A 55,282-nucleotide genomic window follows, 5' to 3' on the forward strand; every position below is an offset into this window, starting at 1 on the left:
GGCCGCACCTTTGGCGCTGGTGTCGCGGTCGACCAGTTCGATGATCGCCATCGGAGCCATGTCGCCGTAACGGAAACCGGCCTTCAGGATGCGGACATAACCGCCCTGACGGTCCTTGTAGCGGGCGCCGAGCACTTCGAACAGTTTGGCCGTGTGCTGGTCCTGCTTCAGCTGCGCATCGGCCTGACGGCGGGCGTGCAGGTCGCCGCGTTTCGCCAGGGTGATCAGTTTTTCAACGATCGGGCGCAATTCCTTGGCTTTCGGCAGGGTCGTTTTGATCTGCTCGTGCTCGATCAGCGAGCCGGCCATGTTGGCGAAGAGCGCCTTGCGGTGCTCATGGGTACGGTTCAGACGGCGGTAACCGCGGGCGTGACGCATGATGATTCTCCTTTACGTCTTTTGCTTTGTCCGGCGACCCTGCGTGGGGGCCACTCTCCTTGGGGCGGAATGCCCGGTAGTGCCGGGGGCGGCAGAACGCCCCCGGAAACTCTGTCAGAACTGGTCGTCGAAGCGCTTCGCAACGTCTTCGATGTTTTCCGGCGGCCAGTCGACGACGTCCATGCCAAGATGCAGGCCCATGCCCGAAAGCACTTCCTTGATCTCGTTCAGAGACTTGCGGCCGAAGTTCGGGGTGCGGAGCATCTCGGCTTCGGTCTTCTGGATCAGGTCGCCGATATAGACGATGTTGTCGTTCTTCAGGCAGTTCGCCGAACGGACCGACAGTTCCAGCTCGTCGACTTTCTTCAGCAGGCGCGGATCGAATTCCAGGCCATCTTCGGCGTCCGAACGGGTCGCGGCTTCCGGCTCGTCGAAGTTGACGAAGACCGCCAGCTGGTCCTGAAGGATGCGGGCCGCATAGGCCACGGCGTCTTCCGGGGTCAGCGAACCGTCGGTCTCGACCTTCATGGTCAGCTTGTCATAGTCCAGCACCTGGCCCTCGCGCGTGGGCGTGACTTCATAGCTGACGCGCTTGACCGGCGAGAAGATCGCGTCGATCGGGATCAGACCGATGGGCGCATCCTCGGGACGGTTCTTGTCGGCGGCGACGTAACCCTTGCCCGAGGCAACGGTCAGCTCGACGTGAAGCTCGGCACCCTCGTCCAGGTGGCAGATGACATGGTCGCGGTTCAGGATCGTGATCCCGGCCGTTTCCTGGATGTCGCCAGCCTTGACCTCGCCCGGCCCCTTGGCCGAAAGCGTCAGGCGCTTGGGCGCGTCGACTTCCATTTTCAGCGTCACGCCCTTGAGGTTCAGGACGATGTCGGTGACGTCCTCGCGCACGCCGGGAACCGACGAAAATTCGTGCAGGACATTGTCGATCTGAACCGAAGTGATGGCCGCACCCTGCAGCGACGACAGCAGCACACGGCGCAGGGCGTTACCCAGCGTCAAGCCAAACCCGCGCTCAAGCGGTTCCGCCACGACGGTGGCGACACGGCTCGAATCAGCGCCCGGCTTGATTTCAAGCTGGGTCGGCTTGATGAGTTCAGCCCAATTCTTGTGGATCATGCGGTTGCCTCCATACCTGTTTCCAGCCCATGACCGGTGGCCGGAAACGCCCGAGGTTCAATGCGAAACCGCGCCCGCGCCGAAACTGGCGCGGAACGCGTTGTCAGTCGTCCGAATCAGACGCGGCGGCGCTTCGGCGGACGGCAGCCGTTGTGCGCGATCGGGGTCACGTCACGGATCGCCGTGATGTTGAAACCGACAGCAGCCAGCGCACGCAGCGCCGATTCACGGCCCGAGCCGGGACCCTGAACTTCGACTTCCAGCGTGCGGACGCCGTGTTCCTGGGCTTTCTTGCCAGCGTCCTCAGCGGCCATCTGGGCTGCATAAGGGGTCGACTTGCGCGAGCCCTTGAAACCCATGGTGCCAGCCGACGACCACGAGATCGCGTTGCCTTGCACGTCCGAGATCAGGATCTTGGTGTTGTTGAAGGACGAGTTCACATGCGCCACACCGGTGGCGATGTTCTTGCGTTCCTTACGCTTCATGCGGGTTTTATCGCGTGCCATTACCTCAGCCCCCTCTTACTTCTTCTTGCCGGCGATCGGTTTCGCCGGGCCCTTGCGAGTGCGGGCGTTGGTGTGGGTGCGCTGACCGCGAACCGGCAGGCCACGACGGTGACGCAGGCCGCGATACGAGCCCAGGTCCATCATGCGCTTGATGTTCATCTGCGTCTCACGGCGCAGGTCGCCTTCGACGGTCAGGTTGGCGTCGATGTATTCGCGGATCTGCAGAACTTCAGCGTCCGAGAGTTCGTTCACGCGACGGGTCGCTTCGATCCCGACGGCGGCGATGATCTCGTCGGCGAATTTCGGGCCGATCCCGTGGATATAGGTCAGAGCGATCGGGACACGTTTCCCGGTCGGAATGTTGACGCCAGCAATACGAGCCACGCGTTTTTCCTTCTTATGTTGCGATTCCGTAGCACCGGAACCTTTTTTCACAACCAAAGACCCGAAAGCGTCGCCTTCGGGCCTTCAACCGACCACCTGAAGCCAGGTGATTCTCATGCGAGATGCTGCGGATTAAGGGATTTGCAGCCTTTCGTCAACCCTTGGCCCCGTGGCCGTTCAGGACGGTGGCGACCGAGGCGGCGACTTCCTCAATCTCGGCCAGCCCGTCGACCGGGTGCAGGTTGCCCTTGCAATGGTAATACCCGATCAGCGGCGAGGTCTTCTTGTAGTATTCCATCAACCGGGTCTTGAGGCTGTCGGCATTGTCGTCGGCCCGGCGGCGCAGGTCGGTCGAACCACAAACATCGCAAACGCCCTCGACCTTGGTGGGCTTGGTCACGTCGTGATAGACCTCACCGCAATTGCCGCAGGTAAAGCGCCCCGAAATGCGCGAGACGAGCGCGGCGTCGTCGACCCGCATCTCGATCACGGCATCGATCGACTGGCCTTCGTCCTTCATCAGGTCTTCCAGCGCGTCGGCCTGGGCCAACGTCCGCGGAAAGCCGTCAAAGATGAAGCCCGCGCCACCCTGTTCCAGCTTTTCACGGATCAGCCCGATGACGATCTCGTCCGTGACCAACTCGCCCCGGTCCATGACCTTGGCGACCCGCTCTCCCATCTCGGTGCCCGAACTGCGGGCTTCGCGCAGCATATCGCCGGTCGAAAGCTGAACCAGCCCCCGCTCTTCGATCAGACGCCGGGCCTGGGTGCCTTTGCCGGCCCCTGGGGGGCCAAGCAGAATGATGTTGGTCGCCATATTCGTCCCTCTTCTGCCCGCTTCGGGGCTTGCTCCATTAGCGGCGGGCAGGTGCCTTCCGGGGGCGCGCCGCGCCCGTCTTCCCGCGCTTGCCCCGCAGCTGCGACTTCTCGATCAAACCTTCGTATTGATGGGCAAGCAAGTGGCTTTGCACCTGGTTGATCGTATCCATCACGACGCTGACGACGATCAGCACCGAGGTTCCGCCGAAGTAGAAGGGGATCGACAGCTGGTGGCGGATGATCTCGGGCAGAAGGCAGACGGCCGCCAGATAGGCCGCACCGATCACGAGCACGCGGCTGACGACATAGGTCAGGTAATCCTCGGTCCGCTTGCCGGGCCGGATGCCGGGGATGAAGCCGCCCTGGTTCTTCAGGTTCTCGGCCACGTCATCGGGTTTGAAGCTGACGTTGAACGTGTAGAAATAGGCGAAGAACACGATCATCGCGCAGAAGAAGATCAGGTACAGCGGCTGGCCGGGGCCGAAATACGCCAGGATCGTCGACATCACCGGACCGGTCTGGTTGCCCGAGAAGGTCGAGATCGTGACTGGCAGCAGCAGCAGCGAGGACGAGAAAATCGCCGGAATCACGCCTGCCGGGTTGACCTTGATCGGCAGGTGCGACGACTGGCCGTCATAGATCTTCATGCCAACCTGGCGGCGGGGATACTGGATGTGGATCTTGCGCAGCGCCCGTTCCATGAAGACCACGAAACCGATCACCGCGACCACCATGACGATCACGCCAAGGATCACCGGGGTCGAGATCGCGCCCGAACGGCCCTGCGCCAGGAACTGCGCCAGATGGCCCGGAATCTCGGCCACGATGCCGACGAAGATAATCAGCGAGATGCCGTTGCCGATGCCGCGGGCGGTGATCTGCTCGCCCAGCCACATCAGGAACATGGTGCCGCCGACCAGCGTGATCACGACCGAGGCACGGAAGAACATCCCCGGCTCATGTGCAAGGTTGCCGTGCTCAAGGCTGACCGCAAGGCCCCAGGCCTGGAACAGCGCCAGCGCCACGGTGCCATAGCGGGTATACTGGTTGATCTTCTTGCGGCCGGTCTCGCCCTCTTTCTTCAGCTGTTCCAGCGCGGGAACCATCGAGGCCAGAAGCTGGACGATGATCGAAGCCGAGATATAGGGCATGATGCCAAGCGCGAAGACGCCCATGCGCCCCAGGGCGCCGCCGGTGAACATCGACAGGATCCCCCCGATGCCGGCCTGCGCCTGGTCCATGAAGTTGCGCAGCGCCGCGCCGTCGATGCCAGGCACCGGGATATAGGTGCCGAGGCGGTAGATGATGAGAAGTCCTAGGGTGAACCAGATCCTCTGGCGCAGCTCGGTCGCCTTGCCGAGCGCGCCCCATGACAGGTTCGCGGCCATCTGTTCTGCGGCTGACGCCATACGTGTGCCCCTTCATGGCAGCGCCGCCGGATCGTTTCCCGATCCCGCGGCGCCTGGAAAACTTGACTGCTATTTATTGGGCGCGGGCGCGCCCTTCAACAGCTTATTCGGCCGCGGCTTCTTCTTTCACCGGACGCGTGACGGCGATCTTGCCGCCCGCCTTCTCGATCGCCTCGACAGCGGCTTTCGACGCACCGGCCACGGTCAGGTTCAGGGCGGCTTTCAGCTCGCCTTTCGCCAGGACGCGGACACCGTCCAGCTTGCGGCGGATGACACCGGCTGCAACCAGCGCGTCCTCGGTCACGTCAGCTTTCGCGTCCAGCTTGCCCGCGTCGACGAAGGCCTGCAGTTGGCCCAGGTTGACCACGGCGAATTCCAGACGATTCGGCTTGCTGAAGCCGCGCTTGGGCAGGCGGCGGTACAGCGGCATCTGGCCGCCTTCGTAACCGTTCAGCGCAACGCCCGAACGCGAGGTCTGGCCCTTGATACCACGGCCAGCGGTCTTGCCCTTGCCCGAGCCGGGACCGCGTGCAACGCGTTTCTTCTTGCGGCTGGCACCTTCGTTGTCGCGAAGTTCGTGAAGTTTCATATCGCTTCTCCTGAAGCCGGAAACGCCCCATGAAGCGTAAGGGGGCGGACACGGCATTTCTTGCTTGTTGAGTCGATGCCCAAAAGGGCACCGGCCGTCCTTATACATATCGGGCGAGGGCGTCAACAAATAGCCGCCACCGCCAAGTGGCCCCCTAGAACTCCAGCCACGTTCCGACCTTCACCGCCTCCTCATCCGGCCCCGAGATCGGCGTGATCAGGCCCAGTTCGATCTTGGCAGGACCGATCAGGTCATGGACCACGCTGGTCGCGATCTTGCTGGAGAAGCCGGTATCCTCGCGCTGCTCAAGCCGAAGCTGGTTGATGAACATGGTGCGGTCGGTCGCATGCAGGCCAAGGGTCAGGTCGGCCTTGCTGGTGACCTCGGCGGTCAGATAGTTGAAGGCGCTGGGTTCCAATTCCTGGAAGTCCTGCTCATCCTCGGTCGTGCCTGCGACCTTCACGCGCGTTTCAAGCGACATCCAGCCACCGTTCAGAACGCCGCCGAAACCCCTGCCCCAATCCGCCCCCGCCTGCCCTACGGGCATCAGGATCCCGTCGCGCTGGATCATGCCAAGACCCAGAGACAGCGCGAAACGGTTCTCTCCGATCGGCTCCAGCCCGTGCTGCAGCCAGAAAATCGCGCTCGTCTCGCCCACATTTGTATGGCCCAGTTCGAACCCCAGCGTCTCGCGCCCGGTCAAACCGTATTCGCCGTAAAGTCCGATATAGTTGTTTCCGTCCCGATCACGTTCATCCGACAGGGACAGGAACATCCCCTTTTCCGCGCGCGGCCAGGGTCCCGCAAGCGCGGGGGCGCAGGGCAGCAGCAGGATCAGGACGGCAAGACAACGGCCGGAACTGGGCATCGCGGGCTCCGCGCGGGATTGAACCCGGCGAGGGTAGCGGCCAAGAGGTTAGCGAAGGGTTAACGCCGCATCACCAACCCGAAATGAAACGCGCGCCGCGGATTTCTCCGGGCGCGCATTCCGAATTCACGGGCGGGCTGGGATCAGCCGCGCTCTTCGATGATGACGGCCAGATGCGGGATCTTGGCGACCATGCCGCGGACGGCCGGGGTATCTTCCAGCTCGCGGGTGCGGTTCATCTTGTTCAGGCCCAGGCCTTTCAGCGTCTCGCGCTGGATGGCCGGACGGCGGATCGGCGAACCGATCTGCTTGACGACGATGGTTTTAGCCATGTTGCCTCTCCTTACGCTTCGACAGCGGCTTCAGCCGGCTTGTCGTTCGAGGGCAGGATCTCAGCCACTTTCTTGCCACGACGCTGGGCGACGTTGCGGGGCGAGGCTTCCTTTTTCAGGCCGTCGATGGTGGCGCGGATCATGTTGTAGGGGTTTTGCGACCCCTGCGACTTCGCCACGACGTCCTGGACGCCCAGCATCTCGAACACGGCGCGCATCGGACCGCCGGCGATGATGCCGGTACCCGGAACGGCGGTCCGCATGATCACCTTGCCGGCGCCATGACGACCTTCGATGTCGTGATGCAGGGTGCGGCCGTCACGCAGCGGCACGCGAACCAGCGAGCGTTTCGCCTGTTCGGTTGCCTTGCGGATCGCCTCGGGGACCTCTTTGGCCTTGCCCTTGCCGAAGCCGACACGACCACGCTGATCGCCGACAACGACGAGAGCGGCGAAGCCGAAGCGCTTACCACCCTTGACGGTCTTCGAGACGCGGTTGATCGCGACCAGACGATCGGCGAATTCCGGGGTTTCTTCGCGCTCTTCGCGACGACCCCGACGGTTTTCACGTTCTGCCATATGGCATTCCTTTTTCAACTGGCGCGATCGGCGCCGTTAAATCCGATCCTGGTGGGCCAAAGGCAAGCCGATGGCCCCCGGATCATCGGGGCGGTGCGAACACCGCCCGCAGTTCTTAGAACTTCAGACCGCCTTCGCGGGCAGCGTCCGCAAGGGCCTTGATCTTGCCGTGGAACAGGAAGCCACCACGATCGAAGATGACCTCTTCGACGCCGGCTTTCTTCGCACGCTCTGCAATTGCAGCGCCGATCTTGGCCGCGACTTCCACGTTGTTCTTGCCGACAACGCCAAAGTCCTTTTCGAGCGACGAAGCCGAGGCCAGGGTGACCCCTTTCACGTCGTCGATGACTTGCACGCTGATGTTCTTGGAAGAACGGTGAACGGACAGGCGCGGACGACCGTCCGAGATTGCCCGCAGTTTGTTCCGCACGCGCAGGCGGCGCTTCAGGAACAGCTCTCTTTTGTTCAGTGCCATTTCTCGCGCCCCTTACTTCTTCTTGCCTTCCTTGCGGAAGACGACCTCACCCTTGTAGCGGATGCCTTTGCCCTTGTAGGGCTCGGGTTGCCGCCACTCGCGGATGTTTGCGGCGACTTGGCCGACCAGTTGCTGGTCGATGCCTTCCACCACGATTTCGGTCTGCTTCGGCGAGGAAATCGTCACACCTTCCGGCGTTTCGAAGTTCACGTCATGCGAGTAGCCCAGAGCCAGCTTCAGGGTTTTGCCCTGCATCGTGGCGCGGTAACCCACGCCCTGAATTTCCAGCTCTTTCTTGAAGCCCTGGCTCACGCCCACCGTCAGGTTCTCGACCATCGAGCGGGTCATGCCCCACTGTTGACGGGCACGCTTGGAAAGGCCCCGGGGGGTCACTTTCACGGCGCCGTCTTCCAGCGACAGGGTCACGTCATCGGTCGCGGTGAAGCTGCGGGTCCCTTTCGGGCCTTTGACTTCGATCGACTGACCTTTGATTTCTGCGGTCACGCCTTGCGGGAGGGCGACCGGTTTTTTACCAATCCGAGACATCTCTGCCCTCCTTTAGAACACGGTGCAGAGGACTTCGCCGCCAACATTGGCGTTGCGAGCCGCTGCGTCCGACATCACGCCTTTCGGCGTCGAGACGATGGAAACGCCCAGGCCGTTGCGGACCTGCGGGATTTCCTTGACCGAGGCATAAACCCGGCGACCGGGTTTGGACACACGCGCGAGTTCGCGAATGACCGGGGTGCCTTCATAGTACTTCAGGCTGATTTCCAGTTCGGCATGGCCGGACTCGGTGGTCACGCCTTCATAGCCACGGATGTAGCCTTCAGCTTTCAGCACATCCAGAACCCAGGCGCGAAGCTTGGAGGACGGCGTGCGGACGGTCGATTTGCCGCGCATCTGTGCGTTGCGGATGCGGGTCAGCATATCGCCGAGAGGATCGTTCATCGACATAATGCCCCCTTACCAGCTCGATTTGACCATGCCGGGGATCTGACCGAACGAGCCAAGCTCGCGCAGCATGATCCGCGACAGTTTCAGTTTACGGTAATACGCGTGCGGACGGCCGGTCAGTTGGCACCGGTTGTGCAGACGCGTAGCCGAGGAGTTGCGCGGCAGTTCAGCCAGTTTCAGGCTGGCCTTGAAGCGCTCTTCCATCGGGCGGGATTGATCGTGGATGACCTCGTTCAGGGCAGCGCGCTTCGCAGCGTACTTCTGAACCAGTTGCTCGCGCTTCTTCTCGCGCTCGACCATGGATTTTTTAGCCATATCTCTCTTACCTCCGCGATCAGCTGTTGAACGGCATGTTGAAATGCTTCAACAGCGACTTCGCTTCCGCGTCGGTCGGCGCGGTGGTGCAGATGATGATGTCCATCCCCAGAACTTCGTCGACCTTGTCGAAGTTGATTTCCGGGAACACGATGTGCTCTTTCAGGCCCATGGCATAGTTGCCGCGACCGTCGAAAGAGGTGCCTTTCACGCCGCGGAAGTCGCGGACGCGCGGCAGCGCGATGTTGATCAGGCGATCCAGGAATTCGTACATCCGGTCACCGCGCAGGGTGACTTTCGTGCCCAGCGGCATTTCTTCACGGACGCGGAAGCCTGCGATGGACTTCTTGGCATGGGTGATGACAGCCTTCTGACCCGCGATCAGCGAGAGCTCTTCAGCACCTTGCTTGACCTTTTTCGTGTCTTTCACGGCTTCGCCGATGCCCATGTTCAGGACGATCTTGTCCAGTTTGGGGATCTGCATGTCATTCTTGTAGCCGAACTCTTCCTTCATCGCAGCGCGAATGACTTCGCGGTACTGCGTTTTCAGACGCGGCATATAGGTTGCTTGGTCCAGCATCAGATCACGTCTCCCGTGGTCTTGGCGAAGCGGACTTTCTTGCCGTCTTCCTCGCGGAAGCCGACACGGGTCGCTTTGCCGTTCGCATCGATCAGCGACAGATTCGACAGGTCGATCGGCATGGCTTTCGCCACGCGGCCACCCTGCGAGGTCTGGGTCTGGCGGGTGTGACGGATGGCGACGTTGACGCCCTCAACCACGGCCTTGTTCGCTTTCGGGGAAACCGACTGGATCTCGCCCTGCTTGCCCTTGTCCTTGCCGGCCAGCACGACGACCTTGTCGCCCTTTTTCAGCTTGGCAGCCATTACAGCACCTCCGGCGCAAGCGAGATGATCTTCATGAAGTTCTTCGCACGCAGCTCACGAACGACCGGCCCGAAGATACGGGTACCGACCGGCTCGCCCTGGTTGTTCAGGATGACGGCGGCGTTGCGGTCAAAACGGATCGAGGTTCCGTCTTCACGCTTCACTTCTTTCGCGGTGCGCACGACGACGGCCTTGCGGACGTCACCTTTCTTCACGCGGCCGCGCGGAATGGCCTCCTTGACGGAGACGACAATGATGTCGCCCACCGACGCATAGCGACGGTGCGAACCACCCAGGACCTTGATGCACTGAACTCGGCGAGCGCCGGAGTTGTCAGCGACATCCAGATTGGTCTGCATCTGGATCATTGGATTACTCCCGACCTTTGGGGACCACGCGAAGCGGCCCCAGGGTTTCGATTAGACTGCAGCGTCGACCAGAACGGTCCAACGCTTGGTTTTCGAGATCGGCGCACATTCGATGATACGAACGGTGTCACCAACCTTGAACTGGTTCTCCGCGTCATGAGCGCGGTATTTCTTCGACGACCGCACGGTCTTGTGCAGCAGCGGATGCTTGAAGCGACGCTCGACCAGAACGGTGACGGTCTGTTCGTTCTTGTCGCTGACGACCTTGCCTTGCAGGATGCGTTTGGGCATGGACCTGGCTCCTTAGTTCGACGCCGCGGCTTCCGCCGCTTTCTGGTTCAGAATGGTTTTCACACGGGCGACGTCACGACGGACGGCACGCATGCGGGCGGTCGACTCGAGCTGGCCGGTGGCCTGCTGGAAGCGCAGGTTGAACGCTTCCTTCTTGAGCGAGAGCAGCTGTTCGCGCAGCTGTTCCGGCGTCTTTTCTTTCAGTTCCAGCGCTTTCATACGCCATTTCCTTTCAACATCACCGGAGAGCCCCTGCACGCAGGGCCACCCTGATTCCGGTGGAGTTTCATGATGAAGGCTTGCCCTTACGCGGAAATTCCCAGTCTGGCAAGGGAAAACTGTGAATTGCTGGGGAAACCGCGCCTCTGGGTCAGCGTGGGCGGAGAACCTCACCGCAGGAGCCGCCGTCCCAGAGGAAGGCAATTAGTCCCCAACAGAAAAAAGCCCCCCGCAAATCCCGGGGGGCCTTCATGATCTCATGGTAGCGAAAGACTTACCAGTCTTCGCGGGCCACGATGCGGGTCAGCACCGGCAGCTTGTTCGCACCCAGGCGCAGCGCTTCACGCGCGATCTCGTCGGACACGCCGTCGATCTCGAACATGATGCGGCCGGGATGGACGCGGGCCGCCCAGTAATCGACCGAGCCTTTACCTTTACCCATCCGCACTTCGGTCGGTTTCGAGGAAACCGGCACGTCCGGGAAAATCCGGATCCAGACCCGGCCCTGACGTTTCATGTGGCGGGTGATCGCGCGGCGGGCCGCTTCGATCTGGCGGGCAGTCACACGCTCCGGCTCAGTGGCCTTCAGGGCGAACGAGCCGAAGTTCAGGGCGAAACCGCCCTTGGCTTCGCCGTGGATCCGGCCCTTGTGCTGTTTGCGGAACTTGGTCCGTTTCGGTTGCAGCATCTCAACTCTCCTTAGCGCGCGTCGCGGTCACGACGCGGACCACGCGGAGCCGGACCGTCTTGCGCTTCGGTAGCGCGGCGGTCGCGGGCCTGCGGGTCATGCTCCATGATCTCGCCTTTGAAGATCCAGGTCTTCACACCGATGATCCCATAGGGGGTGGTCGCTTCCGACAGCGCATAGTCGATGTCGGCGCGCAGGGTGTGCAGCGGCACACGGCCTTCGCGGTACCATTCGGTGCGGGCGATCTCGGCGCCGCCAAGGCGGCCCGAAACGTTCACCCGGATACCCAGGGCACCCATGCGCATGGCGTTCTGCACGGCGCGCTTCATGGCGCGACGGAACGAAACGCGGCGCTCCAGCTGCTGAGCGATCGACTCGGCAACCAGCTGGGCGTCCAGTTCGGGTTTGCGGACTTCAACGATGTTGAGGTGCAGTTCCGAAGCGGTAAAGTTCGTCAGCTTCTTGCGCAGGGTTTCGATATCGGCGCCTTTTTTGCCGATGATGACACCCGGACGCGCGGCATAGATCGTGACGCGGCACTTCTTGTGCGGACGCTCGATGATGACGCGGCTGACGCCTGCCTGCTTGGCTTCGGTGTGGATGAAGTCGCGGATCTTCAGGTCTTCCAGCAACAGGTTGCCGTAGTCCTTGTCATCCGCATACCAACGGCTGTCCCAGGTGCGGTTGACCTGAAGACGCATCCCGATGGGGTTTACTTTCTGACCCATTACGCACGCTCCCCGGCTTCAATGGCCTCGACCTGACGCACCTTGATGGTGATTTCCGAAAACGGCTTCATGATCTTGCCGTAACGACCACGGGCGCGCGGACGACCGCGTTTCATGACCATGTTCTTTCCGACCCATGCCTCGGCGACGATCAGGTTGTCGACGTCCAGGTTATGGTTGTTTTCGGCGTTGGCGATGGCCGACTGAAGGCATTTCTTCACGTCGCCGGCGACGCGCTTGTGCGAGAAGGTCAGGTCGGCCAGGGCCTTGTCGACTTTCTTGCCGCGGATCAGCGCCGCCACCAGGTTCAGCTTCTGCGGCGAGGTGCGAAGCATTTTGGTTTTTGCAAACGCCTCGTTCTCCGCCACGCGGCGCGGATTTTGTTCCTTACCCATGACGATTACTTCCTCTTCGCTTTCTTGTCGGCGGCGTGACCGTAATAGGTCCGCGTCGGCGAGTATTCACCAAACTTCTGACCGATCATCTCCTCGGTCACGGCGACCGGGATATGCTTGTGGCCGTTGTAGACGCCGAAAGTCAGGCCGACAAACTGCGGCAGAATGGTCGAACGACGCGACCAGATCTTGATGACGTCGGACTTGCCAGCCTCGCGGGCTTTTTCCGCCTTGCGAAGCACGTATGCGTCGACAAAGGGGCCCTTCCAGATAGAACGTGCCATGGATTAGCGCCCCTTCTTCGCGTTACGCGACCGCAGGATGTATTTGTCGGTCGCTTTATTCGTGCGGGTCTTGTTACCCTTGGTGCCTTTGCCCCACGGAGTAACCGGATGACGACCGCCCGAAGTCCGGCCTTCACCACCACCATGCGGGTGGTCGATCGGGTTCATGGCGACACCGCGAACGCTCGGGCGGATGCCCTTGTGGCGGTTGCGGCCCGCTTTACCCAGGTTCTGGTTCGAGTGGTCCGAGTTCGACACGGCGCCGATGGTCGCCATGCATTCCTGGCGGACCAGGCGCAGCTCGCCCGAGGACAGACGGATCTGGGCATAGCCCCCGTCACGGCCGACGAACTGGGCATAGGTGCCTGCCGAACGGGCCAGCTGGCCGCCCTTGCCGGGCTTCAGCTCGACGTTGTGGACGATCGTGCCGATCGGCATGCCCGAGAAGGGCATCGCGTTGCCGGGCTTCACGTCGACCTTGGCGCCGGCGATCACCTTGTCACCGACAGCAAGACGCTGCGGAGCAATGATGTAGGCCTGTTCGCCGTCTTCGTATTTGATGAGCGCGATGAAAGCGGTGCGGTTGGGATCGTATTCGATCCGCTCGACCACAGCCGAAACATCGAACTTGGTGCGCTTGAAGTCGACGATGCGGTAAAGACGCTTCGCCCCGCCGCCCTTGCGGCGCATCGTAATCCGTCCGGTGTTGTTCCGGCCGCCGTTCTTGGTCAAACCCTCGGTGAGGGATTTGACCGGGCGCCCTTTCCAAAGCTCCGAACGGTCGATCAGAACCAGCCCACGCTGGCCAGGCGTCGTCGGTTTATACGACTTGAGTGCCATGCTTTCTGTCTTCCGTTGCTTTGGACCTGAGGTGGTCCGTTTCGTCAAAATACGACGGCCCCACTGGGGGGCCGTCGATTCGGTGGCTCTATATCAGAGACCGGTCGACACGTCGATGGTGTTGCCGGCTTCCAGCGTGACATAGGCTTTCTTCACGTCCGAACGGACGCCCGGACGGCCTTTGAAACGCTTGGTCTTGCCTTTGGTGATCGTGGTGTTGACCGCTTTCACCTTGACGTTGAACAGGGCTTCGACCGCTTGCTTGATCGAAGGCTTGTTCGCATCCTTGGCCACCTGGAAGACGAACGCGTTGGCTTCGCCAACCAGCGTCGCTTTCTCGGTGATCAGCGGCTTGACGATCACGTCGTAATGTTCGGGCTTCGTGGTCATTTCAGACGAGCCTCCAGAGCTTCGACACCGGCGCGCGTCAGCACGAGCGTGTCACGACGCAGGATGTCATAGACGTTGGCACCCATCGACGGCAGGACGTCCACGCCTTCGAGGTTGCGGGCGGCACGGGCGAAGTTTTCGTTCACTTCGGCACCGTCGATCACCAGAACGCGCTTCCAGCCATTTTCCTTGACCGCTTTGGCAACGGCTGCAGTTTTGGCGTCAGCGATGTTCAGGCTTTCCACGATGACCAGCTCACCCGCAGCGAATTTCGCCGACAGAGCGTGCTTCAGGCCAAGTGCGCGAACTTTCTTCGGCAAGTCGAACGCGTGCGAGCGCGGGGTCGGACCCTTGTACACGCCACCGTGACGGAAGGTCGGCGCCTTGCGGGAACCGTGGCGAGCGCCACCGGTGCCTTTTTGGCGGTAGATCTTCTTGGTCGAGTAGCTGACATCCGACTTGCCCAGGACCGAGTGGGTACCGGCTTGGGCTTTCGCACGCTGCCAGCGCACGACGCGGTGCAGCAGGTCGGCACGCGGCTCGAGCCCGAAGATGTCATCGCTCAGGTCGATGTCACCGGCTTTGCCGGCTTCGAGCGTGATCACATCGAGTTTCATCAGTTGTCTCCTTCCGGCGCAACGGCCTCGGCAGAGACCTGAGCCTCAGCGGCAGCCTTCGAACGGGTCGCAGCCGGGAAGACCGTGCTATCAGCCAGCGGCTTCTTCACGGCGTCCTTGATGGTGACCCAGCCACCTTTCGAGCCCGGAACCGAACCCTTGACCATGATCAGGCCACGGTCGGAATCGGTGCGAACGACTTGCAGGTTCTGCGTGGTGACGCGAACGGCACCCAGATGACCGGCCATCTTCTTACCTTTGAAGACTTTACCCGGATCCTGGCACTGGCCGGTCGAACCATGCGAGCGGTGCGAGATCGACACACCGTGCGAGGCGCGCAGACCACCGAAGTTGTGACGCTTCATCGCACCGGCAAAGCCTTTACCGATCGAGGTGCCGGCGATGTCGACGAACTGACCCGCGAAGTAGTGGTCGGCGATGATTTCCTCGCCCACTTCGATCAGGTTTTCTTCGGCAACGCGGAATTCCGCGATCTTGCGCTTGGGAGCGACATTGGCCTTCGCGAAGTGACCACGCAGGGCAGCGGTGGTGCGCTTGGCTTTCGCCTCGCCAGCACCCAGCTGCAGCGCGACATAGCCGTCTTTTTCGGCGGTGCGCTGAGCGACGACCTGCAGGTTGTCGACGTGAAGAACGGTGACGGGAACTTGACGCCCGTCTTCAAGGAACAGCCGGGTCATGCCCAGCTTCTTGGCGATTACACCAGTCCGCAGCATAATGGCCTCCTTACACCTTGATTTCGACATCAACGCCAGCGGCGAGGTCGAGCTTCATCAGGGCGTCAACGGTCTGAGGGGTCGGGTCGACGATATCCAGCAGGCGCTTGTGCGTGCGGATTTCCCACTGGTCGCGGGATTTCTTGTCGATGTGCGGACCGCGCAGAACGGTGAACTTCTCGATTTTGTTGGGCAGCGGAATCGGACCACGGACCTGAGCGCCGGTGCGCTTGGCGGTGTTCAGGATTTCCTGCGTGCTGGCGTCCAGAACGCGGTAATCGAACGCCTTGAGCCGGATGCGGATAGTCTGGCTTTGCATTATCGTCCCTCTTGCGGGGGTATTCAGTTGAGAGGCAGACGACACACCACGCGGCGCCTGCTTCGAACCGTTATTCCAAATTGGCAAGCCGGCGGGATAACCGCCGGTTCGCCTTTTGACAACCCCCGAATCGGCGGGTGCCAGGAATTATTTGGGTCGGGGGCGAAAGCGCCCCCTGCCCGTCCCGAATTACTTCAGGATTTTCGAGACGACGCCTGCGCCGACGGTGCGGCCGCCTTCACGGATGGCGAAGCGCAGCTTCTCTTCCATCGCGATCGGGGCGATCAGTTCGACTTCGAACTTCAGGTTGTCGCCCGGCATCACCATCTCGGTGCCTTCCGGCAGTTTCACGGTTCCGGTCACGTCGGTCGTGCGGAAGTAGAACTGCGGACGGTAGTTGCCGAAGAACGGCGTGTGACGGCCGCCTTCTTCCTTGGTCAGGATATAGGCTTCAGCCTCGAAGGTCGTGTGCGGCGTCACCGATTTCGGCTTCACCAGAACCTGACCGCGCTCGACGCCGTCACGGTCGATGCCGCGCAGCAGAACGCCGACGTTGTCGCCAGCTTCCCCACGGTCCAGCAGCTTGCGGAACATCTCGACGCCGGTGCAGGTGGTTTTCTTGGTGTCGCGGATGCCCACGATTTCCAGTTCGTCACCCACGTTGACAGCGCCACGCTCGATCCGGCCGGTCACAACCGTGCCGCGGCCCGAGATCGAGAACACGTCTTCGATCGGCAGCAGGAACGGCTGGTCGACGGCGCGCTCGGGCGTCGGGATGTAGCTGTCGACAGCGGCCAGAAGCTCGCGGATCGAGTTCTCGCCGATTTCCGGGTCGCGGCCTTCCAGAGCGGCCAGAGCCGAGCCCTTGATGATCGGAATGTCGTCGCCGGGATAGTCGTAGGACGACAGAAGCTCGCGAACTTCCATCTCGACCAGTTCCAGCAGTTCCGGGTCATCGACCTGGTCGACCTTGTTCAGGTAGACGACCATGTACGGAATGCCGACCTGACGGCCCAGCAGGATGTGCTCGCGCGTCTGCGGCATCGGGCCGTCGGCAGCGTTCACAACCAGGATCGCGCCGTCCATCTGCGCCGCACCCGTGATCATGTTCTTCACGTAGTCGGCGTGGCCGGGGCAGTCGACGTGCGCATAGTGACGCGCGTCCGACTCGTACTCAACGTGCGCGGTCGAGATCGTGATGCCGCGGGCGCGCTCTTCCGGGGCGCCGTCGATCTGGTCATAGGCCTTGAATTCACCAAAGTATTTGGTGATCGCAGCCGTCAGCGTCGTCTTGCCGTGGTCAACGTGACCGATCGTCCCGATGTTGACGTGCGGTTTCGTACGTTCAAACTTTGCCTTTGCCATAAGCAGGGCTCCTTGGATTCAGATGTTACGAGGAAAGGCGGGGCCTTGGCCCCGCCATCCCGATCAGGCGTATTTCTTCTGGATCTCGTCCGAGATGTTCTGCGGCACGGCCTCGTAATGGTCGAACTGCATCGAGAACACCGCGCGGCCCGAAGACATCGAGCGCAGGTTGTTGATGTAGCCGAACATGTTGGCCAGCGGCACGAAGGCGTCGATGACGTTGGCGTTGCCGCGCGAGTCCTGACCACGGACCATGCCACGACGGCTGGTCAGGTCGCCGATGATAGAACCGGTATATTCTTCCGGCGTCACGACTTCCACTTTCATGATCGGCTCAAGCAGTTTCGCACCGGCCTTGCGCAGACCTTCACGCATCGCGGCACGAGCCGCGATTTCGAAGGCCAGGACCGAGGAGTCGACGTCGTGGAAGGCACCGTCGGTCAGGGCGACTTTGAAGTCGATAACCGGGAAGCCTGCCAGCGGGCCCGAGTCCATGACGGACTTGATGCCTTTTTCGACACCGGGGATGTATTCCTTCGGAACCGCACCGCCCACGATCTTCGACTCGAACGAATAGCCTTCGCCCGGCTCGGTCGGGGTGATGGTCAGCTTCACGCGCGCGAACTGGCCGGTACCACCGGTCTGTTTCTTGTGCGTGTAGTCGATGTCGGCCGAGGTCGAGATCGTTTCACGGTAAGCCACCTGCGGCGCACCGATGTTCGCTTCGACCTTGAACTCGCGCTTCATCCGGTCGACCAGAATGTCGAGGTGAAGTTCGCCCATGCCCTTCATGATGGTCTGGCCCGACTCGATGTCGGTTTCGACGCGGAAGGACGGGTCTTCGGCCGACAGGCGCTGAAGGGCAAGGCCCATCTTTTCCTGGTCAGCTTTCGACTTCGGCTCGACGGCGATCTCGATCACCGGCTCGGGGAAGGTCATGGTTTCCAGAACAACCGGGTTGTTCGGATCACACAGCGTGTCGCCCGTGGTGGTGTCCTTCAGACCGGCCAGCGCGATGATGTCACCTGCAAAGGCTTCCTCGATCTCCTCGCGGTTGATCGAGTGCATCATCATCATCCGGCCAACGCGTTCGCGCTTGCCCTTGGTCGAGTTCATCATCTGGTCGCCTTTCTTCAGCACGCCCGAATACAGGCGGGTGAAGGTCAGCGAGCCGACGAAGGGGTCGTTCATGATCTTGAACGCGAGGCCCGAGAAGGGCTGCGCGTCATCGGCACGACGCTCGATATTCCGGGTCTCGGTCTCGTCGCCCGGCACGAAGCCCATATAGGCGGGCACGTCCAGCGGCGAAGGCAGGAAGTCGATCACGGAGTTCAGCAAAGGCTGAACGCCCTTGTTCTTGAACGACGAGCCAGCGGTCACCGGGAAGAAGGACAGCGACAGCGTACCTTTGCGGATCAGCTTGCGCAGCGTCTCCTCGTCGGGCTCGTTGCCTTCCAGGTAGGCTTCCATGGCGGTATCGTCTTGCTCGACGGCAAGCTCGATCATGTTGGCGCGCCACTCTTCAGCGACGTCCTGGAGTTCTTCACGGATCGGCTGACGGACCCAGCTTGCGCCAAGATCTTCGCCCTTCCAGACCCATTCTTCCATCTTGATCAGGTCGATGATGCCTTCCAGCTTGTCCTCGGCGCCGATCGGCAGAGCGATCGGGCACGGGATGCCGCCGGTACGGTCCTTGATCATCTTCACGCAGTTGAAGAAGTCAGCGCCGATCTTGTCCATCTTGTTGACGAACACGATCCGCGGAACCTTGTAGCGGTCGGCCTGGCGCCACACGGTCTCGGTCTGCGGTTCGACGCCGGCGTTGGCGTCGAGAAGGCAGATCGCACCGTCAAGCACGGCCAGCGAACGTTCGACTTCAATGGTGAAGTCGACGTGGCCGGGGGTGTCGATGATGTTGAAGCGGAACTTCGTGTCCGAGGTGCCTTCGGTGGACGGATCTTCCTGGCGCTGCCAGAAAGTGGTCGTCGCAGCCGAGGTAATGGTGATGCCCCGCTCCTGCTCCTGCTCCATCCAGTCCATGGTCGCGGCGCCGTCGTGGACTTCGCCGATCTTGTGGGACTTGCCGGTGTAGAAGAGGATGCGTTCCGTCGTCGTGGTCTTGCCCGCGTCGATGTGGGCCATGATCCCGAAGTTCCGGTAACGCTGGAGCGGATATTCCCGTGCCATGATGCTTTCCCTTACCAGCGATAGTGGCTGAACGCCTTGTTGGCGTCGGCCATCTTGTGAGTGTCTTCGCGCTTCTTCACCGCGGTGCCACGTCCGTTGACGGCATCCGACAGCTCGCCCGCGAGGCGCTCTTCCATGGTATGCTCGTTACGGTTCTTGGCCGCAGCGATCAGCCAGCGAATGGCCAGGGCTTCACGGCGGGTCGGACGAACCTCGACCGGAACCTGGTAGGTTGCACCACCGACGCGGCGCGAACGCACTTCGACGGAAGGCTTCACGTTGTCGAGGGCTTCGTGGAACACCTCGATCGGCTCGCGCTTCAGCTTGCCTTGAACGCGGTCAAGGGCGCTGTAGACGATGCGCTCGGCGGTCGACTTCTTGCCGTCGACCATCAGGTTGTTCATGAATTTGGTCAGCACGCGATCGCCAAATTTGGCGTCGGGCAGAACTTCGCGCTTTTCAGCGGCGTGACGACGGGACATCGATGTCTCTCCTTACTTCGGACGCTTCGCGCCGTACTTCGAACGGCGTTGACGACGATCTTTGACGCCCTGGGTATCCAGCACACCGCGCAGGATGTGGTAACGGACACCCGGAAGGTCTTTCACACGGCCGCCACGGATCAGCACGACGCTGTGCTCCTGGAGGTTGTGCTTTTCGCCCGGGATGTAGGAGATGACCTCGAAGCCATTCGTCAGACGCACCTTGGCGACTTTACGCATAGCGGAGTTCGGTTTCTTCGGCGTGGTGGTATAAACACGCGTACACACGCCGCGCTTCTGCGGGCACCCTTGCAGGTGCTGCGACTTCGAGCGCTGCACTTTCGGCTGCCGCGGCTTGCGGATCAGCTGTTGGATCGTCGGCATTCGGTTCCCCGTCTTGCTTTCGTCAATACTCGCAGCATAAGCTGCGCCACTTCTCGACAGCGTTCGCGCCCATCGCGAAACGCCACAGCCCACCACGTCCCCTGCGGGAGGATGGGTTCGATTCCAGAGGATCGGGGCTTGCGCCCGGATCTTGACCAAAAATAGGTTCTGGGCCCCGGACAGAAGTCTGCCGGGTGTGCGGCGTATAGGTGGAATCAGTGGCCGAGTCAACACTAGCCCCCGCCCCTGGCCCGCACGCCCTACTGTCCCCGGCGCGGCCGGTCGGCCCCCGTCGAGCCCAAGCCCCGCGCGCCCCGGTCAAGCGCTGCAAGATCGATGCGCAACCTGTCGGCCAGAAGTTCGGTCCACGCCACATCCTTCCCGTCCCAGGCATAGCCCGCACCGATCGCACCCGAGTCATTGTCGTGGTTCAGGAGGCGCACGAACATAACCTTTTCGGAAATCGAAACGCCGGGCATGGTCAGCCCAAGCCGGTTATGCGGGAAATGGATCGCACTGCGCGGGGCAGCCGCGCGCAGATAGATAGTCAGCCCGGCGGTCGCATTGAAGATCACCCGCCCCGACGCTTCCACAGGGGGCGAAGGTCCGCGAAATCGCGCCTCGCATCCTGAATATAGCCGATGGCAACCGCGTCGTCGTCATCCTGCCGGAAATGCGCGACAATATCGGCGTCCGGATCGACATGAGGGGCGATGGCAGCACGGCAGGCATCAAGATGCGCCTCCATCGGCGGGATCAGCGCCAGTCGGAACTGCGGGACAGAATCGCACAGCATGCGCAGACGCGACAGATAGGGTTCGGGCAGATCCGACCCGGTCATCAGGACCAGCGTGAAATCAGCGTCGGTCTGTGCGACCAGCCCCGGCAGAGTGACGTTCTCGAACCAGAACCAGCGCCGCTTCAACCGGGCCGCGTCGTACAGAAAGGTCCGCCGCTCGACCAGCGTGTCATGCGCCACCTGAAATCCACGCCCGCCCAAGTATGAAAACCGGCATAGGCCCAGCATCTGGACGCGCGTCACACCCTTCTGCCCAATTGGCGTTCGCGCAGGATCGAATAGATCCCGGCCCCTACGACCAGAATCGACCCGGCCCAGGTCCACAGATCCGGCCATTCGCCGAAGAAGATCAGCCCCAGAAGGATCGCCCAGATGAGCGAGGTGTAGCGGAAGGGTGCGACGAACGCGATCTCGCCCACCCGCATGGTCGCGACCGCGCTGTGATAGCCGACGGTCAGGAAGACGGCGGCCAGCAGCAGCAGCCCGCATTCATCGGCACGCGGAAACCGCCAGCTCTCCTCCAGCCCGCCGATGAAACCCGAGACGGTGACTGTCATTGCCGCGTAAAAGGCGATCGTCGTCGTGCCGATCGCGGCGGAAAACACGCGGGTCGACAGATCGCGCACGACGATCAGCAGCATCGAGGCCAGCGCGGCCGCCGACCAAAGGTCAAAGGCCCCGCCCCCGGGTCGAAGGATCAGCAACACCCCCACAAAACCGACGCCGATCGCGGCAAGCCGCCGCCAACCCAGTCTTTCGCGAAAGACCAACGCCGCCGCCAGCGTGACCGCCAGGGGCAGCGATTGCATGATCGCGGAAATGTCGGCCAGCGCCATTTCCCGCAAGGCCAGCAGGTACAGCACGGTCGAAACGATATCCGCGCCCGTTCGCAGTACCAGCGGCAGGCGGTCGCCCGGCGGGATCGACAACCGGATGCGCTTTCCCTGGAAGCGCGCGACCATCAGCATGAAGGCCAGCACCACACAGCCTCGCATCGCGACGGATTGATACAGGGGAAATTCCTGGGTCACCGCCTTCATGATGGTGTCGTTGCAGGCAAAGGCGGCCATGCTTGTCGCCATCAGCAGCACGCCGCGCAGGTTGTCGGCCATTTCGGTCGGAATATCGGATTTCTTCAGCGAAGCGGGGCCAAGTCGTCGGTTGGGCGATAGGAATGGCGTGCGCATGATGGCTCCGGTGCGTCCCCGCCAAGGGATATTGAAGGCCTGGATGAAAATCCAGCATTCACGCCGGCGCGTCCGGAACTTCCTGTCAAAGCGTCGCAGCCGGGCCTCAGAAAAGCGAAAGGCCCGGTCATCGACCGGGCCTTTGCTGGTTTCGTGAAGGGCTGGATCAGCCCTCGCCACCCGCCGAAGCCGGAGCTTCCTCGGGCGCGATCAGCGCGGCTGCCGCTTCGGCCTCGGCGCGACGCGCCTCGATCACGGCATTGTCGCGCTCGGTCGCGATACGCTTCACGCGCGAGGTCGCGCCACCGGTGCCCGCCGGGATCAGGCGGCCGACGATGACGTTTTCCTTCAGCCCGACCAGTTTGTCGCGCTTGCCTTGAACGGCGGCCTCGGTCAGCACGCGGGTCGTTTCCTGGAACGATGCGGCCGAGATGAAGCTGCGGGTCTGCAGCGATGCCTTGGTAATGCCCAAGAGCACCGGCTCGCCCGAGGCCGGACGGCCCCCCTTGGCTTCGATCTTGGCGTTCTCTTCCTCGAACTCGTCGCGGTCGACATGCTCGCCCTTCAGCAGCGTGGTATCGCCGCTGTCGAGGATCTCGATCTTCTGCAGCATCTGGCGAACGATCACCTCGATGTGCTTGTCGTTGATCTTCACGCCCTGCAGTCGATAGACGTCCTGCACTTCGTCGATGAGGTAGTCGGCCAAAGCCTCGATCCCCATGATGCGCAGGATGTCATGCGGCGCCGGGTTGCCGTCCATGATGTAGTCGCCCTTCTGCACGAAGTCACCCTCGTGCACCGGGATGTGCTTGCCTTTCGGCACCATGTATTCGACGGCTTCCAGCGTGTCGTCTGCCGGCTCGATCGAGATGCGGCGCTTGTTCTTGTAGTCCTTGCCGAAGCGCACATAGCCGTCGAGTTCGGCGATGATTGCGTGATCCTTGGGACGACGGGCCTCGAACAGTTCCGCCACGCGGGGAAGACCCCCGGTGATGTCCTTGGTCTTGGCGCCTTCGCGCGGGATACGCGCAACCACGTCACCGGCCTTGATCTCCTGCCCGTCTTCGACCGACAGAACCGCATCGACCGACATCGGATAGGTGACCGGGTTGCCCTGCTCGTTGCGGACCGGCTCGCCATCCTGATCGACGATGATGATCTCGGGCTTCAGTTCGTTGCCTTTCGGCGCCGAACGCCAATCGGTCACGATCTTCTGCGTCATACCCGTCGCATCGTCGGTCTCGTCGCGGACCGAAAGGCCCGAAAGGAGGTCGACATACCTTGCGATACCCGCCTTCTCGGCGATGATCGGCAGGGTATAGGGGTCCCATTCGAACATCTTCTGGCCACGCGCCACCGGATCGCCGTCGCGGACGAACAGCTTCGAGCCGTAGAACAGCTTGTGGTTCGACAGAACTTCGCCCTGAGCATTCTTGATGTTCAGCTGCATGTTCCGGCTCATGACGATCAACTCGCCATTCGCGTTTTCCAGCGTGCTCTCGTTCTCGTAGGCGACGACGCCTTCCTGCGCGGCGGCGATGAAGGACTGCTGACCACCCTGGGCGATACCGCCGATGTGGAAGGTCCGCATCGTCAGCTGCGTGCCCGGTTCACCGATCGACTGCGCGGCGATGATGCCGACAGCCTCGCCGATGTTCACCAGGGTGCCGCGGGCAAGGTCGCGACCATAGCACAGCGCGCAGATGCCGTCCTCGGACTCGCAGGTCAGCGCCGAGCGGATGCGGACCGTCTGGACGCCGGCCTGCTCGATCTCGTCCGCCTTGCGTTCGTCGATCAGCTCGTTCTTGCGGACGATGACCACGTCCTCGCCCGGAACCAGCACGTCCTCGGCAGCGGTCCGGCCCAGCACACGCTCGGAAAGCGGGCTGACGACTTCGCCATCGTTGACCGCGGCCGAGGCCGTGATCGCATGCTCGGTGCCGCAGTCATGGTCGCGGATGATGCAGTCCTGCGCCACGTCGACGAGGCGGCGGGTCAGGTAACCCGAGTTCGCCGTCTTCAAAGCGGTGTCGGACAGACCCTTCCGCGCGCCGTGGGTCGAGTTGAAGTATTCAAGAACGGTCAGACCTTCCTTGAAGTTCGAGATGATCGGCGTCTCGATGATCTCGCCGTTCGGCTTGGCCATCAGGCCGCGCATCCCGCCCAGCTGCTTCATCTGGCTGACCGAACCCCGGGCGCCCGAGTGGGCCATCATGTAGACCGAGTTCGGTTCCAGCTCTGCGCCCTTCTCGTCCTTCTTGGTGGCCGAGATGGTTTTCATCATCGCGTCGGTGACCTTGTCGTTACACTTCGACCAGGCATCGACGACCTTGTTGTACTTCTCGCCCTGGGTGATCAGGCCGTCCAGATATTGCTGTTCGAACTGTTTCACCTGGTCCTGGGTCTCTTCGACCAGATCCCATTTCGTCGGCGGGACCACCATGTCGTCCTTGCCGAACGAGATGCCGGCACGGAAGGCTTCGCGGAAGCCCAGGCCCATGATCTGGTCACAGAAGATCACCGATTCCTTCTGGCCGCAGTAGCGGTAGACGGTGTCGATGACATTCTGGATGTCTTTCTTGCGCAGCAGGCGGTTGACCAGCTCGAAGGGCGCTTTCGCGTTCTTCGGCAGCAGCGAACCCAGACGCAGACGGCCCGGCGTGGTCTCGAAGCGGGTGATCACTTCGTTGCCGTTCTCGTCGATCTGCGGCAGGCGGGCCTTGATCCTGGCGTGCAGGTGCACCGCGCCCGAGGCCAGAGCGTGCTCGACCTCTTCAAGGTTTGCAAAGGCCATGCCTTCGCCCTTCATGCCGACGCGTTCCATGGTCGTGTAATACAGACCAAGGACCATGTCCTGCGAAGGAACGATGATTGGCGCGCCGTTGGCGGGCGACAGGACGTTGTTCGTCGACATCATCAGGACGCGCGCTTCCAGCTGCGCTTCCAGCGACAGCGGGACGTGAACGGCCATCTGGTCGCCGTCGAAGTCGGCGTTGAAGGCCGAACAGACCAGCGGGTGAAGCTGGATCGCCTTGCCTTCGATCAGGATCGGCTCGAACGCCTGGATGCCAAGACGGTGCAGCGTGGGCGCGCGGTTCAGCAGAACCGGGTGCTCGCGGATGACCTCGTCAAGGATGTCCCAGACCTCGGGGCGCTCTTTCTCGACCAGCTTCTTCGCCTGCTTGACGGTGCTGGACAGCCCTTTCGCCTCAAGACGCGAATAGATGAACGGCTTGAACAGCTCGAGCGCCATCTTCTTCGGCAGGCCGCACTGGTGCAGCTTCAGCTCGGGGCCGGTCACGATGACCGAACGGCCCGAGAAGTCGACGCGCTTGCCCAGAAGGTTCTGACGGAAGCGGCCCTGCTTGCCTTTTAGCATGTCCGACAGCGACTTCAGCGGGCGCTTGTTGTTCCCGGTGATGACGCGGCCGCGACGGCCGTTGTCGAACAGCGCATCGACCGACTCTTGCAGCATCCGCTTTTCGTTGCGGACGATGATGTCGGGCGCACGCAGCTCGATCAGGCGCTTCAGGCGGTTGTTCCGGTTGATGACCCGGCGATACAGGTCGTTCAGGTCCGAAGTCGCGAAGCGGCCGCCATCCAGCGGAACCAGCGGGCGCAGTTCCGGCGGAATGACCGGAATCACGGTCAGGACCATCCATTCCGGACGGTTGCCGGATTCAAGGAAGCTTTCGACGATTTTCAGCCGCTTGATGATCTTCTTCGGCTTCAGCTCGCCAGTCGCCTCTTTCAGCTCCTCACGAAGCTGCTCGGCAGTGGCGGCCAAGTCGATATTGGCCAGCATTTCGCGGATCGCTTCGGCGCCGATATTGGCGGTGAAGGCGTCGGCGCCGTACTGGTCCTGCGCGTCCAGGTATTCTTCCTCGGTCAGGAGCTGGCCATAGGACAGGTCCGTCAGACCGGGCTCGATCACGACGTAGTTTTCGAAATACAGGATGCGCTCAAGATCGCGCAGCGTCATGTCGAGCATCAGGCCGATGCGCGACGGCAGCGACTTGAGGAACCAGATATGCGCGACCGGGGCGGCCAGCTCGATATGGCCCATGCGCTCGCGGCGGACCTTTTGCAGGGTCACTTCCACGCCGCATTTCTCGCAGACGAGGCCGCGATATTTCATGCGCTTGTATTTGCCGCACAGGCATTCGTAGTCCTTGATCGGGCCAAAGATACGCGCGCAGAACAGGCCGTCACGCTCGGGCTTGAACGTACGGTAGTTGATGGTTTCGGGCTTCTTCACCTCGCCATAGGACCAGGCGAGGATTTCCTCGGGCGAAGCCAGAGAGATCTTGATTTCGTCGAACTGGCGCGGTTGGGCCAGCGGATTCAGGGGATTGGTGGCGAGTTCCTGGTTCATTTTCAAATCCTAATGAGTGGCGCGGGGGATGAGGGAAAGGTGGGCAGACCCACCTTGCCGGCTCCCGTCGGGTGGGGTCGTTGCCCCACCTTCCGGGCGGTTGCCGTTATTCCTCGTCCTCCGCATCCAGGAGTTCCATGTTGAGGCCCAGACCCCGGACCTCCTTGACCAGGACGTTGAACGATTCCGGCACGCCGGCTTCGAAGTTGTCCTCGCCCTTCACGATGCTTTCATAGACCTTGGTCCGGCCGGCCACGTCGTCCGACTTCACCGTCAGCATTTCCTGCAGGGTATAGGCGGCGCCATAGGCCTCAAGGGCCCAGACCTCCATCTCACCCAGACGCTGACCGCCGAACTGCGCCTTACCGCCCAGCGGCTGCTGGGTAACAAGGCTGTACGGACCGGTCGAACGGGCGTGCATCTTGTCATCGACAAGGTGGTGCAGTTTCAGGAAGTACTTCACGCCCACGGTCACGGGACGCGCGAAGGGCTCGCCCGTGCGGCCGTCGAACACGATCGACTGCCCCGACTCGCTGAAGCCAGCGCGCTTGAGGGCGTCGTTGATATCCGCCTCTTTCGCGCCGTCAAAGACCGGGGTGGCGATCGGAACGCCGGTGCGGACCGCGTTGGCGCTTTCCAGCACGTCTTCGTCCGCCATTTCGGCGAAGGTCAGGTCATAGGTCTGGTCGCCATAGCCGTTCTTCATGGCATCGCGCACGGTCGTCATGTCGCCGTTGCGCCGGTATTCCTCCAGCGCCTCGTCGATCTTGATGCCCAGACCACGGCTGGCCCAGCCCATGTGGACCTCAAGGATCTGACCGACGTTCATGCGCGACGGCACGCCCAGCGGGTTCAGCACCAGGTCGACCGGAGTCCCGTCCGCAAGGAAGGGCATGTCCTCCATCGGCACGACTTTCGAGACGACACCCTTGTTGCCGTGACGACCGGCCATCTTGTCGCCCGCCTGCAGCTTGCGCTTCACGGCGACGAAGACCTTGACCATCTTCATCACGCCCGGAGGCAGGTCGTCGCCCTGGCGAACCTTTTCGACCTTGTCGTCGAAACGGTTGTCCAGCGCACGTTTCTGCGCGTCGAATTGCTGGTTCAGCGCTTCGACTTCCTTGGCGGTGTCCTCGTCTGCGACGGCAAGCTGCCACCACTGACCACGGCTCAGCTGGCCCAGCAGGTCGTCGTTGACGGTCGCGCCGGCCTTGATGCCTTTGGGACCCTTGACGACTTCCCTGCCCATGATCAGCGACTTCAGGCGCGCATAGATGTTGCGCTCAAGGATCGCCAGCTCGTCGTCCCGGTCACGGGCCAGACGTTCGACTTCCTCGCGCTCGATCTGCAGCGCACGTTCGTCCTTGTCGACGCCGTGACGGTTGAAGACCCGGACCTCGACGATCGTGCCATAGGCACCCGGCGGCAGACGCAGCGAGGTGTCGCGGACGTCCGAAGCCTTTTCGCCGAAGATGGCGCGCAGAAGCTTTTCTTCCGGCGTCATCGGGCTTTCGCCCTTCGGAGTGATCTTGCCGACCAGGATGTCGCCCGGGCCGACCTCGGCGCCGATATAGACGATGCCAGCCTCGTCGAGGTTGCGCAGCGCTTCTTCACCGACGTTCGGGATGTCGCGGGTGATCTCTTCCGGACCAAGCTTGGTGTCGCGGGCCGCGACCTCATACTCGTCGATATGGATCGAGGTATAGACGTCGTCGCGGTGGATACGCTCGCTCACGAGGATCGAGTCCTCGTAGTTGTAGCCGTTCCACGGCATGAAGGCCACGACCACGTTCCGGCCGATCGCCAGTTCACCCTGATCGGTCGAGGGACCGTCGGCAACGACCTGACCCTTGACGACCTTCTCGCCCACCTTGACCAGCGGACGCTGGTTGATGGTCGAGGACTGGTTCGAACGCTTGAACTTGCGCAGACGATAGATGTCCACGCCCGCGTCGCCCGCACCCAGATCCTCGGTCGCGCGGATAACGATACGCTGCGCATCGACCTGGTCGATGATGCCGCCGCGACGCGCCATGATGGCGGCCCCGGAATCGCGTGCAACGGTCGCTTCCATGCCGGTACCGACGAACGGCGCCTCGGCCCGCAGAAGCGGAACCGCCTGACGCTGCATGTTGGCACCCATCAGGGCGCGGTTGGCGTCGTCGTTTTCAAGGAACGGAATCAGCGCGGCGGCGACCGAAACCAGCTGCTTGGGCGAAACGTCGATCAGGTCGACCGCTTCCACCGGGTTCAGCATGAAGTCGCCGGCCTGCCGGGTCGAGACCAGCTCGTCCACGAACTTGCCGTTTTCGTCCAGCGTCGCGTTGGCCTGGGCCACGGTGTGACGCATTTCCTCGGTCGCAGACATATAGACCACGTCGTCGGTGACGTGACCCTCGATGACCTTGCGGTACGGGGTCTCGATGAAGCCGTACTTGTTCACGCGGGCAAAGGTCGCCAGCGAGTTGATCAGGCCGATGTTCTGGCCTTCCGGCGTTTCGATCGGGCACATCCGGCCATAGTGGGTCGGGTGAACGTCGCGCACCTCGAAGCCGGCGCGTTCACGCGTCAGACCGCCCGGCCCAAGCGCCGAAAGACGACGCTTGTGCGTGACTTCCGACAGCGGGTTGGTCTGGTCCATGAACTGCGACAGCTGCGAGCTGCCGAAGAACTCGCGCACGGCGGCCGCGGCCGGCTTGGCGTTGATCAGATCCTGCGGCATGACAGTGTCGATTTCGACGCCGGACATGCGCTCGCGGATCGCGCGCTCCATGCGGAGCAGCCCGATGCGATACTGGTTTTCCATCAACTCGCCGACCGAGCGCACGCGGCGGTTGCCGAGGTGGTCGATGTCGTCGATCTCGCCCTTGCCGTCGCGCAGTTCCACGAGGCCGCGGATACAGGCGATGATGTCATCCTTGCGCAGGGTGCGCTGGGTGTCCGGCGCGTCCAGGTCAAGGCGCATGTTCATCTTGACGCGGCCCACGGCCGACAGGTCGTAACGCTCGCTGTCGAAGAACAGGCTGTTGAACAGGGTCGAGGCAGCCTCGACGGTCGGCGGCTCGCCCGGGCGCATGACGCGGTAGATATCCATCAGCGCGCCTTCGCGGCTCATGTTCTTGTCCGCGGCCATGGTGCTGCGGATATAGGGGCCGACATTGACATGGTCGATGTCCAGCACCGGGACATCCTCGATCCCGTTGTCCAGCAGCACCTTCAGCAGACCGCCCGAAACCTCGCCGTCACGGTCGTATTCCAGGGTGATCTCGTCGCCGGCCTCGGCATAGATGAAGCCGGTCTCTTCGTTGATGATATCCCGTGCGACGAAGCGGCCCACGATCTTGTCGAAGGGCAGCAGCAGGTTGATCTCGCCCTTGTCGGCAAGCTGCTTGACCAGGCGCGGCGTGACCTTGTCACCGGCCTTGGTGATGACTTCGCCGGTATCGGCATTCACCAGGTCATAGGTCGGGCGGGTGCCACGCACGCGCTCGGGGAAGAACTTGGTGACCCAGCCCGCGTCCCGGCCCCGGCCAGCGCGCTGCAGCTTGTAGTCGACGGTGTCATAGAAGGCGCTCATGATACCTTCCTGATCCATGCCCAAGGCATAGAGCAGGGTCGTCACCGGAAGCTTCCGGCGGCGGTCGATGCGCGCGAACACCAGGTCCTTGGCGTCGAATTCGAAATCCAGCCACGAGCCGCGATAGGGAATGATGCGGCAGGCGAACAGCAGCTTGCCCGAGGAGTGGGTCTTGCCGCGGTCATGGTCGAAGAACACGCCGGGCGAGCGGTGCATCTGGGACACGACGACGCGCTCGGTCCCGTTCACGATGAACGTACCGTTCTGCGTCATCAGGGGCATGTCGCCCATGTAGACGTCCTGCTCCTTGATGTCCTTGACCGACTTCGCGCCGGTGGTCTCGTCGACATCGAACACGATCAGGCGCAGCGTCACCTTCAGCGGCGCGGCATAGGTCATGTCGCGGCTCTGGCATTCGTCCACGTCGTATTTCGGCCGTTCCAGTTCGTATTTCACGAATTCCAGGGTCGCCGTCTCGTTGAAGTCCTTGATCGGGAAAACCGACTGGAAGACACCGTTGATGCCCTCGCCGTCCTGGTGTCCCTCGGCCTCGCCCGACCGCAGGAACAGGTCGTAAGAGGATTTCTGAACCTCAATGAGGTTCGGCATCTCAAGAACTTCGCGGATATTGCCATAGTAACGCCGGATGCGTTTCTGGCCGACATAAGCTTGCGCCATAGAGGGTCTAACCTTTCGTCTTTCGCTTGCAGCGGTCGTCGGGGCCCGACCGGCGCAAGGCGGCGAATGAGGGGCGAGGTTCCATTCGTGCCGCGCGTCCCACCGCGCCGCTCCCGAACCTCGAACATGCCCTGAAGGAAGGTTTCATGCAGCTTCTTTCGAAACCGCCCTTCAAGACAGGTTCGGCAGGGACCGGGGGAACCCCGGACCCTGCCTTGTCCTTCAGAAGTCGTTGACCAGCACCATCAAGTGCCCGGTCGATTACTTCAGCTCGACCTTGGCGCCAGCCGCTTCGAGCTTTTTCTTCATTTCTTCGGCGTCGGCCTTCGACACGCCTTCTTTGACTTTGCCACCGGCTTCGACCAGGTCTTTGGCTTCTTTCAGGCCAAGACCGGTGATGCCGCGAACTTCTTTGATCACGTTGATCTTGTTCGCGCCAGCGTCCGTCAGGACGACGTCGAATTCGGTTTTCTCTTCGACGGCTTCGGCAGCAGCAGCCGGACCGGCAACCATGACGGCGCCACCAGCAGCCGGCTCAATGCCGTACTCGTCTTTCAGGATGTTTTTCAGTTCCTGGGCTTCCAGCAGGGTCAGGCCCACGATTTCTTCGGCGAGTTTTTTCAGGTCAGCCATTTTTCCGTTCTTTCCATTAAGTGTTCCAACGACGGGTATTCAACCCTACGAGGGAATGGGATTGCCTTAAGCGGCCTCGCGCTCTTCCAGAGTCGTGAGGATGCTCGCGATGTTGGAAGCAGGTGCGCCAATCGCGCCCGCGATGTTCGAGGCAGGGGCACCGATGCAGGCCACGATCGAAGCGATAAGCTCCTCGCGCGACGGCATTTGTGCCACGGCTTTCACACCGGCAGGGTCAAGAGCCGTGTCGCCCATCGCACCGCCCAGGATCACGAACTTGTCGTTCGCCTTGGCGTATTTGTCCGCGATCCGGGCAGCAGCCACTGGATCCTCGGAGTAAGCGAGCACGGTCATACCCGTCAGATAGTCAGCGATGCTTGCGCAGGGCTTCCCATCCAGGGCGATCTTGGCGAGCCTGTTCTTGGCAACGCGAACGGACCCGCCAGCTTCACGCATTTGCGCGCGCAGGTCCTGCATTTGGGCAACCGTCATTCCTTCGTAGTGTGCGACCACCACGACGCCAGAGGCTTCAAAGATCTGGCCGAGTTCTTCGACCAGCTGCTCTTTTTGCGCTCTATCCACGGTTTCACTCCAAGTATGGGGGTTTCCCCCCGGCTCAACTATCCAGCCGCCCGAACAGCGACTGAACCGGTCCGTGACGGTCCAAGATCCCCCGAAGAAGTCTTCGGAAAATGGTCTTGATCCCATCTCAGGAAGGAAATTAAGCAGGTCTCCCCGCACCCTCCGTCTCGGACAGGACGGGGCGATGAACGCCCCGCCATCCGCCGGATCACTCCGGCGAAATTCTTGCGCAGCTTACTGCGCGGTGGCCGAAGCCAGGTCCAGCGACACGCCCGGACCCATGGTCGAGCTGATCGAGACCTTCTTGACGTAGGTGCCCTTGGCGCCCGACGGCTTCGCACGGTTCACGGCATCCACGAACGCGCGGATGTTCTCGGCCAGTTTCGCGGCGTCGAACGAGGCCTTGCCGACGCCGGCATGGACCACGCCCGCCTTCTCGGCTTTGAACTGGACTTCACCGCCCTTGGCAGCTTCGACGGCCGACTTGACGTCCATCGTCACCGTGCCGACCTTCGGGTTCGGCATCAGGTTGCGCGGGCCCAGGATCTTGCCCAGACGGCCGACCAGCGGCATCATGTCCGGGGTGGCGATGCAGCGATCGAATTCGATCTTGCCCGACTGGATGGTCTCCAGCAGGTCTTCCGCACCGACGATCTCGGCGCCAGCGGCCTTGGCTTCGTCAGCCTTGGGGCCACGGGCGAAGACAGCGACGCGAACGTGCTTGCCGGTGCCGTTGGGCAGGGTGACAACGCCACGGACCATCTGGTCGGCATGACGCGGGTCGACGCCCAGGTTCATCGCGATTTCGACGGTTTCGTCGAATTTCGCTTTGACATTGCCCTTCACCAGGGCAACGGCATCCTCGACCGACAGGTTGGCCTTGCCGTCAAAGGCGGCGCGGGCGGCGGCTTGGTTTTTCGAGATTTTCGCCATGACTTAGCCTTTCACCTCGATACCGATCGAACGGGCCGAGCCGAGGATGATCTGCATCGCGGCTTCGACGTCATTCGCGGACAGGTCCTTCATCTTGGCTTCGGCGATCTCGCGAACTTGTTTCGCGGTCACGGTGCCAGCGACCGTGCGGCCGGGCTTGTCCGAACCCTTGGCGCGGTTGCGCTTGCCGACCGGCTTCAGGCCAGCGGCTTTCTTCAGCAGGAACGAGGCCGGCGAAGTCTTGGTTTCGAAGGTGAAGGATTTATCGGCGTAATAGGTAATCACGACCGGAACGGGCGAACCCTGTTCCATTTCCTGCGTGCGGGCGTTGAACGCCTTGCAGAATTCCATGATGTTGATGCCGCGCTGACCCAGGGCCGGGCCGACGGGCGGGGACGGGTTGGCTTGACCCGCCTTGATTTGCAGCTTCAGGCTGCCGACAACTTTCTTGGCCATCTGGCCTTCTCCTTATCATCACGCCCGCGACGCGCGGGCAGACTTAGCGGTTTTCGGCCCGCATCCCGAAGGACCGGCACCTCCCGCACGACATCACGCGGTCTTGGAGACCTGCGTGAATTCCAGTTCGACCGGCGTAGGCCGGCCAAAGATCGAGACGGTAACCTTGATGCGGCTCGAAACCTCATCAACCTCCTCGACCATGCCCGAGAAGCCCTCGAAGGGTCCGTCGGTCACGTTCACTTTCTCGCCCACGTCGAACCGGATCAGGTTGCGCGGTGCGACCTCGACCCCGCCCTCGCCGGTGCGGTGCAGGATCGCGTTCACTTCATCGTCGCGCATCGGCATCGGCTTGCCCTGCGCGCCCAGGAAACCGGTCACCCGGTTGATCGAGTTGACCAGGTGATAGGTGCGGTCCGATAGATCCATGTGGACCAGGACGTAACCCGGCATGAAGCGGCGCTCCGAGGTCACTTTCTTGCCGCGGCGGATCTCGATCACCTCTTCGGTGGGGACCAGCACCTCGTCAATCTGCTCCTCAAGGCCATTCTCGGCGGTAGCCTGCCGAATCGCCTCGGCGACCTTCTTCTCGAAGTTCGACAGGACGCTGACCGAATACCAACGCTTTGCCATGTTTCGATCGACCCCTGTTCGTTCCAGGCCAGCTTGCGCCAAGCCCTTGCAATTCAATGCCGCCCTATCAGCCAGACGTCCGGCTGGACGACCTTCCGGCCAAATTGAAATCGGCGCGCACGACCGAATCGATGCACGCCGCGTCTCGGGGCAGGTTGCAAGGACATAGCGTCCCCTGCCCTTCAATGCAAGACCTCAGCTGCCGACGAAGTGCAGGATACCCGAGAGCCCCGACTTGATCGCCAGATCGATCAGGAAGAAGAAGATCGAGGCCAGCGTCGCCATGATCAGGACCATGATGGTGGTCGTGATCACCTCACGCCGGGTCGGCCAGCTGATCTTGCCGATTTCGCTGCGCACCTGGCTGATGAACTGAACGGGGTTGGCCATGTTGATCCCTTCGGTCTTGCAGCGCGTCAGATAGCGCCTGCCCGCCCGAGTTTCAAGCCGGAACTGCCGATGCCCTCAAGGCAGCAGCAGTTCGACCCCCGGCATCCGCGCCAACGCCTCGATCTCGGCGCGATAGAACCCGGCCGAACGCTCATGCGCGGCCTCGTCCAGCAGGCGCAGCCGGGGATGGCCCTTGCGACGCGGGAACTTCTGGCGGGCCTGGCGGAACAGGTCGCGCAGGTCCGCCTGGTTGTCGGCCATCGCCTGTGCGACGAACCAGTCGTAGCCGGGTTGGGTGATGCTGACATTGCGCGGTTCCGGCTCGGGGACGGATCCGGCCATGCCTTCCGGCAATAACCGGGCAAGCAATTCGGGACGCAGCGCGGCATAATCCTCATAGCGCCAGACGACGATCCGCCCGACGCCCTCGACCTGCATCAATCGCTTGACCAGCCCCGACCAGGGCGCCCGGGCCGGATCGCGCCCGCCCATATAGGCATCAAGTTCGATCTCGTTCCCCTCGCTCAGTTGCAGCGCAAAGGCCGAGACGTGGAAGCCCGCCGGATCGCGCAAGGCTAGATACAGCGTCGCGGGTCCGCCTCCCGCCATGTCGATCACCCGCCGCAACCGATGTGGCGCGCGGGGATAAAGCGTGCCCCTTTGCGAATAGATCTTGGAGCGGTGGGTCCCACCCAGGATGTTCTCCTCGGAAATCAGCAGGTCGGCGAATCCCTCGCGCGCGGCCTGGAACTGGCGGCGGCAACTCAGTTCGGCCGGGCAACCCTCGCCGCGGGCCAGAGCTTGGGACAGCGGCAGGACATCGCGCAGCGTTCCGGGATCAGCATAGAACAATCCCGCCTGCGCCAAGCGGTCGCGCACCTGTCGCAGCGAATACTGAAGATGGGTCGAGGCGGTCTTGTGCGCCCCCAGATGGATACTCAAAGCCATGGGCCGTGTTCCAGCCGAGCGCGTTCGGAATGTCAATGGGAGGATGGCTGGCAGGGGTTGGGGGACTCGAACCCACGACCCTCGGTTTTGGAGACCGATGCTCTACCAACTGAGCTAAACCCCTAAGCCGACGCCTCCAATATGGCCTTCGCAAAATGCCGTCAAGGCCAATCTCGGCCCAGCGGTGGCAGAGAGTGCCGATGCCGCTTGCCCTCAGCATGAAACGGTTCGTCGAAGCGGCCCGGCAGGTAACCGATATCGCCGGGGAAGCAGCGATCCCCGGAATCAGTTCGCACCCATGACATGGCCCCGCTCCGGCAACCTGTTCTCATGCGCGGCGACCCGGTTCTGAAGTGCTGCGTGCCGATCGGAACCTTTCCAGGCCCCTGCCCGCCCCGTGTTAAGGGCGAGCAGGGATGACACCTACGCGTTCAACTGCGCCCGCCCCTCCGGGCCGGGGACCGGTCCCTCGTCGCTTTCCAGGAAGCCGCCCGATTGCCGCGACCAAAGCCCGGCATAGATGCCGCCCTGCGCCAGAAGCTGGTCGTGCGAGCCCTGCTCGACGATGCGGCCGCGCTCCATCACCACCAGCCGGTCCATCCGTGCGATGGTGGACAGGCGATGCGCGATCGCGATCACGGTCTTGCCGTTCATCAGCGTTTCAAGCTGACCCTGGATCGCAGCCTCGACCTCGCTGTCCAGTGCACTCGTCGCCTCGTCCAGGACCAGGATCGGCGCGTCCTTCAACAGCACGCGGGCAATGGCGACGCGCTGGCGCTGGCCGCCGGACAGCTTCACGCCCCGTTCGCCCACATGCGCATCCAGCCCCCGGCGTCCGTTCGAATCGTTCAGAAGACCGACAAAGTCCGACGCTTCGGCCTGTTCGACCGCGCGCAGCACCTCGTCCTCGCCCGCGTCGGGGCGTCCATACGAGATGTTGTCGCGGATCGAGCGGTGCAACAGCGATGTGTCCTGCGTGACCACGCCGATGGCTGCCCGCAGCGATTCCTGCGAGACCTGCGAAATGTCCTGACCGTCGATCATGATGCGCCCGGATTCCAGGTCGTGGAAGCGCAGCAGAAGGTTCACCAGCGTCGACTTGCCCGCGCCCGACCTTCCGACAAGTCCGATGCGTTCGCCCGGTGCAATCGTCAGGGTCAGGTCGTCCAGGACCGCCCCGCCCTTGCCCGGCGCAGCATCGCCATAGCGGAAGGTGACGTCGCGGAATTCGACCTTGCCGCGCGGCACCTCAAGTGTCTTCGCACCGGGTTGATCGGTGACCATGCGCGGCAGCGACAGGGACCCTATGCCGTCGCGGACCGTGCCGATATTCTCGAACAGCCCTGCGAATTCCCACATGATCCAGTGCGACATGTTGCCGAGCCGCAGCGCCAGCGGGATCGCGATGGCGACCGCGCCAACCTCGATCCGGCCCTGGGTCCAAAGCCAGATCCCCAGCGCGGTAACGGCGAAGGTCAGGCCAGAGTTCAGCGAGGCCAGCAGAATGTTCTGGATCGACGCCAGCCGCATCTGCGAATGCACCGTCCGCAGGAAGCCGTCCATGCTGTCGCGGACATAGGCCTCTTCGCGCGAGGAGTGCGAGAACAGCTTGACCGTCGAGATGTTGGTATAGCTGTCGACCACGCGCCCGGTCATCACCGCGCGGGCATCTGCCTGCGCCTCGCTGATGCGACCGATCCGCGGGACCAGCCACCACAGAAGCAGCCCGTAAAGCACGCCCCAGGCCAGGAACGGCAGCGCCAGCCAGCCGTCGGTCGAGGCGGCCAGCACCAGCGCCCCCAGGAAATAGACCCCGACATAGACCAGCACATCCAGGAACTTCATCGCGACTTCGCGCACGGCCAGCGCGGTCTGCATCAGCTTGGTGGCGATGCGTCCGGCGAACTCGTCCTGGAAATAGCTCATCGATTGGCGCAGCAGATAGCGGTGTGCCTGCCAGCGAATCCTTTGCGGCAGGTTTCCCATCAGCGTCTGATGCATCAGAAGCGAGAAGATGATCTGCAAAAGCGGCAGCCCGATCACCAGGATCGCCGCCATCAGCATCAGCCGCCCACCCTCGACCTGCCAGAAGGCGGCGCGGTCGGTATTGGCCAGCCGGTCGACAAGGTCGCCCAGATAGCCGAACAGCACCACCTCCAGCACGGCGATCAGGGCCGAGCAGGCCGACATGACCAGCATATAGCCAAGCGCCCCGCGCGAGAAATGCAGGATGAAACGCCACAGTCCCTTCGGGGGCATCCGTGGCGGATCGGCAGGATAAGGATCAAGCCGGCTCTCGAACCAGCTGAACATGTTGGACCTCGTGGATTTGTGGCGGGGCGGCGCGTGGGCCCCGGCGCACCGTCTCATGGCTGGGGCGGCAATGGCAAGGCCCAGTACGCGTTCGCTTGCTGCGCCGCGTTACAGGTGACGCGACTCGGGCGCGGGGTTCCACCAGGCGTCATGCGCCCCGTCGGCATAAAAGACCGGCGCGGCGATCAGTTCGGCCTCGGTCACGTCATCCAGTGCGTTGATGCAGACCATGACGAAGGCGCCGTCCATCTGGGGCAGGTTCCCCTGCGTCCAAAGCCGGGTGCCGCAGGTGGCGCAGAACAGGTGGTGCATGTCGACTCCGTCCTGCTGGCTGCGTGGGGTATCGGCCAGTCGCTCGCGGCCTTCGGTGACGCGGAAACCGGCAGCGTCAGGCAGGCGCATCTCCCAATAGCGCATCTTGCGGCAAAAGCGGCAGTTGCAGCGCATCGTGCCCTGCGAAAGGTCGCCATCAGCTTCAAAGCGGACCGCGCCGCAAAAGCAGGAACCGTGATAGGTCTTCATTGCAAATCTCCCGGACCACGACGGGCATCGCGCCCGGCATGACCCAGTCTGGCAAGGTCGTGCTGACAGAACCTGTCAGCTGCCAAGCTTTTCGGCGAAAAAGGCCAGCGTCCGATCCCAGGCCAGCTTGGCCGCCGCCTCGTCATAACGCGGCGTGGTGTCATTGTGGAAACCGTGCTGGGTGCCGGGATAGATGAACGCCTGGTATTCCTTGCCATTGGCCTTCAGCGCCGCTTCGTAATCCGGCCAGCCGGCATTCACGCGTTCGTCCTTTTCGGCGTAATGGATCAGTAGCGGAGCCTTGATCTGCGGCACCTCCTCGGCGCGGGGCTGACGGCCATAGAATGGCACCGAGGCCGAAAGATCGGGATAGGCGACCGCCAGCGCATTGCAGACGCCCCCGCCATAGCAGAAGCCCACGCAACCGACCTTGCCAGTCGAATCCGGGTGATCGCGCAGGAATTCGTAGCCGGCGAAGAAATCCTCCATCAGCTTCGCGGGATCAAGGCTCGCCTGCATCTCGCGCCCCTTCTCGTCATTGCCGGGATAGCCCCCGATCGAACTGAGGCCGTCCGGCCCAAAGGCCAGATAGCCAGCCTTGCCCAACCGCCGGACGACATCCTGGACATAGGGGTTCAGCCCGCGATTCTCATGCACGACCAGCACTGCGGGCAGCTTGCCTTGCGCCGCGACCGGACGCGCCATCAGTCCCGAAATGGTGCCGTTCCCTTCGGGGCTGTCAAAGCTCGCGGTCTCGGTTCGGATCGCGGGATCATCGGGCGGCACCTGCTGGGCCAGCGCGTAATCTGGCTTCAACGCCTCGAAGATCGCGGCAGCGGTCATCCCGGCGGTCGCGAACTGCGCGGCCTGTGCCATGAAGTCGCGCTTGCTGATCCGGCCATGCACATAGCCGTCAAAGATTTCCAGAATGCGGGGGTGAAAATCGGAAGCCTTCCTGCGTTCGGTCATGAGGTTCCTCCCTGGGGCTGGGGCAAACCTAGCACGAATGGCCGCCGAACCTTGGCGTTTTGTCGCGAATCAGCGCGATCCGGACATGAAAAAGGCCGCCCCCGAGGGAGCGGCCTCCTCGTCGCGATATCCCCAAGGGGATCACCCGACGATGGTCTTGCCCGAATTACTTCAGGATTTTCGAGACGACGCCTGCGCCGACGGTGCGGCCGCCTTCACGGATGGCGAAGCGCAGCTTCTCTTCCATCGCGATCGGGGCGATCAGTTCGACTTCGAACTTCAGGTTGTCGCCCGGCATCACCATCTCGGTGCCTTCCGGCAGTTTCACGGTTCCGGTCACGTCGGTCGTGCGGAAGTAGAACTGCGGACGGTAGTTGCCGAAGAACGGCGTGTGACGGCCGCCTTCTTCCTTGGTCAGGATATAGGCTTCAGCCTCGAAGGTCGTGTGCGGCGTCACCGATTTCGGCTTCACCAGAACCTGACCGCGCTCGACGCCGTCACGGTCGATGCCGCGCAGCAGAACGCCGACGTTGTCGCCAGCTTCCCCACGGTCCAGCAGCTTGCGGAACATCTCGACGCCGGTGCAGGTGGTTTTCTTGGTGTCGCGGATGCCCACGATTTCCAGTTCGTCACCCACGTTGACAGCGCCACGCTCGATCCGGCCGGTCACAACCGTGCCGCGGCCCGAGATCGAGAACACGTCTTCGATCGGCAGCAGGAACGGCTGGTCGACGGCGCGCTCGGGCGTCGGGATGTAGCTGTCGACAGCGGCCAGAAGCTCGCGGATCGAGTTCTCGCCGATTTCCGGGTCGCGGCCTTCCAGAGCGGCCAGAGCCGAGCCCTTGATGATCGGAATGTCGTCGCCGGGATAGTCGTAGGACGACAGAAGCTCGCGAACTTCCATCTCGACCAGTTCCAGCAGTTCCGGGTCATCGACCTGGTCGACCTTGTTCAGGTAGACGACCATGTACGGAATGCCGACCTGACGGCCCAGCAGGATGTGCTCGCGCGTCTGCGGCATCGGGCCGTCGGCAGCGTTCACAACCAGGATCGCGCCGTCCATCTGCGCCGCACCCGTGATCATGTTCTTCACGTAGTCGGCGTGGCCGGGGCAGTCGACGTGCGCATAGTGACGCGCGTCCGACTCGTACTCAACGTGCGCGGTCGAGATCGTGATGCCGCGGGCGCGCTCTTCCGGGGCGCCGTCGATCTGGTCATAGGCCTTGAATTCACCAAAGTATTTGGTGATCGCAGCCGTCAGCGTCGTCTTGCCGTGGTCAACGTGACCGATCGTCCCGATGTTGACGTGCGGTTTCGTACGTTCAAACTTTGCCTTTGCCATCATGGCCTCCTATCGGAGAGGGCCACCCGCGCGACAGCCCCCATCGTGAAACATCCGCCGCGACTTATATTTGCGCAGGGGAAAAATCAAGGGCAGCCGGGTCCCGCCGGCACGTCACAGAAACAGTGTCGCCCGCAGGAACCAACGGGCAATCAGAACGCTTGTGGCTGGGAAGGCAGACCCGTCCTTCAGGCGGCTGCCGTTTCATGTCGGAGGACGAGATGAGTCTGATGAAATCCCTTGCCCGGGTCGCGGCCGGCGTCATGCTGGCCAAGGGGATCGGGACCATGATGAAGAATGCGCAGGCCCGCCCGGCCGGCAGCCCCGGAGCGGGGACGGGCACGACGGCAAGCGCAGGTGGCTCGCGGCCCCATTCGGGCAGCATTCTGGGCGACCTGCTCGGCAATAATTCGGATCATCCGGGGACTTCCAAGGCGGGATCGGGCGGGCTTGGCGACATCCTTGGCCAAGTCCTCAGCGGCCGCCCCGCTGGTGCGGGCGGCGGCAAGCCCTATGGCGGCGCGCATTCCCCCGCGAGTGGTGGGCTGGGTGGCATCCTGGACCAGCTGACGCAGGGCCGGCTCGGCAGCGGCGGATCGGCGGGCGGCGCCGGGCGCCCATCCTCAAGCGGAGGCGGCAGCCTTGGTGACATCTTGGCCGGAGGCGCCGCTGCGGGTGGCCTTGGCGGGATCCTGGGCGAGCTTCTGGGCGGAGGCCAGGCCCGTGCGGGCACGCCCGCGCCCGCTTCGCCTTCCGGCGGGCTGGCGCAGAAGGACTCGCAACCGACGAATGATTCCAGCTTCGGCGATCTTTTCAACGACGCGCTGGCAAGCGGGGGTGAACCGCAGACCGCCCCCACCCCGGAACAGAATGCCGTGGCGGGGCTGATGCTCAAGGCAATGATCCAGGCCGCCAAGTCCGACGGCAAGGTCGACGAGGTCGAGCAGGCGCGGCTGATGAAGGAATTCGGCGAACTCGATGACGAGGATCGCGCCTTCATCCGCGAACAGATGGCCGCCCCGGTCGATCCCGCGGCTCTGGCGCGCGAGGTGCCGCGGGGCATCGGGCCGCAGGTCTATCTGATGTCGGTCATGGCCATCGACTTCGACAACCGCAAGGAAGCCGAATACCTGCACGCGCTGGCGACCTCGCTGGGGCTGGACAAGGCGACGGTGAACGCGATCCACGAAAAGGTCGGGGCCACCCAGCTTTACGCCTGATCGAACAGACCAAGCTGGCGCGGGGCATTCCCTGCCCCCGCCTCTTCCAGCGCGGAAAGGGTGATCCCCAGCAGCCGCACCCCATGCGGATCGGCGAAGACCGGTTCAAGCAGGTCGCAGGCGATGGCCAGCATCTGGTCCCGGCTGATGACCGGGACGGGCAGCGATCTTGCCCGCGTGATCTGGCGGAAATCCCCGTATTTCACCTTGAGCGTGACCGTCCGCCCCGCCTTGCCCGAGGCGGTGACATGCCGCCAGACCTTGTCCGCCAGCGGCGCAAGCTCGGCATGGGCGGCAGAGATGTCGCGCAGGTCGTCGAAAAACGTGTTCTCCGCGCCGACAGACTTCCTGACCCGGTCCGGCTTCACCTCGCGGTGATCAATTCCGCGCGCAATATTCCAATAATAGGTCCCCGACTTGCCAAAGCGCGCGGTCAGGAACTCAAGGCTTTGCCGCGCCAGATCCGCCCCGGTCAGGATGCCATGCGCCTCCATCCTCGCCGCCGTCGCGGGGCCGACGCCGTGAAATCTGCCGATCGGCAGGGACTGGACGAACTCTGCCCCGGCTTCGGGCGGGATCACGAACAGCCCGTCGGGCTTGCGCTGATCCGAGGCCAGCTTCGCCAGAAACTTGTTGTAGCTGACCCCGGCCGAGGCGGTCAGCCCCGTCACCTCGCGGATGCGGGCGCGGATCTCCTGCGCGATGCGGGTCGCCGTGCGCCCCTCAAGGTAATCGGTCAGGTCCAGATAGGCTTCGTCCAGGGACAGGGGTTCGATCAGCGGCGTATAATCGGCAAAGATGTCGCGGATCTGCTGGCTGACGGCGCGATAGACGTCGAAGCGCGGCTTGACGAAGATCAGGTCGGGGCACAGCCGCTTTGCCCGCATCGAGGGCATGGCCGAGCGCACGCCAAAGGGTCGCGCCTCGTAGCTGGCGGCAGCGACGACGCCGCGCTGAATGCCCCCCACGGCGACCGGCTTACCGCGCAAATCGGGGTTGTCGCGCTGCTCGACCGACGCGAAAAAGGCGTCCATGTCCACATGGACGATGCGGCGGATGCGTTCGCTCTCGCCGGTCACGCGAGGATGCGGGCGTCCCCCGCGGTCAAGCCTTCGCCCATGCGGTCGAAGCGCATATGGGCGATCGCGCGTCCACCCGACTGGGTGAACAGCGTCCCGGCCTCGCGCCCGTCGGCCATCAGGATCGGGGTGCCGACCGGGGCCTCGCCGTCGATGCCGACCGTGACCAGCCCCTTGCGCAACTCGGTCTTGTGCTTCATCCGCGCCGTGACCTCCTGCCCGACATAGCAGCCCTTGCGGAAATCGACGCCGTGCAGGCGCTCGAACCCGGCTTCAAGGATGAAGGTCTCGTTCGGGATCAACTCGGCAAGCGTCTCGGGGATGCAGTGCTCGACCCGGATGGCATCGAAATCGGTGCCGTCGTCCTGCCCGATACTGCCGTAAAGCCGCCATCCCAGCGCCTCATGCCGGGGATCGGCGATGGCGGCGTCCGGCATATCGCCCACCCCGCGGGAAACCAGCAGGTCCGTCGCCTCGATCGTCGCGGCCGAGCGCAGCTTGTACATCGACAGCCGCCGCACCAGATCGTCGGCCAGCCGCGCATCCACGTCGATCAGCAGCCGCTCGCCCTCGGGCACGATCAGGAAATCGGACAGATATTTGCCCTGAGGCGTCAGTAGCGCGGCCCAGCAGGGGACATCCCCGACCTTGTTCGTCACCAGCCCTTGCAGAAACGCAATCCGATCCGCCCCCGAGACCGCCAGTATCCGCCGCATCACTTCTCTCCGAACTGCAGTTGGACGAGCGCCGCATAGGAGCCGCCTTTTTCCATCAGTTGGTCATGGCTGCCCTCTTCGACAACCCGCCCGGCCTCCAGCACGATGATCTTGTCGGCGCGGCGGATGGTGGACAGGCGGTGCGCGATGACCAGCGTGGTGCGGCCGACGGACAGCTTGTCCAGCGCCTCCTGCACCAGTCGTTCACTTTGCGCGTCAAGCGCGCTCGTCGCTTCGTCCAGCAGCAGGATCGGCGCATTGCGCAGGACCGCGCGGGCAATCGCGACGCGCTGGCGCTGGCCGCCGGACAGGGCTGAACCGCGCGGACCGGCGGGCGTATCCAGCCCTTGCGGCAGCGGGTCGACGAAATCGGCGACATGGGCGGCCTCGATCGCGCCGCGCAATTGCGCCTCGTCCTCGGGATGGCCCAGAAGGATGTTTTCGCGCAAGGTTTCATCAAAAAGCGCGGCATCCTGGCTGACGGTCGAGAACTGATCCCGCAGGGTCGCCAGATCGAACTGGGCCAGCGGCACGCCGCCCAGAGTGATCTCGCCCGATGCGGGATCGATCATGCGGGTCAGCAGGTTGAAGACCGTCGACTTGCCCGCGCCCGAAGGCCCGACCAGGGCCGTCGTTTGCCCGGCCTCGGCGGTGAAGGTCAGCCCGTTCAGCACCGGATGCCCGTCATAGGCCAGTCGCACGTCGTGAAGCCGGACCGTGGTGTCCGGCGGTGGTTCGCGCCGCGGCCCCGACGCGATCGAGGGGCGCATGTCCAGGATCTCATAGATCCGCTCAAGGCTGGCGGCGGCGGTTTGCCAGGTCCCGGCCAGGCTGCCCAGGCGGCGCAGCGGCTGAAACGCCAGCGCCATCGCGGTGAAGAAGGACATGAAGTCGCCGACGGTGCGTTCGCCCGACATCACCTCGGCACCGCCCAGCCACAGCACGCCCATGAAGCCGATGCCGGTCACGATGTCGACCAGCGCGGGCACCGTCGCCCCGATCGCCGACATCTTGATCTGGCCGACGCGGATGCGGTCCACGATCTGGGCGAAGCGACCGGCCTGGTAATCCTCCATCCGGTTCAGCTTGACCGCGTTGATGCCGTGCAGCACCTCGTCCAGCCGGGTCGCGCGCTGGCTGGCATTCTGGCGGTTCTGGCGCATCTTGCGCCGGATATAGCGTTGGACCAGCACCATCGGCAGGATCAGCAGGGGCGCACCGATCAGCGCGGCCAGCGTCCATTCCGGATCGACCGCGACCGCCACGCCGAACAGCGAGACAAGCGAGACGATGTCGCGCCCCATCCCCGAGATGAAGGTGGACCACACGCCCTGCACGGCGATCGAGTCGCCCTGCACCCGTTCGATCATCGCGCCCGGCGGGTTCTTCTGGAAGAAGCCGCTGTCCAGCGTCATGACATGGCGCAGCATGTCGGTCTGCATCCGGGTCGAGACCGCCAATGAGACCGAGGTCATCAGGCTGCGGTTGATGACAAAGGTCGCCGCGCGCAGCATGAACAGCGCGAAGATCACGCCGCCCACCCACCAGATCGCATTGCTGTCCCCACCGACGAAGACGCGGTCGAACAGCGGCTTCAGCATCCAGCTGAGCAGCCCCAGGGTCGAGCCCTCCAGGACCAGGAAGAACAGGGCAAGGATGATCCTTGCCCAATAGGGGTGCAGGTAATCCCGCCACATGCGCGAGAACAGATTGGCCGTCTTTTGTAATCTGTCCGCCATCTGGTGCTTTCCGGGTCCAATTCCGCCAAGGCATAAGCCGTGCGGCTTCGGGCGGCAAGCCGGGGTTGAATTCCCGCGTGGCGTTGACCTTGGCGCGGCGCGGGCCTACCGATTGGCGCGTTCGTCAGAAAGGCCTGCTGAAAATGAGCTTTGCCCAGGGTCGCCCGGTTGTCGCCATCCCCGGCCCCTCGCCCGTTCCGGATCGCGTCCTGCGCGCGATGCACCGCCCCTCTCCCGACATCTATGGCCCGGACATGGCGCGGGAAAACCGTGCCATGATGGCCGGGCTGAAACGGCTGGCCGGCACCTCGGCGCATTGCGTCCCCTATATCGGGAACGGCCATGCCGGCTGGGAAGCGGCGAATGTGAACCTGTTCAACCGCGGCGATCTGGCGCTGGTCGTGACCTCGGGGCATTTCGGGCGCGGCTGGGCGCAGACCGCGCAAAGCCTGGGGATCCGCATCGAGACGCTGGATTTCGGCCTGTGCCCCCCCGACCCCGCGCGTCTTGCCGAACGCCTGGCCCGCGATCCGGGCCATGAGATCAAGGCGGTGCTGGTCTGCCAGGTCGACACCGCCAGTTCGGCGCGCGCCGACATTCCCGCCTTGCGGCGCGCCATCGGAGAGCATCCGGCCCTGTTCGTGGTCGATGCCATCGCCTCGCTCGGATGCGAGCCGATGTTCATGGACGAATGGGGCGTAGACCTGCTAGTCTCGGCCAGCCAGAAGGGTCTGATGCTGCCGCCCGGCATGGCGTTTCTGTGGTTCTCGGACCGCGTCCGCGCGCTTGGCCGCACCGACCTGACCACCCCCTATTGGGACTGGGCCCCTCGCGCCGACGCGACCGAGCTTTGGCAATTCTGGAGCGGCACGCCCCCCGTCCAGCACATATTCGGCATGAACGAGGCGCTGGCACTGCTTCTGGATGAAGAAACCCTGCCCCATGCCTGGGCCCGGCACGAGGCGCTGGCCCGTGCGACCTGGGCCGCGCTTGATGCCTGGGGCCAGGGCGGCAGCGGCATTTCCGCCGTGGTCGCGGATCCGGCCGGGCGCGCGCGCTCGGTCACGGCGGCGACGGTTCCGAATGCCACCGTATTGCGGACATGGGCGCAAGAGAAGGCTGGCCTGACACTCGGCGTGGGCCTTGGCGCGGCCGACCCGGAGCACGGGATGCGCATCGCCCATATGGGCCATGTCAGCGCCCACCAGCTGCTGGGAACGCTGGCCGTGATCGAGGCCGGGATGGACGCGCTTGGCATTACCCACGGCCCCGGCGGGATCGAGGCCGCGGCCCGGCTGATCGCGAAGGCGGCCTGACCATTGCCCGAAGGCAGCGTCGCATGGGTATTGGGGAAACGGTGAAGATGCGCCGCATCGCGCGGTGAAGGCCGTTGCCCTGCCCCGCGCCTCGCGCCATTTTCGGCGCAAGGCTCCTTTCACCGGAATCTTCCATGCGCCTGACGACTCCGCCCGAATTCCACTCGGAAGCGATCCTGACGGATACCGATTTCGGGCTGCTGGACCGGATCCTGCGGGCCGAGGCCGAGGAGCACGGCCTTGACCTGCATGACGGCCATGGACGCTCGACCTGGTGCGAGACCGAAATGGGCGAGTTCGGCGTCAAGCGGCGGGGCAATGACGCGCTGGTCTTTGCCCGCGCGCACAGCCCGGAATGGCTCGCCTCGATCCAGGAGGCGATTTTCGAGCATCTGTCCGAGACACTGCCCGATCTGGGTCAACGCCTGCGCTGGTCCTCGCCCGCCGATGCGGGCAAGATCCCCCTGAACTTCTCTCTGGCGCGGGTCGAGCGCGTCGACCGGATCAGCGCCGACTTCGTGCGGATGCGGCTTGCAGGTCCCGACCTGCGCCGCCTTGCGACGCGGGATTCGATCCATTTTCGTCTGGTCCTGCCCTCCACAGGGGACACCGCGCCCGAGTGGCCCCGGATCGGCGAGAACGGCCAGACCGTCTGGCCCAAGGGCGACAAGGCCCTGCATCGCCCCGTCTATACCGTTCGCGCCATCGACGAGGCCCAGGGTTGGCTGGACTTTGACATCTTTCTGCATGCGGGCGGGCGTGTCAGCGAATGGGCCCTGTCGGGACCAAAAGGTCGCACCGTCGGATTGAGTGGGCCGAATGGCGGCGGCATCCCCGATGCGGCAAGCCTGGTTCTGGCCGGGGATGAAACCGCATGGCCCGCCATCGCGCGCATCCTGGCCGAGCGTCCCGATGCCGATGCAAGCGTCTGGCTGATGGGTGCGCGCGCCGATTACCCGCTGCCCCTGTCCACGCGCACCCGCGTCACCCACCTGCCGGAAGGGCCCGGGGAACTGGTCCGAATCCTGCGCGAAACTCCCCCCTCGCCCCAAACCATGCTGTGGATGGCATGCGAGAAAACCGTGCTTGCGTCCCTGCGCGGCTTTCTGCTGGACGAGTTGGGGCATGACCGCCACCAGACGCATCTTGGCGCATACTGGACACGGGCGGTCACGCAGAACTTCCCTGCGTAATAGTTGACAATTTTACCCTGAAGTCAGATATGACCCGCAATGCCGCGGCCAAGGCCGATGACCTGCATCTTTTGCAGGCCTCCTTACCAAGCGTCAGCGGACGGACCTATGCCGAAGAGACGAAGGATCGCCATGAGCCACCTGTCGCTGCCGCGCCTGCGCGCGGGCACCGCCCTTACGCTTGCCTGCCTGATGTTGGCTGCGCCGATTCATGCCCAGGAAGCCGGCGGCACACCACAGGCCCCGGCCATGGACCAGCAACCTGCCCCGGTGCCCGCGACCCCCGACTCGGCCGCGCCTTCTCCCCAGGCGACCCCGGCCCCGGCAGCGGATGCACCGGCAACGACGACGTCGGCCCCCACGGCGGCCGCGCCGCAACCCGCCAGCGATCCCGCGCCGGCTTCAGTGACCCCGTCTGTCCCCGAAACCACCGCACCCGCCGAGACGGCGCCGGTGCCCGTCGTGCCGGCGACCCAGCCCGAGACGGTCCCGCAGGCCCAGTCCGGGGGGATCCTGCCGCAGATCCTGCAAGACGCGCTGGACCCGCTGACCCCGGCCGAACGCGACCCCAACCTGCCCCATGACCTGTCGCCCATCGGGATGTTCCTGGCCGCCGACTGGGTGGTCAAGGGCGTGATGATCGGCCTCGCTTTCGCCTCGGTCGTGACATGGACCGTGCTGATCGCCAAGTTCCTTGAACTGGCAGGTGCGCTTGGCCGGGTCCAGTCGGGCATCCGCCGGATCGAGGCCGCGGCAAGCCTGCCGGCCGCACTTGGCGCGATCGGCGCGCGCCGCGACCCCGTCTCGCGCATGATCCGCGCCGCCGCGACCGAATATGACCGCTCGGCCCCCGCGCTGGACCAGGCCGGCGATTCCGGCCTGAAGGAGCGCGTCGATTCCCACCTTGACCGGATCGAGGCCGTCGCGGGTCGCCGCATGGGTCGCGGCACCGGCGTCCTGGCCACCATCGGATCGACCGCGCCCTTTGTCGGCCTGTTCGGCACCGTCTGGGGCATCATGAACAGCTTCATCGGCATTTCCGAGGCGCAGACGACCAACCTTGCCGTCGTCGCCCCCGGCATCGCCGAGGCGCTTCTGGCGACGGCGATCGGCCTTGTCGCGGCCATTCCGGCGGTCGTCATCTACAACGTCTTCGCCCGCGCCATCACCGGCTATCGCCTGCGGCTGGCCAATGCCGCGGCCGGTGTGAAGCGCCTTGTCAGCCGCGACCTGGACTTCCGCGGCACCGACCAACGCAGCGAGGTCTGATCCATGGCCGGAGGCATCCGCGAATCCCACGGCGACGATCTGGTCGAGAACCACGAGATCAACGTCACGCCCTTCATCGACGTGATGCTGGTGCTGCTGATCATCTTCATGGTGGCGGCGCCGCTGGCGACGGTCGATGTCAATGTCGACCTGCCGGTTTCGAACGCGACCCCGGCCCAACGTCCCGACCAGCCAATCTGGGTCACGGTCAAGCCGGACCTGACGCTGGCCCTTGGGAACGAAGACATCGCACCGGGCGGGCTGGCCGCGGCGCTGGCCACCGCGACCGGCAATGACCATGAAAAGCGCATCTTCCTGCGCGCCGACAAGGCCGTCACCTATGGCGACCTGATGGGTGTGATGAACACCCTGCGCGAGACGGGGTATCTGAAAATCGCGCTGGTCGGGCTTGAATCGACCGCCGCAGTACCCGCGACGCCAGCCAGCACCGCCGCAGCCGCGGCCGCTGCGACCCCTGCGCCCGCCCCCGCACAGGCCCCCGCGCCATGAGCGAGGCGCGCAACCCGATCCTGCGCGAAGGCGCGCTTTGGGGTTCCGCGGCCCTGATCGTCGTCGCCGCCCATCTGGGCGGCGCGCTGTGGATCATGCACCGGGCCGAGGCGGCGGCACCGCCGGGACTGCCCGATGCGGTCTATGTCGAACTGGCCCCCATGCCTCAAGCTGCGGCGCCGATGGACGAGGCCGAATCCGAGCAGGTTGAGGAGGCCGCACCCGATCCCGAACCGCAGCCCGAGCCGGAACCCGAACCAGAGCCCGAGCCGGAACCGGAACCCACACCCGATTTCGCGCTGGCCGAGCCGCTGCCGGAACTTGAGCCGCTGCCGGACATGAACACGCTGTTCCCGCCACCTCCCGACGCCGTGGTCATCCAGAAATCTGTCCGCCCGAAGACCCGCCCCGAGCCGCCCGACCCGGAGGAGCCGAAGGTGGTGACGCAGCAAGTGGTGACCAAGAAGGAAGAGAAGAAGAAGGAAAAGGCACCTCTGGTCCAGGAGGAGCTCAAGGCCTCCACCACCGTCCGCGCCCCCAGGGCCGAGCGGACAGCATCGCAGCAATCCGGGGAGCAGCCGAGCCCGAGGCAGGTTGCGACGTGGGAGTCCAAGATCAACTCGGCCGTGTCGCGACATATGCGACGTGCGCGCGTCGCGGATAAGCGCGGCAAAGGATCGGTCTCGGTCACCGTCGCGTTCACGATTTCGCCGAACGGCGCAGTCTCGAACGGCAGGCTGCAAAGTTCAACGGGAGATGCTCGGACAGATGCTGCGCTTCAGCGTCAAGCGGCCAGTTTGCCGCGGATGCCGGCCCACCCTTCTGGCAGGTCGATCCCGCTCGTGCTGCCGGTGAGGATCGACTTCTAACCGCCTAAACTCAACGCCCCCGCCCCCAGCGCCTCGACCCCCAGAACGGGGGCGAGGCCGCGGATCACGGCGGCCAAGGCGCGGGCATCGCCCTCGGCATCGGCATTGCGCCGCCAGACCACGGCCAGATCGCGCGACGGCGCGGGCTCGGCAAAGGGCACGACCCGCAGCCGGCCATCGCGGTTCTCATCCGCCAAGGCAAGACGGGGGATCAGCGTCATGCCCATCCCGCTTGCCACCATCCGCATCAGGGTGGCCATCGACGCGGCCTCAAGGTTCACCTTGCTGCGCGGGCTGCGCATCCCGCAGACATCCAGCGCCTGATCGCGCAGGCAATGGCCGTCCGCCAGCAGCAGCAACCGCTCGACCTCGATATTTTCTGGGCGCGCGGGTCCGGAAAGATAGGATTCGTCGTCTTCGGACATCGCGATCAGGAACGTGTCGCGCAGCACCGGCTCGGCCTCGATCCCCGCGGGACCGGCAGGAAGCGCCATCACGCCCGCGTCGAAACGATGGCTCGACACCCCCTCCAGCAGCTTGTCGGTGACGACCTCGTGCAGTTCCAGATCCAGCGAGGGATGGCCATGGCGCAGCGCCGGGATCAGATGCGGGATCAGATAGGGTGCAACGGTCGGGATGATCGCCAGCCGCAGCCGCCCCGACAGGGCCGACCGCCCCGCCCGCGCCACCGCCTGAAACCGCTGGGCATTGTCCATCAATTCGCGGGCAATGGGCAAAAGCCGCTCTCCCAGCGCGGTCAGGCGCACGGGGCCGGTCCCGGCGCCACGTTCGAACAGCGCGCCGCCCAGCCGCGCCTCAAGCTGGGCGATCTGGCTGGACAGACCCGGCTGCGAAACGTTCGATACCTCGGCCGCGCGGCCAAAGCTGAGAAGCCGCGCGACGGCAAGGAAATAGGTGATCTGGCGCAGGGTAAAGTTCATAATCCGAACTTATCACAGCATCGGGGAATGAAAAACGCGGCTTTCGCCCCGATCAGGCAGCTTTCTCGGGCCGCCAGACCAGCAGCTTGTCGATCCGGCGACCGTCAAGGTCGACGACCTCGATCCGCCAACCGTCCCACTCCACGCAATCGCCCACCTGCGGAATCGCTCCGGCGAGGTCCAGGACCAGCCCGGCGACCGTCGAGAAGTCGCGATCCTCGGACAGCGGGACCGACAGGCGATCGGCGAATTCGTCGACCGGCATCCAGCCCGCGACCAGCAGGCTGCCATCCTCGCGCTGGACCAGCTTCGGTTCGTCATCGTCCATGCCCGAGAATTCGCCGGTAATCGCTTCCAGCACGTCCATCGGCGTAACCACGCCTTCAAAATGGCCGTATTCGTCATAGACCAGCAGCATCTGCCCCGGCGAGGCGCGCAGCCGCGAGATCACCTCGGGCGCATCCATCGTCTCGGGGATGATCGGGGCGGCCTTCATCACCTCGCGCAAGTCAAAGGACTGGCCATTGACCGAGATCAGGTCGGCGCTGGCGACGACGCCGACCATCGCGTTCTCGTCGCCGTCGCTGACCGGCAGGCGAGTGCGGTGACTTTGCTGGAACTTGCGCGCGATGGTCGCGAAGCTGTCCTTCAGATCGACGGCGATGATGTCGCGGCGCGGCGTCATCAGTCCGCGGGCGCTGCGGTCGGCGATGCGCATGACCCCCGCGATCATCTCGGTCTCGGCCCGGTGCATGACGCCCGCATTCTCGGCCTCGGCGATGACCAGCTTGATTTCTTCGTCCGAGATGCCGCGATCGTCCTCTCCGGTCTGGCGCAGCAGTTTCAGCACAAGCTTGCCCGAGCGGTCCAGCAGCCAGACCAGCGGCGCCGCCACGCGCGAGATGCCCCGCATCAGCGGCGCGACCCGGACTGCGACCGTTTCAGGAGAACGCAGCGCGATCTGCTTGGGGACAAGCTCGCCCAGGATCAGCGACAGATAGGTGATGGCGACAACCACGCCCCCCATGCCCAGCGGCTGCGCCAGCGAAGGCGGAACGCCCCAGCCGGGCAGCGCGGCGGCAAGGCGCGTGCCCAGCGTGGCCCCTGAAAAGGCGCCCGACAGCACGCCGACCAGCGTGATGCCGATCTGGACCGAGGACAGGAAGCGACCCGGATCATCGGCCAGGCGGATCGCCGTTTCGGCCCCGCGATTGCCCCGGTCGGCCAGCACTTTCAGACGCGCGGTGCGCGACGAGACGATGGCCAGTTCCGACATGGCCAACAGGCCGTTGATCAGTGTCAGAAGGATGACGATGGAGATTTCAATCCACATTGAGAAGGCTCGGTTCCGCTAAGGATGCAGGCGCAGGCTCATGCCAGCGCGCGTGAAAGTAGAAAGATGGTCGCCTTGATCATCGCGTAGACGACCCCGACCGCGATGACGAAAGAGACGATGCCGACCAGCCCCCCAACTGCGACCCACAGCCCGTCCCGGCCGAGCAGACCCAGCATGGCCAGGCTGATCGCCAGTGCGGGCAGCATGTTGCCAAGGGGCACGGGCAGGACCAGCACCAGCGACAGAAGCAGGCACAGCCCGCCGACGATCCGCTGCGCGACCTCGCCCGCCAGGGACTGAAGCCGGGGTCGCAGCATCCGTTCCAGCCAGGCCAGTGCAGGCGTCACCCGCCGGACCAGGGCCGTGAATGTGGCACGTGAAACAGAACGCTGCGCGATCAGGGGGGCAGCCAGGGCTTCTGCGCCATCATCATCTGATAGCTCAGATAGACCAGCGGCAGGCCCAGCACGGCAGACATGCCGGGGGGCGCGGGCAGGACGTTCGGGGCGGCGAAGATCAGGATCAGCGCAGCCAGCGAGCGCCCGGGCAGCAGGGTCAGAAGGTCGCGCATCGAGATGCGCTGGTGTACCCCCTCATGCGCAAGATCGGCCAAGCGCTGCGAGAGACTCTGGCGCGCATCGGGGTCGTGGGGGCCGGGCTCCGGCAAGGGATCATCCCCGGGATCGGGGACGAGGGGTTCGACATCGCCCGGCCCGCATTGTCGCGGAGGCTCGGAACTGTCGGAAGGGGCGTCGATCATCGAAGGTCGGCGGCTGTTTTCCGTGAAGGTGAGGCCCTAATGTAGCGAAAACGGCCGCGGGAACAACCAAAGATCCGAATTCCCGCGGTCAAATCCACGAATCCGCCGAAACGCGCCGCACCCGCAGGCAGGCGACGCGTCGGCACGCGCCGCCCGAAAGCGCATCAGCGGGGGCGGAACAGCTCTTTCAGGGTCGAAGGCTGCGAGCGCAGATATTGCGGCGCGGCCGTGACGCTGGCCCCCAGTTCCGCTGCGACATGCCAGGGCCAGCGCGGGTCGTAAAGCACGGTGCGCGCCACGGCGACCATGTCGGCGTCGCCGGTGGCCACGATCGCCTCGGCCTGATGGGCCTCGGTTATCAGCCCCACGGCAATGACCGGGATCGAGACCGCCTGCTTGACCGCACGCGCCAGCGGCACCTGATAGTTCGGGCTGACCGGAATCTTCTGGCGCGGGTCCAGCCCGCCGCTGGAGACGTGGATCGCATGGCAGCCCCGCGCCTCAAGCTCGCGCGAGATCGCGACGGTGCTGTCGCTGTCCCACGTCCCCTCGGTCCATTCGGGGCTGTCCACCCAATCCGTGCCGGACAGCCGCACGGTCACGGGATAACCTTCGGGAACGGCCGCCTTCACCGCGTCGAACACCTCCAGCGGGAAGCGCATCCGGTTTTCCAGGCTGCCGCCATATTCGTCGCTGCGCCGGTTCGACAAAGGCGACAGGAACTGATGCAGCAGATAGCCATGCGCGGCATGGATCTGGATCGCGTCGATTCCCAGCCGGACCGAACGGCGCGCGGCTTCGGCAAAAGCGTCGCGCACGCGATCCATGCCGGCGCGATCAAGGGCGGTCGGGGCATTGTCCGTCGCTGCAATCGGCAGGTCCGAGGCCGAAACCGTCTGCCAGCCATTCGTGGCATCAGGCGCGATCTGCGCCCCGCCGTCCCAGGGTTTCGCAGTCGAGGCCTTGCGCCCGGCATGCGCCAGCTGGATCGCGATCGGCATGTCCGACCAGTCCCTGACACCCTTCAGCACGCGCGCCATCGCCGCCTCGGTCGCGTCGTCCCACAGGCCCACGTCGCCATAGGTGATCCGCCCCTCGGGCAGGACCGCGCTCGCCTCGATCGTCAGGATGCCCGCGCCCGATTGCGACAGCATTCCCAGATGCATCAGGTGCCAGTCGGTCATCTTGCCGTCCTCGGCCGAATACTGGCACATGGGCGCGATCACGATGCGGTTGGCAAGGGTCGAGCCGCCGATGGAAATCGGCTCGAAAAGCTTGGACTGGGGCATGAGGCCCTCCTGCTGATGGTTCCCGAATTGAGTTAGGCAGCAGAAGGGCCTTGGCAAGTCCCGCCTAGAAACTGTTCCGTTCGTGATAGGTGCGCAGGAAGGACTGGATGCGCGGATCCGCGGGCTGGTGCAGGATGCGGTCGGGGGTGTCGACGCCGACCAGCTCGCCCTTTTCCATGAAGGCGACCCGGTCCGCGACATGGGCGGCAAAGCCCATCTCGTGGGTGACGACGACCATGGTCATCCCTTCGTTCGCCAGCGCCTTCATGACATTCAGCACTTCGCCGACAAGCTCGGGGTCCAGCGCGCTGGTCGGCTCGTCGAACAGCATCAGCTGCGGTTCCATCGCGATGGCGCGGGCAATGGCGACGCGTTGCTGCTGGCCGCCGGACAGGCGCGAGGGGTGGTTGTCCATCTTGTCGCCAAGGCCGACCTTGGTCAGCGCCTCGGCGGCGCGGCCATGGGCATCGGTCTTCGACAGGCCACGCACGCGGATCAGCCCCTCGGCGACATTCTCGCGCGCGGTCATGTGCGGCCACAGATTGAACTGCTGGAACACCATGCCGATGGACCGGCGCATCTCGCGCAGGCGGCGACCCGACATCTTCTTGCCGGGCGCGTCATAGCCGATCAGCTTCCCGTCGATGCGGATTTCACCGCCATCATATTCCTCGAGGAAGTTGATGCAGCGCAGAAGCGTGGACTTGCCCGAGCCGGATGGCCCGATCAGGCAGGTGACCTTGCCCGGCTGGATGTCCAGACTGACATCCTTCAGCGCGTGGAAGGGGCCA

General features: G+C 63.7%; 61 protein-coding genes, 1 tRNA gene and 1 pseudogene (2 of these 63 only partly in view). 6 read left to right on the top strand and 57 right to left on the bottom strand.

Going from position 1 to position 55,282, the window contains the following annotated elements:
* From rplQ to tuf (RM190_RS01350), 48 genes and pseudogenes are all read right to left on the bottom strand, one after another.
* Positions 1-378 carry the 5' portion of a 50S ribosomal protein L17 gene (gene rplQ, locus RM190_RS01115; protein ID WP_311757544.1) on the bottom strand. The gene continues 42 nt to the left of window position 1, outside the view, so only the first 378 of its 420 coding nucleotides appear in the window; it begins with the start codon at positions 376-378; its stop codon lies off the left edge, out of view.
* A 114-nt stretch (positions 379-492) separates the two neighbouring features.
* Entirely contained in the window at positions 493-1,509 is a 1,017-nt protein-coding gene (locus RM190_RS01120) for a DNA-directed RNA polymerase subunit alpha (protein ID WP_311757545.1), read from the bottom strand.
* Between the two features lie 116 nt (positions 1,510-1,625).
* Positions 1,626-2,015 (bottom strand): 30S ribosomal protein S11, encoded by a 390-nt coding sequence (gene rpsK, locus RM190_RS01125; protein ID WP_167622718.1) that lies wholly within the window; start codon positions 2,013-2,015, stop codon positions 1,626-1,628.
* Between the two features lie 15 nt (positions 2,016-2,030).
* Entirely contained in the window at positions 2,031-2,399 is a 369-nt protein-coding gene (gene rpsM / locus RM190_RS01130) for a 30S ribosomal protein S13 (RefSeq protein WP_311757546.1), read from the bottom strand.
* 154 nt (positions 2,400-2,553) lie between these two features.
* Complete coding sequence (locus RM190_RS01135; RefSeq protein ID WP_311757547.1) at positions 2,554-3,216, bottom strand: adenylate kinase; 663 nt, start codon at positions 3,214-3,216, stop codon at positions 2,554-2,556.
* 37 nt (positions 3,217-3,253) lie between these two features.
* Positions 3,254-4,627 carry a preprotein translocase subunit SecY gene (secY, locus tag RM190_RS01140; protein WP_311757548.1) on the bottom strand — a complete coding sequence of 458 codons (1,374 nt, stop codon included), beginning with the start codon at positions 4,625-4,627 and terminating at the stop codon, positions 3,254-3,256.
* Between the two features lie 103 nt (positions 4,628-4,730).
* A complete protein-coding gene (gene rplO / locus RM190_RS01145; protein ID WP_311757549.1) occupies positions 4,731-5,216 on the bottom strand; it encodes a 50S ribosomal protein L15 in 486 nt (161 codons plus the stop codon).
* 154 nt (positions 5,217-5,370) lie between these two features.
* Positions 5,371-6,084, bottom strand: a complete 714-nt coding sequence (locus tag RM190_RS01150) for a hypothetical protein (protein WP_311757550.1) — start codon at positions 6,082-6,084, stop codon at positions 5,371-5,373.
* A gap of 143 nt (positions 6,085-6,227) precedes the next feature.
* Positions 6,228-6,416 carry a 50S ribosomal protein L30 gene (rpmD, locus tag RM190_RS01155; RefSeq protein WP_011747117.1) on the bottom strand — a complete coding sequence of 63 codons (189 nt, stop codon included), beginning with the start codon at positions 6,414-6,416 and terminating at the stop codon, positions 6,228-6,230.
* Positions 6,417-6,427: 11 nt separating this feature from the next.
* Positions 6,428-6,994 carry a 30S ribosomal protein S5 gene (gene rpsE / locus RM190_RS01160; RefSeq protein ID WP_311757551.1) on the bottom strand — a complete coding sequence of 189 codons (567 nt, stop codon included), beginning with the start codon at positions 6,992-6,994 and terminating at the stop codon, positions 6,428-6,430.
* A gap of 115 nt (positions 6,995-7,109) precedes the next feature.
* Positions 7,110-7,469, bottom strand: a complete 360-nt coding sequence (rplR, locus tag RM190_RS01165; protein WP_311757552.1) for a 50S ribosomal protein L18 — start codon at positions 7,467-7,469, stop codon at positions 7,110-7,112.
* A 12-nt stretch (positions 7,470-7,481) separates the two neighbouring features.
* Entirely contained in the window at positions 7,482-8,015 is a 534-nt protein-coding gene (rplF, locus tag RM190_RS01170; RefSeq protein WP_311757553.1) for a 50S ribosomal protein L6, read from the bottom strand.
* 12 nt (positions 8,016-8,027) lie between these two features.
* Complete coding sequence (gene rpsH, locus RM190_RS01175; RefSeq protein ID WP_311757554.1) at positions 8,028-8,426, bottom strand: 30S ribosomal protein S8; 399 nt, start codon at positions 8,424-8,426, stop codon at positions 8,028-8,030.
* A 9-nt stretch (positions 8,427-8,435) separates the two neighbouring features.
* Positions 8,436-8,741, bottom strand: coding sequence for a 30S ribosomal protein S14 (rpsN, locus tag RM190_RS01180; protein WP_311757555.1), 306 nt, complete (start codon positions 8,739-8,741; stop codon positions 8,436-8,438).
* 19 nt (positions 8,742-8,760) lie between these two features.
* Entirely contained in the window at positions 8,761-9,321 is a 561-nt protein-coding gene (rplE, locus tag RM190_RS01185) for a 50S ribosomal protein L5 (RefSeq protein WP_311757556.1), read from the bottom strand.
* On the bottom strand, positions 9,321-9,626 hold the full coding sequence (gene rplX, locus RM190_RS01190) for a 50S ribosomal protein L24 (RefSeq protein ID WP_311757557.1): 306 nt from the start codon (positions 9,624-9,626) through the stop codon (positions 9,321-9,323). Before rplX ends, rplE begins: the two co-directional genes overlap by 1 nt.
* The gene (gene rplN / locus RM190_RS01195; RefSeq protein WP_010400243.1) at positions 9,626-9,994 is read right to left on the bottom strand and encodes a 50S ribosomal protein L14; all 369 of its coding nucleotides are present in this window, start codon (positions 9,992-9,994) and stop codon (positions 9,626-9,628) included. Before rplN ends, rplX begins: the two co-directional genes overlap by 1 nt.
* 51 nt (positions 9,995-10,045) lie before the next feature.
* On the bottom strand, positions 10,046-10,285 hold the full coding sequence (gene rpsQ / locus RM190_RS01200) for a 30S ribosomal protein S17 (protein WP_311757558.1): 240 nt from the start codon (positions 10,283-10,285) through the stop codon (positions 10,046-10,048).
* A 12-nt stretch (positions 10,286-10,297) separates the two neighbouring features.
* Positions 10,298-10,504: a 50S ribosomal protein L29 gene (gene rpmC, locus RM190_RS01205; protein WP_311757559.1), complete on the bottom strand. Its 207-nt coding sequence runs from the start codon at positions 10,502-10,504 to the stop codon at positions 10,298-10,300.
* 274 nt (positions 10,505-10,778) lie between these two features.
* On the bottom strand, positions 10,779-11,192 hold the full coding sequence (gene rplP / locus RM190_RS01210) for a 50S ribosomal protein L16 (protein WP_134680210.1): 414 nt from the start codon (positions 11,190-11,192) through the stop codon (positions 10,779-10,781).
* 11 nt (positions 11,193-11,203) lie between these two features.
* A complete protein-coding gene (gene rpsC / locus RM190_RS01215) occupies positions 11,204-11,920 on the bottom strand; it encodes a 30S ribosomal protein S3 (RefSeq protein ID WP_311757560.1) in 717 nt (238 codons plus the stop codon).
* Positions 11,920-12,315 carry a 50S ribosomal protein L22 gene (gene rplV, locus RM190_RS01220; protein WP_311757561.1) on the bottom strand — a complete coding sequence of 132 codons (396 nt, stop codon included), beginning with the start codon at positions 12,313-12,315 and terminating at the stop codon, positions 11,920-11,922. The genes rpsC and rplV overlap by 1 nt, the downstream gene beginning before the upstream one ends.
* A 5-nt stretch (positions 12,316-12,320) precedes the next feature.
* Positions 12,321-12,599, bottom strand: coding sequence for a 30S ribosomal protein S19 (gene rpsS / locus RM190_RS01225; protein WP_017999558.1), 279 nt, complete (start codon positions 12,597-12,599; stop codon positions 12,321-12,323).
* A gap of 3 nt (positions 12,600-12,602) precedes the next feature.
* Positions 12,603-13,439 (bottom strand): 50S ribosomal protein L2, encoded by an 837-nt coding sequence (gene rplB / locus RM190_RS01230; protein ID WP_311757810.1) that lies wholly within the window; start codon positions 13,437-13,439, stop codon positions 12,603-12,605.
* A gap of 93 nt (positions 13,440-13,532) precedes the next feature.
* Positions 13,533-13,829 (bottom strand): 50S ribosomal protein L23, encoded by a 297-nt coding sequence (locus RM190_RS01235; RefSeq protein ID WP_155038759.1) that lies wholly within the window; start codon positions 13,827-13,829, stop codon positions 13,533-13,535.
* The gene (gene rplD, locus RM190_RS01240; RefSeq protein ID WP_311757562.1) at positions 13,826-14,446 is read right to left on the bottom strand and encodes a 50S ribosomal protein L4; all 621 of its coding nucleotides are present in this window, start codon (positions 14,444-14,446) and stop codon (positions 13,826-13,828) included. Before rplD ends, RM190_RS01235 begins: the two co-directional genes overlap by 4 nt.
* Positions 14,446-15,177, bottom strand: a complete 732-nt coding sequence (gene rplC, locus RM190_RS01245; RefSeq protein ID WP_311757811.1) for a 50S ribosomal protein L3 — start codon at positions 15,175-15,177, stop codon at positions 14,446-14,448. The genes rplD and rplC overlap by 1 nt, the downstream gene beginning before the upstream one ends.
* A gap of 13 nt (positions 15,178-15,190) precedes the next feature.
* Entirely contained in the window at positions 15,191-15,499 is a 309-nt protein-coding gene (gene rpsJ / locus RM190_RS01250; RefSeq protein WP_311757563.1) for a 30S ribosomal protein S10, read from the bottom strand.
* Positions 15,500-15,688: 189 nt separating this feature from the next.
* Positions 15,689-16,864 (bottom strand): elongation factor Tu, encoded by a 1,176-nt coding sequence (gene tuf, locus RM190_RS01255; protein WP_311757564.1) that lies wholly within the window; start codon positions 16,862-16,864, stop codon positions 15,689-15,691.
* 63 nt (positions 16,865-16,927) lie between these two features.
* Positions 16,928-19,051, bottom strand: coding sequence for an elongation factor G (gene fusA, locus RM190_RS01260; RefSeq protein ID WP_311757565.1), 2,124 nt, complete (start codon positions 19,049-19,051; stop codon positions 16,928-16,930).
* Positions 19,052-19,062: 11 nt separating this feature from the next.
* A complete protein-coding gene (rpsG, locus tag RM190_RS01265; RefSeq protein WP_311757566.1) occupies positions 19,063-19,533 on the bottom strand; it encodes a 30S ribosomal protein S7 in 471 nt (156 codons plus the stop codon).
* Between the two features lie 12 nt (positions 19,534-19,545).
* On the bottom strand, positions 19,546-19,917 hold the full coding sequence (gene rpsL / locus RM190_RS01270) for a 30S ribosomal protein S12 (RefSeq protein WP_022705687.1): 372 nt from the start codon (positions 19,915-19,917) through the stop codon (positions 19,546-19,548).
* A 260-nt stretch (positions 19,918-20,177) separates the two neighbouring features.
* A pseudogene (locus RM190_RS01275) lies at positions 20,178-21,052 on the bottom strand (glycosyltransferase).
* Complete coding sequence (locus RM190_RS01280; RefSeq protein WP_311757567.1) at positions 20,956-21,903, bottom strand: DMT family transporter; 948 nt, start codon at positions 21,901-21,903, stop codon at positions 20,956-20,958. Before RM190_RS01280 ends, RM190_RS01275 begins: the two are co-directional and overlap by 97 nt.
* 166 nt (positions 21,904-22,069) lie before the next feature.
* Positions 22,070-26,278 (bottom strand): DNA-directed RNA polymerase subunit beta', encoded by a 4,209-nt coding sequence (rpoC, locus tag RM190_RS01285; RefSeq protein ID WP_311757568.1) that lies wholly within the window; start codon positions 26,276-26,278, stop codon positions 22,070-22,072.
* A 106-nt stretch (positions 26,279-26,384) separates the two neighbouring features.
* Positions 26,385-30,533: a DNA-directed RNA polymerase subunit beta gene (gene rpoB / locus RM190_RS01290; protein WP_311757569.1), complete on the bottom strand. Its 4,149-nt coding sequence runs from the start codon at positions 30,531-30,533 to the stop codon at positions 26,385-26,387.
* A 261-nt stretch (positions 30,534-30,794) separates the two neighbouring features.
* Entirely contained in the window at positions 30,795-31,166 is a 372-nt protein-coding gene (gene rplL / locus RM190_RS01295; RefSeq protein ID WP_311757570.1) for a 50S ribosomal protein L7/L12, read from the bottom strand.
* Between the two features lie 66 nt (positions 31,167-31,232).
* Positions 31,233-31,748, bottom strand: coding sequence for a 50S ribosomal protein L10 (gene rplJ, locus RM190_RS01300; RefSeq protein ID WP_311757571.1), 516 nt, complete (start codon positions 31,746-31,748; stop codon positions 31,233-31,235).
* 234 nt (positions 31,749-31,982) lie between these two features.
* Positions 31,983-32,681, bottom strand: coding sequence for a 50S ribosomal protein L1 (gene rplA / locus RM190_RS01305; RefSeq protein WP_311757572.1), 699 nt, complete (start codon positions 32,679-32,681; stop codon positions 31,983-31,985).
* A gap of 3 nt (positions 32,682-32,684) precedes the next feature.
* Positions 32,685-33,137, bottom strand: a complete 453-nt coding sequence (gene rplK / locus RM190_RS01310) for a 50S ribosomal protein L11 (protein ID WP_311757573.1) — start codon at positions 33,135-33,137, stop codon at positions 32,685-32,687.
* 93 nt (positions 33,138-33,230) lie between these two features.
* A complete protein-coding gene (nusG, locus tag RM190_RS01315) occupies positions 33,231-33,770 on the bottom strand; it encodes a transcription termination/antitermination protein NusG (protein WP_311757574.1) in 540 nt (179 codons plus the stop codon).
* A gap of 195 nt (positions 33,771-33,965) precedes the next feature.
* Positions 33,966-34,160, bottom strand: coding sequence for a preprotein translocase subunit SecE (secE, locus tag RM190_RS01320; RefSeq protein WP_311757575.1), 195 nt, complete (start codon positions 34,158-34,160; stop codon positions 33,966-33,968).
* Between the two features lie 75 nt (positions 34,161-34,235).
* The gene (locus tag RM190_RS01325) at positions 34,236-35,108 is read right to left on the bottom strand and encodes a hypothetical protein (RefSeq protein WP_311757576.1); all 873 of its coding nucleotides are present in this window, start codon (positions 35,106-35,108) and stop codon (positions 34,236-34,238) included.
* A gap of 48 nt (positions 35,109-35,156) precedes the next feature.
* Positions 35,157-35,232 (bottom strand) — tRNA-Trp (locus RM190_RS01330).
* Positions 35,233-35,531: 299 nt separating this feature from the next.
* Positions 35,532-37,421, bottom strand: coding sequence for an ABC transporter ATP-binding protein (locus RM190_RS01335; protein ID WP_311757577.1), 1,890 nt, complete (start codon positions 37,419-37,421; stop codon positions 35,532-35,534).
* A gap of 108 nt (positions 37,422-37,529) precedes the next feature.
* A complete protein-coding gene (locus RM190_RS01340) occupies positions 37,530-37,943 on the bottom strand; it encodes a GFA family protein (RefSeq protein ID WP_311757578.1) in 414 nt (137 codons plus the stop codon).
* 75 nt (positions 37,944-38,018) lie between these two features.
* The gene (gene yghX / locus RM190_RS01345; protein WP_311757579.1) at positions 38,019-38,912 is read right to left on the bottom strand and encodes a YghX family hydrolase; all 894 of its coding nucleotides are present in this window, start codon (positions 38,910-38,912) and stop codon (positions 38,019-38,021) included.
* A 166-nt stretch (positions 38,913-39,078) separates the two neighbouring features.
* Positions 39,079-40,254: an elongation factor Tu gene (gene tuf / locus RM190_RS01350; protein WP_311757564.1), complete on the bottom strand. Its 1,176-nt coding sequence runs from the start codon at positions 40,252-40,254 to the stop codon at positions 39,079-39,081.
* A 230-nt stretch (positions 40,255-40,484) separates the two neighbouring features.
* Between tuf (RM190_RS01350) and RM190_RS01355 the strand changes: the two genes are divergently transcribed.
* Positions 40,485-41,474, top strand: a complete 990-nt coding sequence (locus RM190_RS01355; RefSeq protein ID WP_311757580.1) for a tellurite resistance TerB family protein — start codon at positions 40,485-40,487, stop codon at positions 41,472-41,474.
* Here the strand turns inward: RM190_RS01355 and dinB are convergent.
* From dinB to RM190_RS01370, 3 genes are read right to left on the bottom strand one after another with little or no spacing between them, the layout of a single operon-like run.
* Positions 41,465-42,553: a DNA polymerase IV gene (gene dinB, locus RM190_RS01360; protein ID WP_311757581.1), complete on the bottom strand. Its 1,089-nt coding sequence runs from the start codon at positions 42,551-42,553 to the stop codon at positions 41,465-41,467. The genes RM190_RS01355 and dinB overlap by 10 nt on opposite strands.
* Complete coding sequence (ygfZ, locus tag RM190_RS01365) at positions 42,550-43,269, bottom strand: CAF17-like 4Fe-4S cluster assembly/insertion protein YgfZ (RefSeq protein ID WP_311757582.1); 720 nt, start codon at positions 43,267-43,269, stop codon at positions 42,550-42,552. The genes dinB and ygfZ overlap by 4 nt, the downstream gene beginning before the upstream one ends.
* Positions 43,269-45,008: an ABC transporter ATP-binding protein gene (locus tag RM190_RS01370; protein ID WP_311757583.1), complete on the bottom strand. Its 1,740-nt coding sequence runs from the start codon at positions 45,006-45,008 to the stop codon at positions 43,269-43,271. Before RM190_RS01370 ends, ygfZ begins: the two co-directional genes overlap by 1 nt.
* A 143-nt stretch (positions 45,009-45,151) precedes the next feature.
* Between RM190_RS01370 and RM190_RS01375 the strand changes: the two genes are divergently transcribed.
* The 5 genes from RM190_RS01375 to RM190_RS01395 all read left to right on the top strand — a co-directional run bounded on the left by RM190_RS01375 (position 45,152) and on the right by RM190_RS01395 (position 50,165).
* Entirely contained in the window at positions 45,152-46,324 is a 1,173-nt protein-coding gene (locus tag RM190_RS01375) for a pyridoxal-phosphate-dependent aminotransferase family protein (protein WP_311757584.1), read from the top strand.
* Positions 46,325-46,458: 134 nt separating this feature from the next.
* Positions 46,459-47,517 carry a siderophore-interacting protein gene (locus RM190_RS01380; RefSeq protein WP_311757585.1) on the top strand — a complete coding sequence of 353 codons (1,059 nt, stop codon included), beginning with the start codon at positions 46,459-46,461 and terminating at the stop codon, positions 47,515-47,517.
* Between the two features lie 132 nt (positions 47,518-47,649).
* Positions 47,650-48,786, top strand: coding sequence for a tonB-system energizer ExbB (exbB, locus tag RM190_RS01385; protein ID WP_311757586.1), 1,137 nt, complete (start codon positions 47,650-47,652; stop codon positions 48,784-48,786).
* A 3-nt stretch (positions 48,787-48,789) separates the two neighbouring features.
* Positions 48,790-49,296, top strand: coding sequence for a TonB system transport protein ExbD (gene exbD, locus RM190_RS01390; protein ID WP_311757587.1), 507 nt, complete (start codon positions 48,790-48,792; stop codon positions 49,294-49,296).
* A complete protein-coding gene (locus RM190_RS01395; RefSeq protein WP_311757588.1) occupies positions 49,293-50,165 on the top strand; it encodes a TonB family protein in 873 nt (290 codons plus the stop codon). The genes exbD and RM190_RS01395 overlap by 4 nt, the downstream gene beginning before the upstream one ends.
* Here the strand turns inward: RM190_RS01395 and RM190_RS01400 are convergent.
* The 6 genes from RM190_RS01400 to RM190_RS01425 form a co-directional block, all read right to left on the bottom strand.
* A complete protein-coding gene (locus tag RM190_RS01400; protein ID WP_311757589.1) occupies positions 50,162-51,106 on the bottom strand; it encodes a hydrogen peroxide-inducible genes activator in 945 nt (314 codons plus the stop codon). The genes RM190_RS01395 and RM190_RS01400 overlap by 4 nt on opposite strands.
* 52 nt (positions 51,107-51,158) lie before the next feature.
* On the bottom strand, positions 51,159-52,439 hold the full coding sequence (locus RM190_RS01405; protein ID WP_311757590.1) for a hemolysin family protein: 1,281 nt from the start codon (positions 52,437-52,439) through the stop codon (positions 51,159-51,161).
* A 38-nt stretch (positions 52,440-52,477) separates the two neighbouring features.
* Complete coding sequence (locus RM190_RS01410; RefSeq protein WP_390907727.1) at positions 52,478-52,789, bottom strand: exopolysaccharide biosynthesis protein; 312 nt, start codon at positions 52,787-52,789, stop codon at positions 52,478-52,480.
* A gap of 50 nt (positions 52,790-52,839) precedes the next feature.
* Positions 52,840-53,202, bottom strand: a complete 363-nt coding sequence (locus RM190_RS01415; protein WP_311757591.1) for an exopolysaccharide biosynthesis protein — start codon at positions 53,200-53,202, stop codon at positions 52,840-52,842.
* Positions 53,203-53,366: 164 nt separating this feature from the next.
* Positions 53,367-54,491 carry an NADH:flavin oxidoreductase/NADH oxidase gene (locus RM190_RS01420; RefSeq protein WP_311757592.1) on the bottom strand — a complete coding sequence of 375 codons (1,125 nt, stop codon included), beginning with the start codon at positions 54,489-54,491 and terminating at the stop codon, positions 53,367-53,369.
* A 64-nt stretch (positions 54,492-54,555) separates the two neighbouring features.
* Positions 54,556-55,282, bottom strand: partial view of an amino acid ABC transporter ATP-binding protein gene (locus RM190_RS01425; protein ID WP_311757593.1) — the 3' portion only. Its footprint extends 44 nt past the window's final position; only the last 727 of its 771 coding nucleotides appear in the window; its start codon lies off the right edge, out of view; the stop codon is at positions 54,556-54,558.

It is taken from the genome of Paracoccus broussonetiae, assembly GCF_031854425.1.
GTDB lineage: Bacteria > Pseudomonadota > Alphaproteobacteria > Rhodobacterales > Rhodobacteraceae > Paracoccus > Paracoccus broussonetiae.

Bases quoted from the DNA above. Each gene is read 5' to 3' on its own strand.
- RM190_RS01120 (WP_311757545.1), bottom strand. From the start codon at position 1,509: ATGATCCACAAGAATTGGGCTGAACTCATCAAGCCGACCCAGCTTGAA.
- rpsK (WP_167622718.1), bottom strand. From the start codon at position 2,015: ATGGCACGCGATAAAACCCGCATGAAGCGTAAGGAACGCAAGAACATC.
- RM190_RS01135 (WP_311757547.1), bottom strand. From the start codon at position 3,216: ATGGCGACCAACATCATTCTGCTTGGCCCCCCAGGGGCCGGCAAAGGC.
- secY (WP_311757548.1), bottom strand. From the start codon at position 4,627: ATGGCGTCAGCCGCAGAACAGATGGCCGCGAACCTGTCATGGGGCGCG.
- rplO (WP_311757549.1), bottom strand. From the start codon at position 5,216: ATGAAACTTCACGAACTTCGCGACAACGAAGGTGCCAGCCGCAAGAAG.
- RM190_RS01150 (WP_311757550.1), bottom strand. From the start codon at position 6,084: ATGCCCAGTTCCGGCCGTTGTCTTGCCGTCCTGATCCTGCTGCTGCCC.
- rpmD (WP_011747117.1), bottom strand. From the start codon at position 6,416: ATGGCTAAAACCATCGTCGTCAAGCAGATCGGTTCGCCGATCCGCCGT.
- rpsE (WP_311757551.1), bottom strand. From the start codon at position 6,994: ATGGCAGAACGTGAAAACCGTCGGGGTCGTCGCGAAGAGCGCGAAGAA.
- rplR (WP_311757552.1), bottom strand. From the start codon at position 7,469: ATGGCACTGAACAAAAGAGAGCTGTTCCTGAAGCGCCGCCTGCGCGTG.
- rplF (WP_311757553.1), bottom strand. From the start codon at position 8,015: ATGTCTCGGATTGGTAAAAAACCGGTCGCCCTCCCGCAAGGCGTGACC.
- rpsH (WP_311757554.1), bottom strand. From the start codon at position 8,426: ATGTCGATGAACGATCCTCTCGGCGATATGCTGACCCGCATCCGCAAC.
- rpsN (WP_311757555.1), bottom strand. From the start codon at position 8,741: ATGGCTAAAAAATCCATGGTCGAGCGCGAGAAGAAGCGCGAGCAACTG.
- rplE (WP_311757556.1), bottom strand. From the start codon at position 9,321: ATGCTGGACCAAGCAACCTATATGCCGCGTCTGAAAACGCAGTACCGC.
- rplX (WP_311757557.1), bottom strand. From the start codon at position 9,626: ATGGCTGCCAAGCTGAAAAAGGGCGACAAGGTCGTCGTGCTGGCCGGC.
- rplN (WP_010400243.1), bottom strand. From the start codon at position 9,994: ATGATCCAGATGCAGACCAATCTGGATGTCGCTGACAACTCCGGCGCT.
- rpsQ (WP_311757558.1), bottom strand. From the start codon at position 10,285: ATGCCCAAACGCATCCTGCAAGGCAAGGTCGTCAGCGACAAGAACGAA.
- rpmC (WP_311757559.1), bottom strand. From the start codon at position 10,504: ATGAAAGCGCTGGAACTGAAAGAAAAGACGCCGGAACAGCTGCGCGAA.
- rplP (WP_134680210.1), bottom strand. From the start codon at position 11,192: ATGCTGCAACCGAAACGGACCAAGTTCCGCAAACAGCACAAGGGCCGG.
- rpsC (WP_311757560.1), bottom strand. From the start codon at position 11,920: ATGGGTCAGAAAGTAAACCCCATCGGGATGCGTCTTCAGGTCAACCGC.
- rplV (WP_311757561.1), bottom strand. From the start codon at position 12,315: ATGGGTAAGGAACAAAATCCGCGCCGCGTGGCGGAGAACGAGGCGTTT.
- rpsS (WP_017999558.1), bottom strand. From the start codon at position 12,599: ATGGCACGTTCTATCTGGAAGGGCCCCTTTGTCGACGCATACGTGCTT.
- rplB (WP_311757810.1), bottom strand. From the start codon at position 13,439: ATGGCACTCAAGTCGTATAAACCGACGACGCCTGGCCAGCGTGGGCTG.
- RM190_RS01235 (WP_155038759.1), bottom strand. From the start codon at position 13,829: ATGACCACGAAGCCCGAACATTACGACGTGATCGTCAAGCCGCTGATC.
- rplD (WP_311757562.1), bottom strand. From the start codon at position 14,446: ATGAAACTCGATGTGATCACGCTCGAAGCCGGCAAAGCCGGTGACATC.
- rpsJ (WP_311757563.1), bottom strand. From the start codon at position 15,499: ATGCAAAGCCAGACTATCCGCATCCGGCTCAAGGCGTTCGATTACCGC.
- tuf (WP_311757564.1), bottom strand. From the start codon at position 16,864: ATGGCAAAGGCAAAGTTTGAACGTACGAAACCGCACGTCAACATCGGG.
- fusA (WP_311757565.1), bottom strand. From the start codon at position 19,051: ATGGCACGGGAATATCCGCTCCAGCGTTACCGGAACTTCGGGATCATG.
- rpsG (WP_311757566.1), bottom strand. From the start codon at position 19,533: ATGTCCCGTCGTCACGCCGCTGAAAAGCGCGAAGTTCTGCCCGACGCC.
- rpsL (WP_022705687.1), bottom strand. From the start codon at position 19,917: ATGCCGACGATCCAACAGCTGATCCGCAAGCCGCGGCAGCCGAAAGTG.
- RM190_RS01280 (WP_311757567.1), bottom strand. From the start codon at position 21,903: ATGCGCACGCCATTCCTATCGCCCAACCGACGACTTGGCCCCGCTTCG.
- rpoC (WP_311757568.1), bottom strand. From the start codon at position 26,278: ATGAACCAGGAACTCGCCACCAATCCCCTGAATCCGCTGGCCCAACCG.
- rpoB (WP_311757569.1), bottom strand. From the start codon at position 30,533: ATGGCGCAAGCTTATGTCGGCCAGAAACGCATCCGGCGTTACTATGGC.
- rplL (WP_311757570.1), bottom strand. From the start codon at position 31,166: ATGGCTGACCTGAAAAAACTCGCCGAAGAAATCGTGGGCCTGACCCTG.
- rplA (WP_311757572.1), bottom strand. From the start codon at position 32,681: ATGGCGAAAATCTCGAAAAACCAAGCCGCCGCCCGCGCCGCCTTTGAC.
- rplK (WP_311757573.1), bottom strand. From the start codon at position 33,137: ATGGCCAAGAAAGTTGTCGGCAGCCTGAAGCTGCAAATCAAGGCGGGT.
- nusG (WP_311757574.1), bottom strand. From the start codon at position 33,770: ATGGCAAAGCGTTGGTATTCGGTCAGCGTCCTGTCGAACTTCGAGAAG.
- secE (WP_311757575.1), bottom strand. From the start codon at position 34,160: ATGGCCAACCCCGTTCAGTTCATCAGCCAGGTGCGCAGCGAAATCGGC.
- RM190_RS01325 (WP_311757576.1), bottom strand. From the start codon at position 35,108: ATGGCTTTGAGTATCCATCTGGGGGCGCACAAGACCGCCTCGACCCAT.
- RM190_RS01335 (WP_311757577.1), bottom strand. From the start codon at position 37,421: ATGTTCAGCTGGTTCGAGAGCCGGCTTGATCCTTATCCTGCCGATCCG.
- RM190_RS01340 (WP_311757578.1), bottom strand. From the start codon at position 37,943: ATGAAGACCTATCACGGTTCCTGCTTTTGCGGCGCGGTCCGCTTTGAA.
- yghX (WP_311757579.1), bottom strand. From the start codon at position 38,912: ATGACCGAACGCAGGAAGGCTTCCGATTTTCACCCCCGCATTCTGGAA.
- tuf (WP_311757564.1), bottom strand. From the start codon at position 40,254: ATGGCAAAGGCAAAGTTTGAACGTACGAAACCGCACGTCAACATCGGG.
- RM190_RS01355 (WP_311757580.1), top strand. From the start codon at position 40,485: ATGAAATCCCTTGCCCGGGTCGCGGCCGGCGTCATGCTGGCCAAGGGG.
- ygfZ (WP_311757582.1), bottom strand. From the start codon at position 43,269: ATGCGGCGGATACTGGCGGTCTCGGGGGCGGATCGGATTGCGTTTCTG.
- RM190_RS01370 (WP_311757583.1), bottom strand. From the start codon at position 45,008: ATGGCGGACAGATTACAAAAGACGGCCAATCTGTTCTCGCGCATGTGG.
- RM190_RS01375 (WP_311757584.1), top strand. From the start codon at position 45,152: ATGAGCTTTGCCCAGGGTCGCCCGGTTGTCGCCATCCCCGGCCCCTCG.
- RM190_RS01380 (WP_311757585.1), top strand. From the start codon at position 46,459: ATGCGCCTGACGACTCCGCCCGAATTCCACTCGGAAGCGATCCTGACG.
- exbB (WP_311757586.1), top strand. From the start codon at position 47,650: ATGAGCCACCTGTCGCTGCCGCGCCTGCGCGCGGGCACCGCCCTTACG.
- exbD (WP_311757587.1), top strand. From the start codon at position 48,790: ATGGCCGGAGGCATCCGCGAATCCCACGGCGACGATCTGGTCGAGAAC.
- RM190_RS01395 (WP_311757588.1), top strand. From the start codon at position 49,293: ATGAGCGAGGCGCGCAACCCGATCCTGCGCGAAGGCGCGCTTTGGGGT.
- RM190_RS01400 (WP_311757589.1), bottom strand. From the start codon at position 51,106: ATGAACTTTACCCTGCGCCAGATCACCTATTTCCTTGCCGTCGCGCGG.
- RM190_RS01405 (WP_311757590.1), bottom strand. From the start codon at position 52,439: ATGTGGATTGAAATCTCCATCGTCATCCTTCTGACACTGATCAACGGC.
- RM190_RS01415 (WP_311757591.1), bottom strand. From the start codon at position 53,202: ATGATCGACGCCCCTTCCGACAGTTCCGAGCCTCCGCGACAATGCGGG.
- RM190_RS01420 (WP_311757592.1), bottom strand. From the start codon at position 54,491: ATGCCCCAGTCCAAGCTTTTCGAGCCGATTTCCATCGGCGGCTCGACC.